General features: G+C 31.8%; 59 protein-coding genes (2 of these 59 cut by a window edge). 41 read left to right on the top strand and 18 right to left on the bottom strand.

What is annotated here, in order from left to right:
* Both AC3WQX_RS10640 and AC3WQX_RS10645 read left to right on the top strand, forming a co-directional pair.
* Positions 1-1449, top strand: partial view of a site-specific integrase gene (locus AC3WQX_RS10640; protein ID WP_492740174.1) — the 3' portion only. The gene continues 615 nt to the left of window position 1, outside the view; the window shows 1449 of its 2064 coding nt (coding positions 616-2064); the start codon falls outside the window, past its left edge; its stop codon occupies positions 1447-1449.
* Positions 1450-1457: 8 nt separating this feature from the next.
* Positions 1458-1823 carry a DUF6262 family protein gene (locus tag AC3WQX_RS10645; RefSeq protein ID WP_000514485.1) on the top strand — a complete coding sequence of 122 codons (366 nt, stop codon included), beginning with the start codon at positions 1458-1460 and terminating at the stop codon, positions 1821-1823.
* Between the two features lie 28 nt (positions 1824-1851).
* Here AC3WQX_RS10645 and AC3WQX_RS10650 read toward each other — a convergent pair whose 3' ends face one another.
* Both AC3WQX_RS10650 and blaZ read right to left on the bottom strand, forming a co-directional pair.
* Positions 1852-2262 carry a YolD-like family protein gene (locus tag AC3WQX_RS10650; protein ID WP_000612780.1) on the bottom strand — a complete coding sequence of 137 codons (411 nt, stop codon included), beginning with the start codon at positions 2260-2262 and terminating at the stop codon, positions 1852-1854.
* 313 nt (positions 2263-2575) lie between these two features.
* Positions 2576-3421, bottom strand: a complete 846-nt coding sequence (gene blaZ / locus AC3WQX_RS10655; protein WP_000733621.1) for a penicillin-hydrolyzing class A beta-lactamase BlaZ — start codon at positions 3419-3421, stop codon at positions 2576-2578.
* 106 nt (positions 3422-3527) lie between these two features.
* On the opposite strand from blaZ, the gene blaR1 reads away from it, so the two are divergent.
* Entirely contained in the window at positions 3528-5285 is a 1758-nt protein-coding gene (gene blaR1, locus AC3WQX_RS10660; RefSeq protein ID WP_001096369.1) for a beta-lactam sensor/signal transducer BlaR1, read from the top strand.
* Positions 5275-5655, top strand: a complete 381-nt coding sequence (blaI, locus tag AC3WQX_RS10665; protein ID WP_001284658.1) for a penicillinase repressor BlaI — start codon at positions 5275-5277, stop codon at positions 5653-5655. Before blaR1 ends, blaI begins: the two co-directional genes overlap by 11 nt.
* Positions 5656-5706: 51 nt before the next feature.
* Here blaI and AC3WQX_RS10670 read toward each other — a convergent pair whose 3' ends face one another.
* Together AC3WQX_RS10670 and arsB are read right to left on the bottom strand one after the other, a co-directional pair.
* A complete protein-coding gene (locus AC3WQX_RS10670) occupies positions 5707-5844 on the bottom strand; it encodes a hypothetical protein (RefSeq protein ID WP_124753553.1) in 138 nt (45 codons plus the stop codon).
* Positions 5845-5961: 117 nt separating this feature from the next.
* The gene (gene arsB / locus AC3WQX_RS10675; RefSeq protein WP_023350014.1) at positions 5962-7251 is read right to left on the bottom strand and encodes an arsenite efflux transporter membrane subunit ArsB; all 1290 of its coding nucleotides are present in this window, start codon (positions 7249-7251) and stop codon (positions 5962-5964) included.
* Between the two features lie 183 nt (positions 7252-7434).
* Between arsB and pglS the strand changes: the two genes are divergently transcribed.
* On the top strand, positions 7435-8463 hold the full coding sequence (gene pglS, locus AC3WQX_RS10680; protein WP_023350015.1) for a 6-phosphogluconolactonase: 1029 nt from the start codon (positions 7435-7437) through the stop codon (positions 8461-8463).
* Between the two features lie 128 nt (positions 8464-8591).
* Here the strand turns inward: pglS and AC3WQX_RS10685 are convergent, their stop codons facing one another.
* The 3 genes from AC3WQX_RS10685 to AC3WQX_RS10695 all read right to left on the bottom strand — a co-directional run bounded on the left by AC3WQX_RS10685 (position 8592) and on the right by AC3WQX_RS10695 (position 11701).
* The gene (locus AC3WQX_RS10685; RefSeq protein ID WP_002435896.1) at positions 8592-9971 is read right to left on the bottom strand and encodes an aldehyde dehydrogenase; all 1380 of its coding nucleotides are present in this window, start codon (positions 9969-9971) and stop codon (positions 8592-8594) included.
* Positions 9972-10165: 194 nt separating this feature from the next.
* Positions 10166-11092, bottom strand: coding sequence for a manganese-dependent inorganic pyrophosphatase (locus AC3WQX_RS10690; protein WP_002435938.1), 927 nt, complete (start codon positions 11090-11092; stop codon positions 10166-10168).
* Positions 11093-11146: 54 nt separating this feature from the next.
* Positions 11147-11701 (bottom strand): cysteine hydrolase family protein, encoded by a 555-nt coding sequence (locus tag AC3WQX_RS10695; RefSeq protein WP_002435937.1) that lies wholly within the window; start codon positions 11699-11701, stop codon positions 11147-11149.
* Between the two features lie 198 nt (positions 11702-11899).
* Between AC3WQX_RS10695 and AC3WQX_RS10700 the strand changes: the two genes are divergently transcribed.
* The gene (locus tag AC3WQX_RS10700; protein WP_002469717.1) at positions 11900-12985 is read left to right on the top strand and encodes a glycosyl hydrolase family 28-related protein; all 1086 of its coding nucleotides are present in this window, start codon (positions 11900-11902) and stop codon (positions 12983-12985) included.
* Between the two features lie 108 nt (positions 12986-13093).
* Here the strand turns inward: AC3WQX_RS10700 and AC3WQX_RS10705 are convergent, their stop codons facing one another.
* Together AC3WQX_RS10705 and AC3WQX_RS10710 are read right to left on the bottom strand one after the other, a co-directional pair.
* Positions 13094-13897 carry a prephenate dehydratase gene (locus AC3WQX_RS10705; RefSeq protein ID WP_023350016.1) on the bottom strand — a complete coding sequence of 268 codons (804 nt, stop codon included), beginning with the start codon at positions 13895-13897 and terminating at the stop codon, positions 13094-13096.
* 17 nt (positions 13898-13914) lie between these two features.
* On the bottom strand, positions 13915-14982 hold the full coding sequence (locus tag AC3WQX_RS10710) for a nitric oxide synthase oxygenase (protein ID WP_023350017.1): 1068 nt from the start codon (positions 14980-14982) through the stop codon (positions 13915-13917).
* A gap of 207 nt (positions 14983-15189) precedes the next feature.
* On the opposite strand from AC3WQX_RS10710, the gene AC3WQX_RS10715 reads away from it, so the two are divergent.
* The 10 genes from AC3WQX_RS10715 to AC3WQX_RS10760 all read left to right on the top strand — a co-directional run bounded on the left by AC3WQX_RS10715 (position 15190) and on the right by AC3WQX_RS10760 (position 26773).
* Positions 15190-16659 (top strand): nicotinate phosphoribosyltransferase, encoded by a 1470-nt coding sequence (locus AC3WQX_RS10715; protein WP_002435958.1) that lies wholly within the window; start codon positions 15190-15192, stop codon positions 16657-16659.
* The gene (gene nadE / locus AC3WQX_RS10720) at positions 16652-17473 is read left to right on the top strand and encodes an NAD(+) synthase (RefSeq protein WP_023350018.1); all 822 of its coding nucleotides are present in this window, start codon (positions 16652-16654) and stop codon (positions 17471-17473) included. Before AC3WQX_RS10715 ends, nadE begins: the two co-directional genes overlap by 8 nt.
* Before the next feature lie 85 nt (positions 17474-17558).
* Entirely contained in the window at positions 17559-18185 is a 627-nt protein-coding gene (locus AC3WQX_RS10725; protein ID WP_002453623.1) for a DUF2179 domain-containing protein, read from the top strand.
* Positions 18169-18348, top strand: a complete 180-nt coding sequence (locus tag AC3WQX_RS10730) for an NETI motif-containing protein (protein WP_002469715.1) — start codon at positions 18169-18171, stop codon at positions 18346-18348. Before AC3WQX_RS10725 ends, AC3WQX_RS10730 begins: the two co-directional genes overlap by 17 nt.
* Positions 18349-18629: 281 nt before the next feature.
* Complete coding sequence (gene purB / locus AC3WQX_RS10735; RefSeq protein ID WP_002435899.1) at positions 18630-19925, top strand: adenylosuccinate lyase; 1296 nt, start codon at positions 18630-18632, stop codon at positions 19923-19925.
* Between the two features lie 123 nt (positions 19926-20048).
* A complete protein-coding gene (locus tag AC3WQX_RS10740; RefSeq protein ID WP_002435940.1) occupies positions 20049-20351 on the top strand; it encodes a YerC/YecD family TrpR-related protein in 303 nt (100 codons plus the stop codon).
* A 305-nt stretch (positions 20352-20656) separates the two neighbouring features.
* On the top strand, positions 20657-21346 hold the full coding sequence (gene pcrB / locus AC3WQX_RS10745; protein ID WP_002435967.1) for a heptaprenylglyceryl phosphate synthase: 690 nt from the start codon (positions 20657-20659) through the stop codon (positions 21344-21346).
* Positions 21346-23541, top strand: coding sequence for a DNA helicase PcrA (gene pcrA / locus AC3WQX_RS10750; RefSeq protein WP_023350019.1), 2196 nt, complete (start codon positions 21346-21348; stop codon positions 23539-23541). The genes pcrB and pcrA overlap by 1 nt, the downstream gene beginning before the upstream one ends.
* Before the next feature lie 7 nt (positions 23542-23548).
* Positions 23549-25552 (top strand): NAD-dependent DNA ligase LigA, encoded by a 2004-nt coding sequence (gene ligA / locus AC3WQX_RS10755; RefSeq protein ID WP_023350020.1) that lies wholly within the window; start codon positions 23549-23551, stop codon positions 25550-25552.
* Positions 25553-25564: 12 nt separating this feature from the next.
* Entirely contained in the window at positions 25565-26773 is a 1209-nt protein-coding gene (locus tag AC3WQX_RS10760) for a CamS family sex pheromone protein (protein ID WP_023350021.1), read from the top strand.
* A 73-nt stretch (positions 26774-26846) separates the two neighbouring features.
* Here the strand turns inward: AC3WQX_RS10760 and putP are convergent, their stop codons facing one another.
* A complete protein-coding gene (putP, locus tag AC3WQX_RS10765; protein ID WP_023350022.1) occupies positions 26847-28382 on the bottom strand; it encodes a sodium/proline symporter PutP in 1536 nt (511 codons plus the stop codon).
* A 379-nt stretch (positions 28383-28761) separates the two neighbouring features.
* Between putP and gatC the strand changes: the two genes are divergently transcribed.
* The 7 genes from gatC to dinB all read left to right on the top strand — a co-directional run bounded on the left by gatC (position 28762) and on the right by dinB (position 36532).
* A complete protein-coding gene (gatC, locus tag AC3WQX_RS10770) occupies positions 28762-29064 on the top strand; it encodes an Asp-tRNA(Asn)/Glu-tRNA(Gln) amidotransferase subunit GatC (RefSeq protein WP_002435888.1) in 303 nt (100 codons plus the stop codon).
* 1 nt (position 29065) lies between these two features.
* The gene (gatA, locus tag AC3WQX_RS10775; protein WP_002435909.1) at positions 29066-30523 is read left to right on the top strand and encodes an Asp-tRNA(Asn)/Glu-tRNA(Gln) amidotransferase subunit GatA; all 1458 of its coding nucleotides are present in this window, start codon (positions 29066-29068) and stop codon (positions 30521-30523) included.
* 12 nt (positions 30524-30535) lie between these two features.
* Positions 30536-31963 carry an Asp-tRNA(Asn)/Glu-tRNA(Gln) amidotransferase subunit GatB gene (gatB, locus tag AC3WQX_RS10780; protein ID WP_002435944.1) on the top strand — a complete coding sequence of 476 codons (1428 nt, stop codon included), beginning with the start codon at positions 30536-30538 and terminating at the stop codon, positions 31961-31963.
* Positions 31964-32203: 240 nt separating this feature from the next.
* A complete protein-coding gene (locus tag AC3WQX_RS10785; protein ID WP_002435922.1) occupies positions 32204-33154 on the top strand; it encodes a diacylglycerol kinase in 951 nt (316 codons plus the stop codon).
* 87 nt (positions 33155-33241) lie between these two features.
* Positions 33242-34609 carry a 23S rRNA (uracil(1939)-C(5))-methyltransferase RlmD gene (gene rlmD / locus AC3WQX_RS10790; protein ID WP_492740200.1) on the top strand — a complete coding sequence of 456 codons (1368 nt, stop codon included), beginning with the start codon at positions 33242-33244 and terminating at the stop codon, positions 34607-34609.
* A gap of 151 nt (positions 34610-34760) precedes the next feature.
* The gene (locus AC3WQX_RS10795) at positions 34761-35303 is read left to right on the top strand and encodes a DUF3267 domain-containing protein (RefSeq protein WP_023350026.1); all 543 of its coding nucleotides are present in this window, start codon (positions 34761-34763) and stop codon (positions 35301-35303) included.
* 158 nt (positions 35304-35461) lie between these two features.
* The gene (gene dinB / locus AC3WQX_RS10800; protein ID WP_002435885.1) at positions 35462-36532 is read left to right on the top strand and encodes a DNA polymerase IV; all 1071 of its coding nucleotides are present in this window, start codon (positions 35462-35464) and stop codon (positions 36530-36532) included.
* 35 nt (positions 36533-36567) lie between these two features.
* On the opposite strand, the gene AC3WQX_RS10805 is transcribed toward dinB, so the two are convergent.
* Both AC3WQX_RS10805 and ftnA read right to left on the bottom strand, forming a co-directional pair.
* Positions 36568-37122: a 3'-5' exonuclease gene (locus tag AC3WQX_RS10805; RefSeq protein ID WP_023350028.1), complete on the bottom strand. Its 555-nt coding sequence runs from the start codon at positions 37120-37122 to the stop codon at positions 36568-36570.
* Positions 37123-37431: 309 nt separating this feature from the next.
* Positions 37432-37932, bottom strand: coding sequence for an H-type ferritin FtnA (gene ftnA / locus AC3WQX_RS10810; RefSeq protein ID WP_023350029.1), 501 nt, complete (start codon positions 37930-37932; stop codon positions 37432-37434).
* 227 nt (positions 37933-38159) lie between these two features.
* Here ftnA and murT point away from each other — a divergent pair, with 227 nt between their 5' ends.
* The 3 genes from murT to isaB all read left to right on the top strand — a co-directional run bounded on the left by murT (position 38160) and on the right by isaB (position 40970).
* Positions 38160-39473: a lipid II isoglutaminyl synthase subunit MurT gene (murT, locus tag AC3WQX_RS10815; protein WP_002435902.1), complete on the top strand. Its 1314-nt coding sequence runs from the start codon at positions 38160-38162 to the stop codon at positions 39471-39473.
* Positions 39474-40199 carry a lipid II isoglutaminyl synthase subunit GatD gene (gene gatD / locus AC3WQX_RS10820; RefSeq protein ID WP_002469718.1) on the top strand — a complete coding sequence of 242 codons (726 nt, stop codon included), beginning with the start codon at positions 39474-39476 and terminating at the stop codon, positions 40197-40199.
* Between the two features lie 228 nt (positions 40200-40427).
* Positions 40428-40970, top strand: a complete 543-nt coding sequence (gene isaB, locus AC3WQX_RS10825) for an immunodominant staphylococcal antigen IsaB family protein (RefSeq protein ID WP_023350030.1) — start codon at positions 40428-40430, stop codon at positions 40968-40970.
* Between the two features lie 77 nt (positions 40971-41047).
* Here the strand turns inward: isaB and AC3WQX_RS10830 are convergent, their stop codons facing one another.
* A complete protein-coding gene (locus AC3WQX_RS10830; protein ID WP_002435886.1) occupies positions 41048-42037 on the bottom strand; it encodes an FUSC family protein in 990 nt (329 codons plus the stop codon).
* 173 nt (positions 42038-42210) lie between these two features.
* On the opposite strand from AC3WQX_RS10830, the gene map reads away from it, so the two are divergent.
* From map to vraR, 5 genes are all read left to right on the top strand, one after another.
* Positions 42211-42966, top strand: coding sequence for a type I methionyl aminopeptidase (gene map / locus AC3WQX_RS10835; RefSeq protein WP_002435911.1), 756 nt, complete (start codon positions 42211-42213; stop codon positions 42964-42966).
* A 144-nt stretch (positions 42967-43110) separates the two neighbouring features.
* Complete coding sequence (locus AC3WQX_RS10840; protein ID WP_002453601.1) at positions 43111-43497, top strand: hypothetical protein; 387 nt, start codon at positions 43111-43113, stop codon at positions 43495-43497.
* Between the two features lie 14 nt (positions 43498-43511).
* On the top strand, positions 43512-44213 hold the full coding sequence (vraT, locus tag AC3WQX_RS10845) for a cell wall-active antibiotics response protein VraT (protein ID WP_002435891.1): 702 nt from the start codon (positions 43512-43514) through the stop codon (positions 44211-44213).
* Positions 44210-45256, top strand: coding sequence for a sensor histidine kinase VraS (gene vraS, locus AC3WQX_RS10850; RefSeq protein WP_002435929.1), 1047 nt, complete (start codon positions 44210-44212; stop codon positions 45254-45256). Before vraT ends, vraS begins: the two co-directional genes overlap by 4 nt.
* A complete protein-coding gene (vraR, locus tag AC3WQX_RS10855) occupies positions 45246-45875 on the top strand; it encodes a response regulator transcription factor VraR (protein WP_002469716.1) in 630 nt (209 codons plus the stop codon). The genes vraS and vraR overlap by 11 nt, the downstream gene beginning before the upstream one ends.
* 64 nt (positions 45876-45939) lie before the next feature.
* Here vraR and AC3WQX_RS10860 read toward each other — a convergent pair whose 3' ends face one another.
* The 3 genes from AC3WQX_RS10860 to AC3WQX_RS10870 all read right to left on the bottom strand — a co-directional run bounded on the left by AC3WQX_RS10860 (position 45940) and on the right by AC3WQX_RS10870 (position 48285).
* Entirely contained in the window at positions 45940-47193 is a 1254-nt protein-coding gene (locus tag AC3WQX_RS10860) for a YihY/virulence factor BrkB family protein (protein ID WP_002435884.1), read from the bottom strand.
* A gap of 336 nt (positions 47194-47529) precedes the next feature.
* The gene (locus AC3WQX_RS10865) at positions 47530-47814 is read right to left on the bottom strand and encodes a hypothetical protein (protein WP_002435890.1); all 285 of its coding nucleotides are present in this window, start codon (positions 47812-47814) and stop codon (positions 47530-47532) included.
* 6 nt (positions 47815-47820) lie between these two features.
* Positions 47821-48285: a low molecular weight protein-tyrosine-phosphatase gene (locus AC3WQX_RS10870; RefSeq protein WP_002435947.1), complete on the bottom strand. Its 465-nt coding sequence runs from the start codon at positions 48283-48285 to the stop codon at positions 47821-47823.
* 140 nt (positions 48286-48425) lie between these two features.
* Here AC3WQX_RS10870 and AC3WQX_RS10875 point away from each other — a divergent pair, with 140 nt between their 5' ends.
* The 3 genes from AC3WQX_RS10875 to AC3WQX_RS10885 all read left to right on the top strand — a co-directional run bounded on the left by AC3WQX_RS10875 (position 48426) and on the right by AC3WQX_RS10885 (position 50519).
* Positions 48426-48632: a DUF1128 domain-containing protein gene (locus AC3WQX_RS10875; RefSeq protein WP_002435959.1), complete on the top strand. Its 207-nt coding sequence runs from the start codon at positions 48426-48428 to the stop codon at positions 48630-48632.
* 13 nt (positions 48633-48645) lie between these two features.
* Positions 48646-49887, top strand: coding sequence for an aminopeptidase (locus tag AC3WQX_RS10880; protein ID WP_023350031.1), 1242 nt, complete (start codon positions 48646-48648; stop codon positions 49885-49887).
* 101 nt (positions 49888-49988) lie between these two features.
* Complete coding sequence (locus AC3WQX_RS10885; protein ID WP_023350032.1) at positions 49989-50519, top strand: acyl-CoA thioesterase; 531 nt, start codon at positions 49989-49991, stop codon at positions 50517-50519.
* Between the two features lie 67 nt (positions 50520-50586).
* Here AC3WQX_RS10885 and yfkAB read toward each other — a convergent pair whose 3' ends face one another.
* Entirely contained in the window at positions 50587-51723 is a 1137-nt protein-coding gene (gene yfkAB / locus AC3WQX_RS10890; protein WP_162837221.1) for a radical SAM/CxCxxxxC motif protein YfkAB, read from the bottom strand.
* Between the two features lie 158 nt (positions 51724-51881).
* Here yfkAB and AC3WQX_RS10895 point away from each other — a divergent pair, with 158 nt between their 5' ends.
* The 7 genes from AC3WQX_RS10895 to AC3WQX_RS10925 all read left to right on the top strand — a co-directional run bounded on the left by AC3WQX_RS10895 (position 51882) and on the right by AC3WQX_RS10925 (position 57503).
* Positions 51882-52043, top strand: a complete 162-nt coding sequence (locus AC3WQX_RS10895; protein WP_001830395.1) for an SE1561 family protein — start codon at positions 51882-51884, stop codon at positions 52041-52043.
* 192 nt (positions 52044-52235) lie between these two features.
* Positions 52236-52754 (top strand): type 1 glutamine amidotransferase domain-containing protein, encoded by a 519-nt coding sequence (locus AC3WQX_RS10900; RefSeq protein WP_023350033.1) that lies wholly within the window; start codon positions 52236-52238, stop codon positions 52752-52754.
* A gap of 223 nt (positions 52755-52977) precedes the next feature.
* A complete protein-coding gene (sgtB, locus tag AC3WQX_RS10905; RefSeq protein WP_002435910.1) occupies positions 52978-53787 on the top strand; it encodes a monofunctional peptidoglycan glycosyltransferase SgtB in 810 nt (269 codons plus the stop codon).
* A gap of 170 nt (positions 53788-53957) precedes the next feature.
* Complete coding sequence (gene recX / locus AC3WQX_RS10910) at positions 53958-54776, top strand: recombination regulator RecX (protein ID WP_002435941.1); 819 nt, start codon at positions 53958-53960, stop codon at positions 54774-54776.
* Positions 54754-55068 (top strand): YfhH family protein, encoded by a 315-nt coding sequence (locus AC3WQX_RS10915; protein ID WP_002445497.1) that lies wholly within the window; start codon positions 54754-54756, stop codon positions 55066-55068. The genes recX and AC3WQX_RS10915 overlap by 23 nt, the downstream gene beginning before the upstream one ends.
* A 15-nt stretch (positions 55069-55083) precedes the next feature.
* Complete coding sequence (locus AC3WQX_RS10920) at positions 55084-56601, top strand: ATP-binding cassette domain-containing protein (protein ID WP_002435950.1); 1518 nt, start codon at positions 55084-55086, stop codon at positions 56599-56601.
* An 8-nt stretch (positions 56602-56609) separates the two neighbouring features.
* A complete protein-coding gene (locus AC3WQX_RS10925; protein WP_023350035.1) occupies positions 56610-57503 on the top strand; it encodes a Teichoic acid transporter TagG in 894 nt (297 codons plus the stop codon).
* A 92-nt stretch (positions 57504-57595) separates the two neighbouring features.
* On the opposite strand, the gene AC3WQX_RS10930 is transcribed toward AC3WQX_RS10925, so the two are convergent.
* Positions 57596-57671: the final stretch of a metal-dependent hydrolase gene (locus tag AC3WQX_RS10930; protein WP_002435893.1), read on the bottom strand. 902 nt of this gene lie beyond the right edge of the window; 76 of the gene's 978 nt are visible here — the last part of the coding sequence; the start codon falls outside the window, past its right edge — the gene reads right to left on this strand; it ends in the stop codon at positions 57596-57598.

Consider the following 57671-nt stretch of genomic DNA (forward strand, 5'->3'; position numbering starts at 1 on the left):
AGTTATAATAAAACACTAACTGGTAATTATTTGAACTTTGAAAAAATTGAGTCAATTAAAATGCGAGAATTAGCAAAAAAATATTTAAAAAATCGTTTGATAACTGGTGATATAGCATTTGCTACAGCAAGATTTTATATAAGAGTTTTGACTAGGTTTTTTCAAAATATATCTAAAAATAAAGAAACAAGGAATAGTTTAAATGAACTAGATAGATGTCATATCGAAGCATATATAGAATTTTTATTTGAATATGCTAATAGTAAAAATGTGCAAAGTTCTAGGAACTTCGTTAGAGAAGAATTAAAAGCAATTAGAAGGTTCTTAAATGATATTGCTAGTCAAAATTATGATATAGCCCCCTCTGAAGATATACGTTTTTTAATTTATCCTCAAGACTTTCCTAAGCGCGAAAAGAAAAATAGTAGCCAAATTGATTATATCCCAGATTTTGTATTGGAACAGCTTTTTGAGCATATAAATGATTTGCACAAAGATTTAATACCTGTAGTTTGGATAGCTTTTAAAACAGGACTAAGAATTTCTGATGTATTAACATTAAAAAATAATTGTCTTGCAAAAGTTAATGGAAAGTTTTCAATAATTACTGATATTGCTAAAACTTTTGTTAAAGGACATAGGATACCAATCGATAATGAATTAGCTGATATAGTAGCAGTTTTAATAGCCAATTTTAAAATTAAAAGTACAAAAGATAACAACCCTAATAATTATATTTTTGCTATTCATAAAGGAAAAAGAAAAGGAATGCCCTTTACACAGCATATGGTCAGAGCACACTTAAATCATTTAGCAAAAACAAAAAATATTCTTGATGAACAAGGTGAAGTCTTCCATTTCAAAACTCATCAGTTTAGACATACTTATGCAGTGAAATTGTTAAATGGTGGAGCAGATATATTAACCATACAAGAATTATTAGCACATTCCTCACCAGAAATGACACTCAGATATGCTAAGTTACTTGATGATACAAAAAGAAAGGCTTTTGAATCAGTTATTGATCAAGGGGCTTTTAGTTTTGATGTTGACGGTAAAATTAAAAATATACAGCATAGTAGTGAATTATCAGAAAAAGCATTGAATTCTTTATGGCAAGAACATAAATTAAACGCAATGGACAATCCTTATGGTACTTGTCATGCTAGATTGAGCGGTGATTGTCCATATATGGAAGCTCCGCCATGCTTAACTTGTAATTCTGGGAAACCATGTAAGGATCTAGCTATTGGATTTTCTGATTTAGATGTTGAAAAATATGAATTACATATCAAATCAACGGTCAAATCCATAGAATTAGCTAAAAATAATAATAGACAAGATATAGTTGAAAAACATACTAATATATTAAATAAATATGAAGAAATATTAGGTAATATAAAAGATGGAAACATTATATTCGGGAGAAGTAATAGAATAAAAGTATAGAGGTTAAGATGGGAAAATTTAATAGACAAGAACAATTAAAACAATTACATGCAGAACGAAAAGTTAAAACCGAGCAAAAAGTTTCTAAAGCAATAAATGAATTGGTTCGAAAAAATGAAGAAATTAACTTTAATATTGTTGCTAAGCATTCAAATGTATCTAAAGCTACTTTATATAATAATAGTAAAATTCGAAAGAGAATCGAAGAGTTACGTGAACAAAGTAAAGACATATTTGTACATAAAAATAACAGTGACGGTAAAGACGCATTAATTTCTTCATTAAAAAGGAGAGTAAAATCTTTAGAAAATGAGAAAAAGAGGCTCAAAGATGAAATAAACACATTATATAATAAAATATATGAAGATATTTAATACACAGGTAAAGAGAAATAATTCAAGTTTAAGAGATATTATACACATTAGTATTGAAAAAAGTATGTTTAGTATTTGTAGAATCGTAAAATGTAAAATAACCATTGATTGTATCAATTTTCAAAATTTTTCCTGTATAGTTTGAAATGCTGCCGTCTTCCCAATATGAGATTGTACATAACTCATCATTTTGAATTTTTATTTGAAAAATCTGATCTAAATTATCTAATGAATCATGTGTTAGCAATGGTTTTTCTATTTTATTTTGATCCTTTATAATTTGTTCTAAAATTTCAAACTGTTGCGGGAGAGTCGCAAAAGCTTGCCATTTGATTTTTCCACGCCCTTGAGGGATTTTAGGGTTTAAATATTTTCTTGGTATTTTTCTATAATCAGTTTCATATTTATATTCATCTGGCGCATTAGGATTTGGAATCATGTTTACCACCTCATCATCATTGTAGAACGTATGTTCTTTTTTGGCAAGGATTATATAATTTTTTAATGTGATTAATTAATTAATTTAAAATAAGTTATTTTCTATATGGAAAAGTTGAGTAAGATTATCGAGCATTTATAATTATAGTAACTGGAATTATGATGTTTGGTATGTTAATAGTATTTTCTCTTTTAAAAAATGTGAACATAAAAAAATAGAACATATATAATTATAAATAATATATATGTTCTTCGATATTATGAAGTTTTATGAAAGATAGAATTATATCAGTTTTTGTAGTACATTTAGACTATTAAAATTTGTTTATTACATTCTTGGCGGTTTCACTTATCAATTTATCATTAGGTTTATCACTTTTATTGTCTTTATTCGTAAAAATGACTAAAATAATAGGTTCAGATTGGTTCTTAGGATAAATAAAAGCTACATCATTTCTAGAAGCATATGTTATTGCTTGACCACTTTTATCAGCAACCTTATAGTCTTTTGGAACACCATCTTTAATTAAAGTGTCTCCGTTTTTATTATTTAACATTAAATCAAGTAAGAAATTTTTATTTTTTTTGCTTAATTTTCCATTTGCGATAAGTTTATTTAAAGTCTTGCCGAAAGCAGCAGGCGTTGAAGTATCTTTTTTGCTCTTTGGTGAATAGTAATTTAATTCTATTTCATATCTAACTGGATTTGTTACTTTATCTCCCAATTTTTTTAAACGTTTTTTAATTTTTTTGATTCCACCGATTTCGTTTATAATTTTATTGTTTGCTGTATTATCACTATACTTCATTGAAGCTTCAATAAGTTCTTTTAAAGTGATATCTTTTCCTACATATTTTTCTAAAATAGGAGAATAAGCAACTATATCATCTTTGTTAATATGTACTTTTTTATTTAACTTATTATAAGGTACTTGTTCTAACAAAATAGCACTATTTATCGCTTTTGAAGTTGAAGCATAGGCAAATCTCTTATCGGCATTAAATTTTACTTCCTTACCACTTTTAGTATCTAATGCATAGACACCAATATTAGCATTATATTTCTTTTCTAAATTATTTAACTCTTTAGCATGTGAACTGGTTGAATTACATGCACTTAAAACTAAAGCAATTGCAATTAAAAGTATTAACTTTTTCAAAATATACCCTCCAATATTACAGTTGTAATTTCTATAAATCAATAATATTACAATTGTAATATTCGCGTCAATAGTTTATTATAAATATTTGAAAGAAGGTGTTGAAATGGCTAAGTTATTAATAATGAGCATAGTAAGCTTTTGTTTTATATTTCTATTGTTATTATTTTTTAGGTACATATTAAAACGCTATTTTAATTATATGTTAAATTATAAAGTTTGGTATCTAACTCTTCTTGCAGGATTAATTCCTTTCATCCCTATTAAATTCTCTTTTTTTAAATTTAATAATTTGAATAATCAAGAGCCCACAGTTGAAAGTAATTCACACAATTTGAATCCTAACATAAATACCACTAAACCTGTTCATGAGTTTACAACAGACATCCATAAGTTTAATTGGGATTCAATAGATAATATCTGCACAGTTATTTGGATAGTTTTAGTTATTATTTTAAGTTTTAAATTTTTAAATTCTTTATTATATCTTAAGTATTTAAAGAAACAGTCACTTTATCTAAATGAAAAAGAAAAAGATAAAATAAACAAGATACTTTTCAATCATCAATATAAAAGAAATATTGTGATTCGAAAAGCAGAATCTATTCATTCTCCAATAACTTTTTGGTATGGAAAATATATTATTTTGATTCCCAGTTTATATTTTAAAAGTATAAATGACAAAAAACTAAAATATATAATATTGCACGAGTATGCTCATGCTAAAAACAGAGATACTTTGCATTTAATTATCTTTCATATTTTTTCTATTGCTATGAGTTATAATCCACTAATACAAATTGTAAAAAGAAAGATGATTCATGACAATGAAGTAGAAGCCGATAGATTTGTCCTTAATAATATTAACAAATATGAATTTAAGTCTTATGCGGAAGCTATTATGGATTCCGTATTAAAAACCTCATTTTTCAACAAAAATATATTAAGCCATTCATTTAATGGTAAAAAATCATTACTCAAAAGAAGATTAATTAATATAAAAGAAGCCAATCTGAAGAAGCAGTCAAAATTAATTCTAATTTTTATTTGTATTTTTACTTTTTTTATCATGATAATTCAAAGCCAGTTTTTAATGGGGCAATCCTTAACTGATTATAATTATAAAAAGCCCTTACAAAGCGATTACCAAATTTTAGATGAAAGTAAAAATTTTGGTTCAAATAGTGGATCTTTCGTTATGTACAGCATGAAGAAAGACAAATACTATATTTATAATGAAAAAGAAAGTAGAAAAAGATATTCTCCTGATTCAACTTACAAAATTTATTTAGCACTGTTTGGACTTGACCGTCATATTATAAGTGATAAAAATTCACGTATGTCATGGAATCATAATCATTATCCTTTCGATTCTTGGAATAAGGATCAAGATTTAAATACGGCAATACAAAACTCAGTTAATTGGTACTTCGAACGTATTAGTAATCAATTATCAAAGAACTATACTTCTGATCAACTCAAGCAATTAAATTATGGTAATAAAAATTTGGGAAGTTATAAAGCCTATTGGTTGGAAGATAGTTTGAAAATATCTAATCTTGAACAAGTAATAGTTTTAAAAAATATGATGGAACAAAATAACCATTTTAGTAAAAATGAAAAGAAACAATTATCTTCTTCGTTATTGATTAGAAAAAATGAAAATTATGAATTGTATGGGAAAACAGGTACAGGTATAGTAAACGGGAAATATAATAATGGGTGGTTTGTAGGTTACGTAATTACAAATCATGATAAGTATTATTTTTCTACACATTTATCAGATGAAAAAGCCTCTGGTGAAAATGCTAAATTAATAAATGAAAAAATATTAAAAGAAATGGGTGTTTTAAATGGCCAATAAGCAAGTTGAAATATCTATGGCTGAATGGGATGTTATGAATATAATATGGAATAAAAAATCAGTATCAGCTAATGAAATTGTAGTTGAGATTCAAAAAAATAAAGAAGTTAGCGATAAGACGATTAGAACATTAATTACAAGACTATATAAAAAAGAGATTATAAAACGATATAAATATAATAATATTTATTTTTACTCATCAATTATTAAAGAAGATGATATTAAAATGAAAACTGCTAAAACCTTTCTTAATAAATTGTATGGAGGGGATATGAAAAGTTTAGTGCTTAATTTTGCGAAAAATGAAGAATTAAATAACAAAGAAATTGAAGAATTGCGAGACATTTTAAATGATATTAGTAAAAAATAAATAGATATAGGGTTCAAACATAATACATATATAAATTATGTTTGAACCCTATTAAATTAGATTTTTTATGAGATTAGTACATATAATGAATGCCGCCCATTTAACCATGCCACGACCAGCCGGAATATTCCTATCTAACATTTCACGTGGAATATTTCGATAATCCGTTTCATTCTTTATATCCGTCATCTTTAGATCACCTCGTTCGATATAATTCTATTATACGAACATTTGTTCTATTTTGCAATACAAAATTGCTGGCTATATTTTTGTGATTTTAAGCCAGCTTGAGAGTGTATTCAATTTTTAAAAAATAATTAGAGTAAAATAGAGTCCTAGTAACGTTATAAATAGTACAGGAATAGTAATCACTATACCCGTTTTAAAATATGTTCCCCATGATATTTTAACACCTTTTTGAGTTAATACATGAAGCCACAATAAAGTTGCTAAAGAGCCAATTGGAGTGATTTTTGGACCTAAATCAGAGCCAATAACGTTTGCATAGACCATACCATCTTGAATTAATCCTTCAGAATTAGATTGAGCAATAGCAATTGCATCTAATAAAACAGTGGGCAAGTTATTCATAATAGAAGAGAGGAAGGCTGCAATGAATCCCATACCCATAATACTACTGAATAGCCCATGGTTTGAAATAGAATTCAAAATATTCCCTAGTACTAATGTTATACCTACATTTTTCAATCCATACACTACAAGATACATACCAATTGAAAATATAACTATATTCCAAGGAGCTTCTATTAAAACTTCTTTAGTATTAACTGCTTTAGAACGACTCGCTAAGAGTAGGAATACAAAAGCAATAATTAATGCTATGAAAGCCACGGGAACATGAATAAACTCACTTGTTAAATAACCTATTAATAAAATAATAAGAATAATCCAAGACGTTTTAAAAAGTTTCTTATCTCTTATAACTGATTGAGGTGTGGCTAAATCTTCAATATTTGTACTTTTAGGAAGAGATTTTTTAAAATAAAGCCAAAGCACAAATATGCTTGCTAAAAATGAAAATAAATTTGGAATTATCATTCTTAAAGCATATTGAATAAATGTGATGTTAAAGTAGTCAGCTGAAACGATATTGACTAAATTACTGACAGTGAGTGGTAGGGAAGTGGTATCGGCTATAAATCCACTTGCTATAATAAATGGGAATATTGTTTTTTTATCAAAACCTAAGCTCCTTACCATAGCTAACACTATTGGTGTAAGAATAAGCGCGGCACCATCATTGGCAAATAGAGCAGCTACTACAGCACCTAAAGTCATTATAAAAATAAACATTCTAAGGCCATAGCCTTTTGAAGCAATAATCATATGCAAAGCAGCCCATTCAAAGAAGCCAATACGGTCTAAAATGAGTGATATTAAAATTATAGCAACGAAAGTTAACGTTGCATTCCATACTATATTTGTAACTGTAACAATATCAGTTAGAGATACAACGCCTGTAATAATAGCTAAAAGTGCACCAGCTACAGCAGTAATTCCTATATTTAATCCTTTTGGTTGCCAAATAACAAAAATTAAAGTTATAACGAAAATAACAATAGCTATAAAGGTCATAAATGATTCACTCGACTTTCTCTATGCAAGAGTAAATAGATTATAAATTTAATGAACATACTATAGAATATCAATTTTCATATATTTTTTCTATAGAGGAAAGTGCAAAAGTTTTAATTGTAAATCGCTGACACTTATAGTTAAAATTAAACCAATAATGATTAATTTTACGGAGGGATAAATATGACTATTGGATATATTGGTTCTTATACTAAGCAAAATGGTAAGGGAATTTACCGTTTCGAATTAGAAGATTTAAAAGGGACAATAAAAGAAGTTCAAACAGGTTATGAAATAGAGGCGTCTACATATTTAACTAGAAATGAAAACTATTTATACGCCATTACTAAAGAAAATGAAAATTGTGGTGTAGCAAGCTTCAAAATAATGCAAAATGGTGATTTAGAACTAATTAATAAATGTTTAGCATCTAAAAATGGAACAGGATGTTATATACAAATTTCAAGTGATAACAATTATTTATTTGAAGCTGTTTATGGTGCTGGAATTGCACGAATTTATAAGTTAAATAATGATACTGGAGAAATTGAAAAACTTATTGAAGAAATTGAACATGAATATCCAACAGGTCCACATGAAAGGCAGGAATCCCCGCATGTCCATTTTTTAAATGAAACGCCAGATAATAAATATGTAGTAGCAACCGATTTAGGCTCAGATAGAATTGTTGCTTATACATATGGTGACCAAGGTTTAAAAGAATATGCTGTTTCACAATTTAAAGAAGCGGATGGCACAAGGCACATTACTTTTAGTAAAGATGGTAAATACGCATATGTAGTTCACGAATTATCTAATTATGTAAGTGTAACTGAATATAATGATGGTGAATTTAAAGAAATTGAGAGACATCTTACAATACCTCAAGATTTTAAAGAAGAATCGAAATTAGCTGCGGTAAGATTATCTCATGATCAGAAACATTTATATGTAAGTAATAGAGGTCATGATAGCATAGCTATTTACGAAGTTGTTAATAACGGAAAATCATTAAAAATGGTGGATATTCAACCGACTAAAGATGAATTTCCTAGAGATTTTAATATTACGCCGGATGATAACTTTGTAGTATGTGCTCATCAAGAAGGTGAGTCTAAAGTAACTGTGTTTAAAAGAGATAGTGTCACAGGAAAACTTGAATTTATTGATGACCACGAAAGTGCACCTGAAGGTGTTTGCGTCTTATTCTAAATGATCAAGCTCCATATGTAATTAATAAGCTTAATAAGCGATGCCATTCTAAAAGGTACACTAAAATTTTACCTTTCAGAAATGCATTCACACCAAATTACATATGGAGCGTTATTATAGTTAATTATTTAATTTTTAAAGAAGGCTTTAATATATTTAAATTTGCCTTTATAAGGCGGGAAATAGATACTTGATTCTAAACGTGTAGATTTAAATGTATATGATTTCATATGACTAAAGGTATCAAAAGAATATTTGCCATGATATTGACCGATACCTGAAGCCCCAATGCCACCAAATGGTAAATTAGGATTTGCTAAATGCATAAGTGTATCATTTATAGCTCCGCCACCGAATGATAATTCCTCTAATACGCGGTGTGTAGAATTTTCATCCTCACTAAAAAGATATAAACTTAAAGGTTTAGATTTACTCTGAATAATTTGAATTGCCTCATCGAAATCATCATAAGTAATAATTGGTAGAATAGGACCAAAAATCTCTTCCTGCATAACTTTATCTTGTAGATTAACATTGTCTATTAATGTAGGTTCAATATATAAATCTTCTTCAAAGCTTTTACCACCGAAAATAGTTTTACTCTCATGAGTTTCTAATAATTCATTTAAGCGGTTGAAATGTTTTTGATTAACAATTCTTCCAAAATCAGGACTTTCTTTGATGTTTTCCCCATAAAATTCTGTAATTGTTTGTTTTAGTGCTTTAATAAAATCATTTTTAACTTTTCGATCAATTAGTATATAATCAGGTGCTACGCATGTTTGTCCTGCATTCGTAAATTTTCCGAAACTAATTCTTTCACTAGCGACTTTTAAATTTGCAGTTTGGTCAATAATGACTGGAGATTTACCACCTAACTCTAAAGTAACAGGTACCAGATTTTTAGCAGCCGATTCATAGATGATTTGACCAACTTTTTCGCTACCAGTGAAAAACATATAGTCGAACGGTAAATGAATTAATGTTTGAGTTTCCTCAATGCCACCTTTCACAACTGAAATATAATTCTCTTCAAAAGTTTCTTGAATTATATCTTGAATTACTTCTGCTACGTTAGGGGTAAGTTCAGAGGGTTTAACAATGGCAGTATTACCTGCAGCGATGGCTCCAATTAAAGGTTCGAATACTAGCTGTACAGGATAATTAAAGGGACCAATAATTAAAACAGTACCGTAGGGTTCGTTTTTGATATAACTTTTAGTTGGAAATAAATAAAGCGGTGTTTCAACTTGTTTAGTTTTAGCCCAATTTTTTAGTTCTTTTCTGGCAAGTTTAATGCTTTTTAGTAATATACCAATTTCTGTAGCATAAGCTTCTACTTTGCTTTTTCCTAAATCTTTATTAAGTGCTTCTAGTAAAGCTTGTTCATGATTTTTGATACTTTTACTTAAAGCTTTTAATTGGTGCTTCCTAAATTTTAAATCTTTAGTTTTATTTGTTTTGAAAAATTGCTTGCTAATATTAAATTGTTGTTCAATATCGTTCATTTTAAAGTTTTACCTCCCTGAAATTTTTATGGTAGTAAAAGAGGTCTATGTACTCACTTGAATTTTTAATTAGGAAAACAATAAGACACTTAACAAATTTATACCCCAAAAAAGCTCTATTAATGTTATTTTTTATAATAAAAAAAGGAGCATTTTAAAATGCTCCCAAATTCATTTAAAATTAATTCAAATAATTATGATAATACTTCAGTAATTTGAGGTACCACTTGTTTCTTACGAGAAACTACGCCAGATAAGAAGGCCATACCATCATCTAATTGAACATTAAATGCTTCGCCTACTTTATCTTTTTCAGCACCGACAACTAAAATTTTAGAATCACTGTTAATAATATCAGTTACTACAAGTACGAATAAGTCATATTTTTCGTTTGCGCTTATCTCTAACATTACTTTTTCTAATTCATCTTTACGGTTAAGTACTTCGTCGATATCTACAGTGTTAACTTGTGCGATACGAGTGACATAGTCGCCCATAGTAAATGATTTAGCATCCATACCTAATAGGGTTTCTGCAGATTTATCAGTAGTAGAAGCACCAGCTTTTAGCATATCTAAACCATAGCTATCTAAATCAACATTGGCAATTTCTTTTAATGCTTGAGCTGCGTTAACATCTTCTTCAGTACATGTAGGTGATTTAAATAATAAGCTATCTGAAATTATAGCTGAAATCATTAAACCAGCAATTTCAGGTTTAATTTCAAATCCACGTTCTTTATACATTTTGTATAAAATAGTAGCAGTACATCCCACTGGTTCAGCTCTGTAATAAAGTGGGGAAGCTGTTTCGAAATTTGCGATACGGTGGTGATCAATCACGTGTCTTACAGATGCGTCAGCGATTGAATCAGCACTTTGTTGAAATTCGTTATGGTCAACTAAAATAACATCTTCATTATTTAAGTCTTCAGATAATAATTCTGGGGCTTCTACTTTAAAGTAATCTAAAGCGTATTGTGTCTCAGCACTAACTTCACCTAATCGGTAAGCTTTTGCTTCAGAGTTACCAGTTTGTTGTTCAAAATCAGCCATGATAATAGCTGAAGAAATTGCATCTGTATCTGGATTTTTGTGCCCAAAAATAAAAGTTTTTGTCATTTTCAATATCTCCTTATTCATTTATATTTAATCACATTTTAGCATGATTTTAGTTTAATCTTCTACCTTAGCACCTAGTGAGTTTTGGAAATGCGCTAGTGCCCAAATATGCCCTTCTTGGTTAAAGGATGCTACACCTCGGCTTGGAATTGTGACGTTATAACCTAAGTTATAGGCTGAAATCGCTGTATGTAACACACATATATCCGTGCAAACACCTACAATTTCTACATTTTTAATATCACGTTCTCTCAACAAACTATCTAATGGTGTACCATAAAATGAATCATATCTTGTTTTATCCAAGTAATGGACTTGTGAATTATGCTTGTTTTTCTCGTATATTTCACCAACTTTTCCATATAAACTACGGCCATTTGTTCCATAAATGTTATGAGGTGGAAAAAGTTGTGTCTCAGGGTGGTACAGGTCATTCTCATAATGGACATCCATTGTAAAAAAGATATCTTCTTGATGGTCAAGATACGTTTCAATTCTACTTAAAATATAATCCTCTATTTCTTGACCAGGCTTCCCACAAGTAAGTTTTCCATCATTCGCAATAAAATCAATAGAATAATCCACTATAATTAGTGCGTTTTTATTCATTAAAACATCCTCCCTCTAATGTGTTTAAAAAGCACTATATTGGTATATTTATATATAAATAAGACTTTTTGATGTGTATTTATACTAAAATTAATTTTTAAAATAAATACAATATCATTAATGAAATATAACTTTAGTATATAGAGTTCACATCAAGCATACAATCATTATTTTTTAATAAAACGGGGGGATTACCGAATGTTCATTAATGCCAGGGAATTTGGTTTAACTGGAGAAAATAAATATAAAGACACAAGAGCAATTCAAAAAGCATTAAATTATGCCAAAAAAGGTAAACACACTGTTTTTATCCCAAAAGGTACATATCATATTAGAAAAGCTTTGGTCATTTATGATTCTACAACGTTGCTACTCGATGATGAGGCAGTTCTTTTGCGAGTAGGGAAAGATGCATTGCTAAAAAATGGTAAACCTTATATTTTTTACCATAAATATTCTGGAAATAGTCATATTTATATTAAAGGTGGCACGTTTGATATGAATGGGGGCGACTTTCCATACAACAATACTGCTATGAGTATAGGTCATGCTGAAGATATTCAACTTATAGGCGTAACCTTTAAAAATATAGTGGGTGGACATGCATTAGATGCATGTGGTTTAAATGGCTTACATATTACAGATTGTTCATTCGAGGGTTTTCTCGACATAGATGGAGATCGTTCATTTTCAGAAGCAGTTCAATTAGACATTCAAGTGCCAGGTGCATTTCCTAAATTCGGCACAACTGATGGTACGATTACTAAGAATGTTGTTATAGAGAATTGTTATTTTGGTAATTCTGATCATCCGAAAATGAAAGCATGGAATCGTGCAATAGGTTCACACGCAAGTCGCTATAATAAATTTTATGACAATATTCATATTAGAAATAATGTGTTTGATAAACTGAAAGAATTTGCTTTAACACCGCTAAAGTCTAAGAATACATTTATTTCAAAAAATGAATTCAAATCATGTAATGGTGGTATACGATTTCTTGGCGTGAAAGATGGTAAAAATGCAGCAGACCCTCAAACAGGTCAAGTTATGGGTACACAAGCAGGGGAAAATTTCAATGTGATTGGTAATACCTTTACAGGAAAGATGGAGAGAGATGCAGTTCATATAAGGAGTTATAATGATGTGAAACATCAACATGTATTTATAGCAGGTAATCATTTCGATGATTCAACGCAAACTCTACATCTAGAGGATATAAAAGATCTAACTCTTAATCAGGAAGAGGAATTTTTAAAAGTCGAAAAAATTAATGTCGAATAGCTATGCAAATATATTAATAAATCTTAAGCATCATTAAAAAATAAATAAATTAAACAATAAACCCGCTAAATAACTTTTGTTTAGCGGGTTATTTAAATATTTGAATTTCTAAAATCTTTTATTAAACGAACCTATTAAATTTACTGTAAAATCTAACGTTTTTAAAATAGTAATTACTTTATTAACATCGTTGGTTACAGGTGTGTCTGCTTGTACGAAGAAGCGGTACATTCCCAATTGAGTTTTTAAAGGTCGTGATTCAATCCATGAGAGGTTGATATTAAATAATGCAAAAGTATTTAATACGCTCGCTAACAAACCAGGTTTATCATACTGAGGGGTAATTAAGAACATGGTTGTATTAGTATCATCTTCAAAGTGTGTGTGATTTTTAACAATTAAAAAGCGTGTGACATTATGCGGATAATCTTGAATATGCAAATCAATAGGTTGATATCCATAAGTTTCTCCACTACCTAAAGGCGCAATAGCACCTATACCTTTGGCTATTTTATCTAAACTTTGAATTGTACTGTCTGTATAATCGTACAGAAATTGATGTTGGTGTATATAATTGGTTGTTTGACTGATAGCAGGCGCGATTGAGTAGACTTTTTTAATGTCATGTAAACTATCAGAAGGATAGCCATACAATGCAAAATCAATATCTAAGTGAATTTCACCATGAGCATAAATTTTTTGTTCAGCTAATGCGTCAGCTACGATGTTAATCGTACCTTCGATAGAATTTTCTATGGGCACGATACCGATTGAGTTATCGTCACTTGAGACTGCTTTAATCACTTCGTGAAGGTTTGACTTAGCTAAATATTCGATATCATTTTCTAAAATAAGTTTTTGTGAAGCGAGATAAGAGAAAGTTCCCTTAGGTCCTAAATAATATAATCGCATGTTTCACCCCTATAATTTTAATGAAAAGGGCACTTCATAGGTTCATTCTTTTTATAGTAGAAATTAGTTGATCGCATCGTATTATCATAACCATGATGATAGTTAGATGTTAACGTTGGCGATAAAGGTGGTGCTAACCATGACCATTTACCAGTCACGTGTCTATCATGCTTTAGTTCATCTCGTTCAAACATTTCAAACTGCTTTGAGGCAGTTAAATGGTCGACAATAGAAACGCCCTCAGCTTTAAAGGAATGATATACGGCATAGTTTAATTCTAAAAGTGCTCGATCCTTATTAAATGAATTATTTTTAAGTGTATCAAATTCGAAGGCTTCTGCAACTTTTTCTAAAAGATTATAACGATAAGTATCTATGAAATTACGTACACCTATCTCAGTTACCATATACCATCCATTAAACGGTGCAGTAGGATAAATGATTCCGCCAATTTTTAAATCCATATTGGAAATGATTGGCACTGCATACCATTTTAAATTTAAATGTGCTAATTTTGGATACTGGTCATGAAATATAGGTACCTCTTTAATAAGATGTTTTGGATACTCATGAAATTTTAGTGCTTCATTAGGCATTTGATATATCAAAGGTAATATATCGAAATCTGTACCCTCACTGCTCCATCCTAAATGTTGAGCCAATCGTGTCACTTTTTTCTCAGATGGATCTCCTGCTTTGTCATAACCTGCATAACGAATAAGCTGATTATTATATATTTTTGGGCCATTTTTGGGTGAATAAATTGTAATAAGTGGCTTGATTTTACCATTATTAGTCGCTTTATTTATATGTTGGTGAATTGTATCAATGAATTCTTCTTCATTTTCAACATGACGCGCATCTTCCACATTTAGAGATTCCCAAAATAGTCTCCCAATACAACGATTAGAATTTCTCCATGCCATTTTCGATCCATATACTAATTCTTCATAAGTATGGGTGTAGCTTCCTGTCTCTTTAATTTCTTCTTCAATTTCATTAAGTCTTTGTTGAGTTTCACTTGAGCTATAATTTAATTCATTAAACATGGTTTGAATAAATGATTTAGCTTCATCTAATAACATTTAAAACACCTCATCCGTATTATAATCGAGGTTTTAAAAATACTCAGTTAAAATATTCAATTGTCATGAATTTGTCGTTTAGAGTTTTGTGACAACCAAATTTAAAAACTATTATAACATTCTGACTTCTTAGGTAAGTCGTTTACTTTCACAATGTGAATTATGATAAACTAGTCGTAAATGACTCGGTTGATTGGAGAGATTTGAGTGTACCAATTTAAAGATGACAGCTTAATGCTACAAAATGACTTATATCAAATTAATATGGCGGAAAGCTACTGGAATGACGGCATTCACGAAAGAACTGCTATTTTTGATTTATATTTTAGAAACATGCCTTTCAACAGTGGTTATGCGGTTTTTAATGGTTTAAAACGTGTAATTGACTTTATAGAGAATTTTGGTTTCTCTGATGCTGATATAGACTATTTAAAAACAATAGGCTATAAAGATGATTTTCTAAGTTATCTAAAGAATTTAAAATTTACAGGTAATATTCGCTCTATGCAAGAGGGGGAATTATGTTTCGGTAATGAGCCATTAATAAGAGTTGAGGCTCCTTTAATTCAAGCTCAACTTATTGAAACAATTTTATTAAATATAATTAATTTCCACACACTTATAGCGACTAAGGCGAGTAGAATCAGACAAATCGCTATGAATGATACATTGATGGAATTTGGAACTAGAAGAGGTCAAGAAATTGATGCTGGCTTGTGGGGGGCTCGCGCAGCCTTTATTGGTGGATTTGACTCAACTAGTAATGTAAGAGCGGGTAAGCTATTCGATATACCAGTTTCAGGTACGCATGCGCATGCATTAGTTCAAACATATGGTGAGGAGTATACAGCATTTAAAAAATATGCTGAACGACATAAAAATTGCGTCTTTTTGGTAGATACTTTCCATACATTAAAATCGGGCGTGCCTACAGCAATAAAAGTAGCTAAAGAGTTGGGTGACACTATCAACTTTATTGGAATTAGATTAGATTCTGGAGATATTGCTTATTTATCTAAAGAGGCAAGACGTATGTTAGACGAAGCTGGCTTCACAGAAGCTAAAATTATTGCTTCAAATGATTTGGATGAGCAAACAATAACAAGTTTGAAAGCACAAGGAGCTAAAGTGGACGCATGGGGTGTGGGAACTAAATTAATTACTGGTTATGATCAACCTGCACTCGGTGCAGTATACAAACTAGTAGCCATTGAAACGGAGGATGGTACTTTTAGTGATAGAATCAAGCTTTCTAATAATGCTGAAAAAGTAACAACTCCTGGTAAGAAGAATGTCTATCGCATTATTAATAAAAAGACTGGAAAAGCAGAAGGTGACTATATTACGCTTGAAGGAGAAGATCCATCAACTGAAAAACCTCTCAAACTATTCCATCCAGTACATACGTATAAAATGAAATTTATTAAATCATTTGAAGCGAAAGATTTACATCATACCATCTTTGAAGCTGGTAAGTTAGTATATCAACTTCCTAGCGAACGTGAAGCTCAGGCATATTTAACTAAAAGTTTAGATACACTTTGGGAGGAAAATAAGCGTTACTTAAACCCTCAAGAATATCCTGTAGATTTAAGTGCTAAATGTTGGGAAAACAAACATAAACGTATCTTTGAAGTAGCAGAACGTGTTAAAGAGATGGAGGAAGATCATGAGTAAATTACAAGATATTGTTGTTAAAGAAATGAAAGTTAAACAACAGATTGATAGTGAAAAAGAAGTAAATGAAATCAAACATTTCATTAAGTCTTATGTTCAATCTCATTCTTTTATTAAATCGCTAGTACTTGGAATTTCTGGAGGACAAGATTCTACATTAACAGGAAAAATTGTACAGTTAGCTGTAAATGAATTACGCTCTGAGGGACGTGAATGTAAGTTTATAGCAGTTAAATTACCGTATGGTGTACAAAAGGATGCTGATGAAGTAGAAGATGCACTGCAATTTATAGAACCTGATGAAACAGTTATAGTTAATATCAAACCTGCAGTAGACCAAAGCGTCCAATCTCTTAAGGAAGCGGGTATCGAATTGACAGATTTTCAAAGAGGAAATGAAAAAGCTCGAGAACGTATGAAAGTTCAATTTTCGATTGCTTCAAACCAAAGTGGAATCGTTGTTGGAACTGATCATTCTGCTGAGAACATTACTGGTTTCTATACTAAATATGGTGATGGTGCGGCTGATATTGCTCCAATTTTTGGATTGGACAAAAGACAAGGTAAGCAGTTATTAAAGTATTTAAATGCACCAAAACATTTATATGAGAAAGTACCAACTGCAGACTTAGAAGATGATAAGCCACAATTACCTGATGAGGAAGCTCTAGGTGTGACTTATGATCAAATAGATGATTATCTCGAAGGTAAAGATATACCCTCTGAAGCGCGAGAAACTATTGAGAAACATTATGTTAGAAATGCGCACAAACGTGAACTTGCATATACTAGATATACTTGGCCTAAAAACTAAAATTTGAAATAAAATTATTCTTAGTGACAAAATAATGTGTGACTGGTAAAATGATTTGGATTTATAGTTAGAAAAGAGGAATAATATGTCGGCAATCGCTCATAATCCATGGCTAATGGTATTGGCCATATTTGTAATCAATGTCTGTTATGTCACATTCTTGACGATGAGAACCATTTTAACATTGAAAGGCTATCGTTACATTGCTGCAGTGGTAAGTTTCCTTGAGGTACTTGTATATGTTGTTGGTTTAGGATTAGTTATGTCTAGTTTAGATCAAATCCAAAACATTTTTGCATATGCATTAGGCTTCTCAGTTGGAATCATCGTTGGTATGAAGATAGAAGAAAAACTAGCGTTAGGTTATACCGTAGTCAATGTGACTTCGTCAGAGTATGAATTAGATTTACCTAATGAATTAAGAAATTTAGGTTATGGTGTAACTCACTATGAAGCGTTTGGACGTGATGGTAGTCGAATGGTTATGCAAATTTTAACGCCACGTAAATATGAATTTAAGCTTATGGATACCATAAAAAACCTTGACCCTAAAGCGTTTATCATTGCTTATGAACCTAGAAATATTCATGGTGGATTCTGGGTTAAAGGGGTACGCAGACGTAAACTTAAAGCTTACGAGCCAGAACATCTAGATGTTGTAGTAGAACATGAAGAATTAGAAAGTGCGAAGACAAATGAGCAAAAAGTTTAAAGTTGAAGATAATGAGACCATTGCTGATTGCTTAGCTCGTATGCGCGAAGAAGGTTTTATGCCAACTCGTAGAATGGAAAAACCAGTCTATAAAGAAAATAAAGATGGAAGTATAGAAGTGCTCAAACAGGATATAATTTTTGTGGGTAAACCTATTAATTAAATCCATAATGCAAATTTCAATTGTGGTGCTTTTTAAAATTTTGAGTAGAACGGATATTTGTTTTGAAAGTCAGATATCTATTCTACTCTTTTTTTATAGTTAATTGAGTTTCTAAAGTAATTACAATAAAATATGAATATAAGGAAAAAACATTTATACATTTAGCTATAGTTTTGTTAAACTATAACCAACGAGTTAAATACGAACTTTTTTGAAAAAATCAAGTTTAATGTACAGTTTTTAAAATCTGCAATAATACATACGATTGGAGTTATTAAAGAATGATTGAACGCTATTCAAGAGAAGAAATGTCTAAAATTTGGACAGATCAAAATCGCTATGAGGCATGGTTAGAAGTAGAAATATTAGCATGCGAGGCATGGAGTGAATTAGGATATATCCCTAAAGAAGATGTCAAAAAAATTCGTGAAAATGCTAAAGTTGACGTTGATCGTGCAAAAGAAATTGAACTGGAAACACGTCATGATGTTGTAGCTTTTACAAGACAAGTGTCTGAAACGCTTGGTGAAGAAAGAAAATGGGTTCACTATGGTCTTACTTCAACAGATGTTGTAGATACCGCATTAAGCTTTGTTGTTAAACAAGCGAATGAAATTATTGAGAAAGACTTAGAAAGATTTATTGAAGTATTAGCTAATAAGGCTAAGAATTATAAATATACATTAATGATGGGGCGCACACATGGTGTCCATGCTGAACCGACTACTTTCGGTGTTAAAATGGCACTTTGGTATACAGAAATGAAACGTAACCTTAAACGCTTTAAAGAAGTGCGTAAAGAGATTGAAGTGGGTAAAATGAGTGGTGCAGTAGGTACATTTGCTAATATTCCTCCCGAAATTGAAGCATATGTTTGTAAGCACTTAGGCATTGATACTGCACCAGTTTCTACTCAAACATTACAAAGAGATCGACATGCATACTATATTGCTACTCTAGCGTTAATTGCTACTTCCTTAGAGAAATTTGCAGTGGAAATCCGTAACCTACAAAAAACAGAAACACGTGAAGTAGAAGAAGCTTTCGCTAAAGGACAAAAGGGTTCATCGGCTATGCCGCATAAACGTAACCCTATTGGTTCTGAAAATATTACAGGTATTTCACGAGTAATTCGTGGATATATTACTACAGCATATGAAAATGTACCTCTTTGGCATGAGCGAGATATTTCTCATTCATCTGCAGAAAGAATCATGTTACCAGATGTAACAATTGCTTTAGATTATGCATTAAACCGATTCACAAATATTGTAGATCGCCTTACTGTATTTGAAGATAATATGAGAACTAACATTGATAAAACATTTGGTTTGATTTTCTCACAACGTGTATTATTAGCTTTAATTAATAAGGGAATGGTTAGGGAAGAAGCCTATGATAAAGTTCAACCAAAAGCAATGGAATCTTGGGAAACTAAAACACCATTTAGAGAATTAATTGAACAAGACGATACCATCACAAATGTTCTATCTAAAGAAGAATTGGACGAGTGTTTCAATCCTAAACACCATCTTAATCAAGTTGATACAATTTTCGAGCGTGCTGGATTAGAATAAAAATGATAAACTAAATGTGATAAATGCGACTTAAATCCTATACTTTTTTCATTGAATCTACTACACTTTAACTAATTAGTACGTTAAAATGATAAAATAATAAGTGTATAGGGGTTGTTCGAGATGCAAATTGAAAAATTACGTGGGCAAGCATTGGATGAATTATTTGATGCGATCCTAGCGCTAGAAAATAGAGAAGAATGCTATCAGTTTTTCGATGATTTATGCACTGTGAATGAAATACAGTCGCTATCTCAGAGACTTCAAGTTGCTAAAATGATTAAACAAGGTTATACGTATGCAACGATTGAAGACGAATCTGGTGCATCAACTGCAACGATATCTAGAGTTAAGCGTTCGTTACAATGGGGTAATGATGCATATACTATGATTTTAGATAGACTTAATATAGAAACAAAGTCATAAAAGCATTTGAATGATTTAGTAAATGTTCTAAGAATTAATTTTTATGTTTTATATATTTAGGCTTCAAGAAGTGTTAATCCACTTTTTGAAGTCTTTTTAATATTTGTGGTAATAAGTGGTTAATCAAATATATTATCAAGATGTGCAAGATATAAAGATTTAACTTTGAAAAATCTAAGATTCAGTTATCTTTAAAATCATTAAGTTTTATCTGAAATGATGTATTATTATCTTTTTTACTCTTTAGAACTTAACACTTAAAAATGCTATAATTTAGGGTATGTTAAATAAAGGAGTTTCAGAAAATGTATGACATAACAAAGTGGAAACATATATTTAAACTAGATCCGGCTAAGTCAATATCTGACGATGATTTAGAAGCAATATGCATGTCAAATACAGATGCAATTATGATTGGTGGTACGGATAATGTAACCGAGGATAATGTCATTCATTTAATGAGTAGAGTGAGACGTTATCCATTACCACTTGCATTAGAGGTTTCAAATGTTGAAAGTGTAATGCCTGGATTTGATTTTTATTTTATTCCTACAGTGATGAATAGTAATGATACAACATATCATAATGGTATTTTATTAGAAGCTCTCAAACAATTTGGTCATGTAATAAACTTTGAGGAAGTAATATTTGAAGGGTATTTAATACTGAATTCAGATAGTAAAGTTGCACGCAAAACTGGAGCTCAAACGGAATTAAATATTGAAGATGTTGAAGCATATGCGCAGATGGCTAATGAACTCTATCATTTCCCTGTTATGTATTTAGAATATAGTGGGGCATATGGTGACATAGAAAAAGTAAAGGCCGTATCTCAAATGCTTACTGAAACACAACTCTTCTATGGTGGGGGTATCTCAAATTTAGGTCAAGCTCAAGAAATGGCTGACTTTGCAGATACGATTATCGTAGGAAATATTATATATACTGATATTAAAAAAGCGCTAAAAACTGTAAAAATAAAGGAGTCTAATTAATGAATTCGCTAGTAAAGAATATGAATACAGAACAAAGTGAAGCTGTAAGAACGACTGAAGGGCCATTGCTTATTATGGCTGGCGCGGGGTCAGGGAAAACACGCGTATTAACACATCGTATTGCTTATTTATTAGATGAAAAAGATGTGTCTCCTTACAATATTTTAGCGATTACTTTTACGAATAAAGCAGCTAAAGAAATGAAAGAACGTGTTGAACAATTGGTCGGAGAAGAGGCTCAAGTTATTTGGATGTCCACATTCCATTCTATGTGCGTGAGAATCTTAAGAAGGGATGCAGATAGAATTGGAATAGAACGCAATTTCACTATCATTGATCCTACTGACCAAAAATCTGTTATTAAAGATGTTTTGAAAAATGAAAACATAGATAGCAAGCGTTTTGAACCAAGAATGTTCATTGGAGCAATAAGTAATCTTAAAAATGAATTGAAAACACCAGATGATGCTCAAAAAGAAGCAAATGACTTTCACTCACAAATGGTTGCTACTGTATACAAAGGTTATCAAAGACAATTATCACGAAATGAAGCATTAGACTTTGATGATTTAATAATGACTACAATAAACCTCTTTGAACGTGTTCCTGATGCGCTAGAATATTATCAAAATAAGTTTCAATATATTCATGTCGATGAATATCAAGATACAAACAAAGCGCAGTACACTTTAGTGAAATTACTTGCTAATAAATTTAAAAATCTTTGCGTTGTAGGTGACTCAGATCAATCTATCTATGGTTGGCGTGGCGCTGATATACAAAACATTTTATCTTTCGAAGAGGATTATCCTGAAGCGAAGACCATTTTCCTAGAGCAAAATTATCGTTCTACTAAAAATATATTAAATGCAGCTAATGAAGTGATTAAAAACAATTCAGAACGTAAACCTAAGGGATTATGGACTGCAAATACAGGTGGAGACAAAATCCAATATTATGAAGCGATGACAGAACGTGATGAAGCTGAGTATGTTGTGAAAGAAATTATGAAACATCAAAGAAATGGTAAGAAGTATAGCGATATGGCAATACTTTATAGAACTAATGCACAATCACGTGTACTAGAGGAAACATTCATGAAATCTAACATTCCATACACTATGGTTGGAGGTCAAAAGTTCTATGACCGTAAAGAAATCAAAGACTTACTAAGCTATTTACGCGTAATTGCGAATAGTAACGATGATATTAGTTTACAGCGTATTATTAATGTTCCTAAAAGAGGGATAGGGCCTTCTTCAGTTGAGAAGATTCAAACCTATGCAGTTCAAAGCAATATAAGTATGTTCGATGCATTAGGAGAAGTGGACTTTATTGGTCTCTCTAAGAAAGTTACACAGGAATGCATTAACTTTTATGAGACAATAACTCATTTAATAAAGGAACAAGAATTTCTTGAAATAAGTGAAATTGTAGAGGAAGTCTTAAAAAAATCAGGTTATCGTGACATGTTAGAGAGAGAACAGACACTTGAATCACGTAGTCGTTTAGAAAACTTAGATGAATTTATGTCTGTACCGAAAGACTATGAGGAAAATACACCATTAGAAGAACAATCTTTAATCAATTTCTTAACTGATTTATCACTTGTCGCTGATATAGATGAAGCAGATACGCAAAGTGGTGTAACGATGATGACTATGCACTCTGCGAAAGGTTTAGAGTTTCCAATTGTTTTTATTATGGGTATGGAAGAATCACTATTCCCTCATATTCGAGCTATTAAATCAGATGATGATCATGAAATGGAAGAGGAACGTCGAATTTGTTATGTGGCAATTACCCGTGCTGAAGAATTATTATATGTCACGAATGCCACTACAAGAATGTTATTTGGACGTTCACAATCCAATATGCCTTCTAGATTTTTAAAGGAAATTCCAGAAGAGTTACTTGAAAGTCATACTGGTAATAAACGACAAACAATCCAACAACCAAAAGCTAAACCACAACAGAAAAGAGGATTTAGCAAACGAATGACTTCACCTAAGAAACAAGTTTCATCTTCAGAATGGAAAGTAGGAGACAAGGTGACTCACAAAGCTTGGGGTGAAGGAATGGTTAGCAATGTAAATGAGAAAAATGGTTCGGTAGAATTGGATATCATATTTAAATCTGAAGGACCTAAACGTTTACTTGCTCAATTTGCGCCAATAGAGAAGAAGGAGGACTAATAAGGGGATGAAAGATTTACAATCTCGTGTAAATGAACTACATGATTTATTAAACCAATATAGCTATGAATATTATGTTCAGGATAATCCATCTGTACCAGATAGTGAATATGATAAATTATTACATGAACTTATAGATATTGAAGAGAAGCATCCCGAATATAAGACTGCTGATTCACCTACTGTACGTGTAGGTGGAGAGGCGCAGTCCTCATTTGAAAAGGTAAATCATGATACACCAATGTTAAGTTTAGGGAATGCATTTAATGAAGAAGATTTAAGAAAGTTCGACCAACGTATTAGAGAAAATATCGGAAACGTCGAGTATATGTGCGAACTAAAAATCGATGGATTAGCTGTTTCTCTCAAATATCAAAATGGTAGATTCGTTCAAGGATTGACACGAGGTGATGGCACTACTGGAGAGGATATTACTGAGAATTTAAGAACTATCCACGCTATACCATTAAAAATTAAGGAACCACTTAATTTTGAGGTGCGTGGAGAAGCCTATATGCCTAGACAATCATTTATGAATCTAAATGCGGAAAAGGAAGAGAATGGTGAACAACCTTTTGCGAATCCAAGAAATGCAGCAGCAGGATCTTTAAGACAACTTGATTCTAAACTTGCAGCCAAAAGAAAGTTAAGTGTCTTCTTGTATAGCGTAAATGATTTAACTGAGTTTGATGCAACAACTCAAAGTGGGGCTTTACAAGAACTTGATGACTTAGGTTTTAAAACAAACCAAGAAAGAGAACGAGTAGCTGATATTGATGGTGTTCTCGACTATATAGAGAAATGGACTGAGAAAAGAGAGTCTTTATCATATGATATTGACGGTATTGTTATTAAAGTAAATGATTTAGATCAACAAGAGGAAATGGGGTACACACAGAAATCTCCAAGATGGGCAATTGCCTACAAATTTCCTGCTGAAGAAGTCGTTTCAAAACTATTAGATATCGAGTTAAGCATAGGGAGAACTGGTGTAGTAACTCCAACAGCTATTCTTGAACCCGTTAGAGTAGCAGGTACAACTGTTTCTAGAGCGTCTTTACATAATGAGGACCTCATACATGAAAGAGATATTCGTATTGGTGACAGTGTAGTAGTTAAGAAGGCTGGTGACATCATTCCTGAAGTAGTCAAGAGCATATTAGATAGACGACCAAAGGATGCCAAGACATATCATATGCCAACACATTGCCCAAGTTGCGATCATGAGTTGGTTAGAATAGAGGGTGAAGTTGCACTTCGTTGCATCAATCCTAAATGTCAAGCACAACTTATAGAAGGACTAATACATTTCGTCTCTAGACAAGCAATGAACATTGATGGACTTGGAACAAAAATTATTCAACAATTATATGAAAATGAGTTAATCAAAGATGTTGCAGATATCTTTTATCTTAAAGAAGAAGACTTGCTTCCTTTAGAACGTATGGGTAATAAAAAAGTTGAGAATCTATTAGCTGCTATAGAGAAAGCTAAAGATAACTCACTTGAACATTTATTATTTGGTCTAGGTATCAGACATTTAGGTGTTAAAGCAAGCCAAGTTCTAGCAGAGAAATATGAAACGATGGATCGTTTATTAAATGTGACTGAGGAAGAACTTGTAGCGATACATGATATAGGTGATAAACTAGCTCAATCTGTTGTCACTTATTTAGAAAATCAAGATATTCGTGCTTTAATTCAAAAATTAAAAGACAAAAATGTTAATATGAATTATAAAGGAATTAAAACTACAGAAATTGAGGGCCATCCTGAATTTAATGGTAAAACTATTGTATTAACTGGTAAACTAGAACAAATGACAAGAAGTGAAGCTACACAATGGTTAGAAATGCAAGGGGCTAAAGTAACAAGTAGTGTTACTAAAAGTACAGATATTGTTATAGCCGGTGCTGACGCAGGTTCTAAACTTGCTAAAGCTGAAAAGTTTGGTACAGAAATTTGGACTGAAGATGAATTTGCTAAAAAACAAAAAGAATTAAATAATTAGAGGAGTACGTCGATGAAGCGAACAATTATTTTACTCATTTCGACAATATTTTTATTAGCTGCATGTAATAACAATCAAAAAGATAACCAATCTGATAAAGATGAAAGTGGAAGTAAGAATAGTCAAAATACGAACCAAGTAAAACAAATTGCAACAGACAAAAATGTTCAAGGAGATAATTATAGAACAATTTTACCTTTTAAAGAAAGCCAAGCGAGAGGTCTCTTGCAAGATAATATGGCAAATAGCTATAACGGTGAAGATTTTGAAAGTGGCTTATTGACTTTAAGTAAAGAAGTATTCCCGACAAATAAATATCTTTACCAAGATGGACAGTATTTAGATAAGAAGACAATTAATGCCTATTTAAATCCTAAATACACGAAAAAAGAAATTGATAAGATGAGTGAGAACGAGAAGAAAAGTAAGAAAGCGAATGAAAACCTTGGTCTTAATCCTTCACACAATGGTGAAACAGACGAAGAAAAAATAGCAAAACAATCACCAGCTTATCTTTCAAATATACTAGAACAAGATTTTTATGGTAATAATGATTCTAAAGCTAAAAATATCAAAGGCATGACGATTGGACTAGCTATGAATAGTGTTTACTATTATCAAAAAGAAAAAGATGGAGAAACATATAGTAAAAAATTAGATGATAAAGAAATTGAAAAACAAGGTAAACAAATGGCAAGTGAAATGTTATCTCGCTTACGTGAAAATAGCGATTTAAAAGATATACCAATTCATTTTGCAATTTATAAACAATCAGGCCAAGATTCTATTACACCAGGTGAATTTATTGCTGGTGCAACTGCAGATGATGGTAAAACAAAAATTAATGAATGGGACGCTATTAAAGAAAAATCAGCCTTGCTTCCTTCCTCAACTGCAGAGGATTATAATGAAACATTAAATAATAATTTCAAACAATTTAATGATAATTTACAATCTTACTTCTCTAACTTTACTCAAGCAGTAGGTAAAGTGAAATTTATTAATAAGAAACCAAAACAATTAACTGTTGATTTACCAATCGATTATTATGGGCAAGCTGAAACTATTGGTATTACTCAATATGTTACAGAGCAAGCTGAAAAATATTTTGATAATATTGATGAGTATGAAATTCGCATCAAAGATGGTAATACACCTCGTGCATTAATTAGCAAATCGAAAGATGATAAAGAACCACAAGTTCATATCTATCATAATTAATATAGTTATAGGCGCCTTCGACTAGTATAAGTGATAAAGTCGAAGGCGCCTATTTTAATGTTTAATTTAGAATTTATTCTCGAACGATTTGCTTCACTTTGTTTAAATCATTTTCAACGAAAGTACCTGGCTTCTTAGTTAATTTACTTACAAAATAAGTAACCATTACGCTGATGATAAAGCCTGGAATAATTTCGTACATTCCAAATAATTCGTTGACCGAAGCAAGTGGTTTAATCCATGCTATCCAAATGATAACGACTAGAGAACCTGCAATCATACCACTCACGGCTCCAGCACGTGTGAGGTCTTTCCAATACAGTGAAAATAGTACAAGTGGGCTAAATGCAGCACCAAAACCTGCCCAAGCATTACCCACAAGGTTAAGAATTGTGTCATTTGGATGCCAAGCGATAGCTATTGCAACTATGGCAACAACTAGTACTGACAAACGGCCTACCATTACAAATTCTTTTTGATGAGCTGCTGCTTTATCTTCACCCCGTACAAGTTTATAAAAATCTTCAGTTAAAGAACTAGATGTTACTAATAGTTGGGAAGAAATAGTGCTCATAATTGCAGCTAAAATTGCCGCTAACAAGAAACCACCAACAAGAGGGTGGAATAAAACTTGGCTCATAACAATAAATAGTGTTTCTGGATCTTCTAATTTGATGTGTTTTTCAGAAATAAACGCGATACCTGTTAAACCAACTCCCACTGCACCAAGTAAACCTATTGCCATCCAACTAATTCCTAAACGTCTTGCTTTAGGTAATAACTTATGAGATTTAATAGACATGAATCGTACTATGATATGTGGTTGTCCAAAGTAACCAAGTCCCCAAGAAAATAGAGATATAATACCAATTACAGTTGTTCCTCTAAATAAATCTAAATTTGTTGGTTTCATTTGTGCCACTTCATGAAACGTGTCCCATCCATTTAATTTTAAAAGGGCAACAATAGGTACCATTACCATTGCAATAAGCATAATCACGCCTTGGAAAAAGTCAGTAATTGATACAGCTAAATAACCTCCGAAAAAGGTGTATAGGATAACGATGAGTGCAACTAATATCAATCCAAAATGGTAATTAAGTCCGAAGGCACTTTCGAATAATTTACCACCTGAAACGAATCCAGAATGAGTATATAAAGTAAAGAAGACAACAATAATTAATCCAGAAATAATTTTAATCACATTTTGGTTATCATTCAATCTATTCTTGAAGAAATCAGGTAAGGTGATGGCATCCCCAGCAATTTCTGTATAGACTCGTAATCTAGAAGCGACGACGAAATAGTTGATATATGCACCAAGTGTTAAACCTATTGTTATCCATATGGCAGAAAGACCTGTGCTATAGACTGAACCTGGAAGTCCCATAATCATCCAGCCACTCATATCAGAAGCACCTGCTGATAGAGCTGTAATATATGGTCCTATATTACGTCCTCCTAGCATAAATTCACTTAAATTGCCCGTAGCTTGTTTGTAACCGTAAAAGCCGATAACGAGCAGAATAATAAAGTAAGCAGCAATCATAATGTATGTTTGCCAATTCGCATCGACTTGGTTACTGAGTGTAGAACCTAATGTCAGCATATGAAACACTCCCTTTACTTTGTTTTTAAATAAGTTATTTGTAATATTATACATGATAATGAAATGTTCAGAAAAGTAAAAATTCAATATTTGTAAAATAATAGCTTTAATACCAGTATAGAAAGCGCTTACTCGAAAGTTTGGAATTAACTTTCGATTGTATAAAATTGCATATTATTTAAAATTTAAAAGTAGAAGTTGTATGAATGTTATTATGTAAGATTGAATTAACTTAAATATGTAACCTAATTTAAGGAAGTTTATAAAGGCTGATATATCAAGCCTTTATTTTATCTAACATCGTTATAAAAACTTAGATTTTTATAGCGAAATTTGATACAATTTGATGATGAATGAGTATTAAGGAGGCTTTTATTTAATGACTAAAGTTACACGTGAAGAAGTTGAACATATTGCTAATTTAGCTAGACTTCAAATTTCTTCTGAAGAAACAGAAGAAATGGCTAATACCTTAGAAAGTATTTTAGATTTTGCGAAACAAAATGATAGTGCTGATACTGAAGGTGTTGAGCCAACTTATCACGTATTAGATTTACAAAACGTGTTACGTGACGATAAAGCAATCGAGGGCATTCCTCAAGAATTAGCATTGAAAAATGCAAAAGAAACAGAAGATGGACAATTTAAAGTGCCATCCATCATGAATGGGGAGGACGCTTAAGATGAGTATTCGCTATGAATCTGTTGAAAAATTAACAGAAATGATTAAGAACAAAGAAATTAAACCTTCTGAAGTTGTTAAAGATATTTATGCAGCTATTGAAGAAACAGACCCAACTATCAAATCTTTCTTAGCTTTAGATAAAGAGAATGCTATTAAAAAAGCAGAAGAACTAGATGATTTACAAGCGAAGGATCAAATGGACGGTAAATTATTTGGTATTCCTATGGGAATTAAAGATAATATTATTACCAAAGATGTAGAAACTACATGTGCGAGTAAAATGCTTGAAGGATTCGTACCAATATACGAGTCTACTGTAATGAACAAATTACATGGAGAAAATGCCGTACTTATTGGTAAATTAAATATGGATGAGTTTGCAATGGGTGGTTCAACTGAAACATCTTACTTTAAGAAAACGTTAAACCCATTCGATCATACAGCAGTACCTGGAGGTTCTTCTGGTGGTTCAGCAGCAGCTGTTGCAGCAGGTTTAGTACCATTTAGTTTAGGATCTGATACAGGAGGTTCTATCAGACAACCAGCAGCATATTGTGGTGTCGTAGGTATGAAACCTACATATGGACGTGTATCACGTTTTGGTTTAGTGGCTTTTGCTTCTTCTTTAGATCAAATTGGTCCTATTACACGCAACGTTAAAGATAACGCAATTGTACTTGAAACAATTTCAGGTGTAGATGCAAATGATTCAACTAGTGCACCAGTAGAAGATGTTGATTTCACTTCAGATATTGGTAAAGATATCAAAGGTCTTAAAGTAGCTTTACCTAAAGAATACTTAGGAGAAGGTGTAAGTGAAGAAGTCAAAACGTCTGTTAAAGAAGCTGTTGAGACGTTAAAATCTTTAGGTGCTGAAGTAGGAGAAGTTTCATTACCTAACACTAAATATGGTATTCCTTCTTATTATGTAATTGCATCATCTGAAGCATCTGCAAACTTAGCTCGTTTTGATGGCATCCGTTATGGCTACCATTCAAAAGAAGCTCAATCGTTAGAAGAGTTATATAAAATGTCAAGATCTGAAGGCTTCGGAGCTGAAGTTAAACGTCGTATCTTCTTAGGAACATTCGCTTTAAGCTCAGGTTACTACGATGCTTACTATAAAAAGTCTCAAAAAGTGAGAACATTAATTAAAAATGATTTTGATAAAGTATTTGAAGAATATGATGTAGTGGTAGGACCAACTGCGCCAACAACTGCATTTAATTTAGGCGAAGAAATTGATGATCCATTAACTATGTATGCAAATGATTTACTAACAACACCAGTTAACTTAGCTGGTTTACCTGGTATTTCTGTTCCTTGCGGACAATTTAACGGACGACCAATTGGTTTACAATTTATCGGTAAACCTTTCGATGAAAAGACGTTATATCGTGTAGCTTATCAATATGAAACACAATACAACTTACATGACGCATACGAAAAATTATAAGGAGTGGAAACCATGCATTTTGAAACAGTTATAGGACTTGAAGTTCACGTAGAGTTAAAAACAGACTCAAAAATGTTCTCTCCATCACCAGCACATTTTGGAGCTGAACCTAACTCAAATACAAATGTTATCGACTTAGCATATCCAGGTGTATTACCGGTTGTAAATAGACGTGCAGTAGATTGGGCTATGAGAGCTTCAATGGCTTTAAATATGGATATCGCTACAAATTCTAAATTTGACCGTAAAAACTATTTCTATCCTGATAATCCAAAGGCATATCAGATTTCTCAATTTGATGAACCAATTGGTGAAAATGGTTATATTGATATTGAAGTAGATGGAGAAACTAAACGTATTGGTATTACACGTCTTCACATGGAAGAAGATGCGGGTAAATCAACACATAAAGATGGTTATTCTCTAGTTGACTTAAATCGTCAAGGTACGCCTCTAATTGAAATTGTTTCTGAACCTGACATTCGTTCACCTCAAGAAGCTTATGCTTATTTAGAAAAGTTACGTTCAATTATTCAATATACAGGTGTTTCTGATTGTAAGATGGAAGAAGGTTCACTACGTTGTGATGCTAATATTTCATTACGCCCTTATGGACAAGAAGAATTTGGTACCAAAACTGAATTGAAAAACCTTAACTCATTTAACTATGTAAGAAAAGGTTTAGAATATGAAGAAAAACGCCAAGAAGAAGAATTACTCAATGGTGGCGAAATTGGGCAAGAAACACGTCGCTTTGATGAATCAACTGGTAAAACTATTTTAATGCGTGTTAAAGAAGGTTCTGATGATTATCGTTATTTCCCAGAGCCAGATATTGTACCTTTATATGTTGATGAAGAATGGAAAGAACGTGTACGTCAAACGATTCCTGAGTTGCCAGATGAGCGTAAAGCTAAATATGTGAATGATTTAGGTTTACCTGAATACGATGCACATGTCTTAACACTTACCAAAGAAATGTCAGATTTCTTTGAAGGTGCCATCGAACATGGTGCTGATGTTAAGTTAACGTCTAACTGGTTAATGGGTGGCGTAAATGAATATTTAAATAAAAATCAAGTCGAATTACAAGATACACAATTGACACCTGAAAATCTTGCAGGAATGATCAAATTGATTGAAGACGGTACTATGAGTAGTAAAATTGCTAAAAAAGTCTTCCCAGAACTTGCAGAAAATGGTGGAGATGCTAAACAAATTATGGAAGATAAAGGTTTAGTACAAATTTCAGATGAAGCGACGTTATTAAAATTCGTTAATGAAGCTTTAGATAATAATCCTCAATCTGTAGAAGACTATAAAAACGGTAAAGGCAAAGCTATGGGCTTCTTAGTTGGACAAATTATGAAAGCTTCAAAAGGCCAAGCTAACCCTCAAAAAGTTAATGGTTTATTAAAACAAGAATTAGATAAACGCTAATCCGTCACATATCATTTTCAAAGCTTCTATTACATGTCAACAAACATGTGATAGAAGCTTTTTTAGATTAAAAGATCCAAATAAACATCTTTGATGTTAAAATTCTTAAAAATAAAATCATTTTGAGCCTCTCTAAAATTAATATTGTCGATAAGTTGAGAGAATTAGTAATAAATACTTTTAACTGATGTTTAAATCATTTAATATAATGTATGAGTATATGAAGTCGAGGGATTAACTATGAGAAAACGTGCAAGAATTATATATAACCCGACATCAGGGAAAGAACTATTTAAACGCGTATTACCAGATGTATTAATTAAATTAGAGAAAGCTGGCTATGAAACAAGTGCGTTTGCTACTGAGAAAGCTGGCGACGCAACAATAGAAGCGGAAAGAGCATTGAGTAGTCATTATGATTTGTTAATTGTAGCAGGTGGTGATGGTACTTTAAATGAAGTTGTTAATGGTATCGCTGAGCAACCAAATCGTCCTAAATTAGGAATCATTCCAATGGGCACTGTCAATGACTTTGGGCGTGCATTACATTTACCAAATGATATTATGGGTGCTGTTGATATTATCATAGAGGGTCATACTACTAAAGTAGATATCGGTAAGATGAATAACCGTTACTTTATTAATTTGGCAGCAGGAGGTAGACTCACTCAAGTCTCTTATGAGACGCCAAGTAAACTTAAATCTATTGTTGGACCTTTTGCATATTACATTAAAGGGTTTGAAATGTTACCACAAATGAAGGCTGTAGATATTCGTATTGAATATGATAATAAGGTATTCCAAGGGGAAGCATTGCTCTTCTTACTTGGTCTGACGAATTCTATGGCAGGATTTGAAAAGTTAGTACCTGATGCAAAATTAGACGATGGATATTTCACTTTAATTATTGTGGAAAAAGCCAATTTAGCTGAGCTAGGACATATCATGACTTTAGCTTCCCGTGGTGAACATACAAAACATCCTAAAGTAATTTATGAAAAAGCTAAGTCAATTAATATTTCATCATATACCGAAATGCAATTAAATGTTGATGGTGAATATGGTGGTAAATTGCCAGCGAATTTCTTAAATTTAGAACGTCATATTGAAGTATTTACGCCTAAAGATGTCTTTAATGAAGAATTATTAGATAATGGTTCAACACCTGATATTACCACTGAAAAGCAGTAAACTATAACTGAGCAATTAGAATATTAATAAGAAGGTTAGGAGACCCAGAATTGATATCCTAACCTTTTTGTATGTGGGGGAAATATTTTGGAAACATTAAAAAAGAATGAGGTGCATACTGGAAAAGTTATCGATTTAAGGCATGAAGGGCATGGCGTTGTAAAAATTGATCGTTATCCAGTGTTTGTGCCTAATGCTCTTATAGAAGAAGAGATAGAATACAAATTGATTAAAGTGAAAAAGAATTTTGCAATTGGTAAACTTCTTGAAGTAAAAAATAAAAGTAAAGATAGAGTTGAGCCTCCTTGCGTATATTATTACAAATGTGGTGGATGTCAGTTGCAACATATGACTTATCAAGCTCAATTAAATATGAAAAAAGAACAAGTTGTTAATCTATTTCATCGTAAAGGTCCTTTCGAAGATACACCGATTCAGCCTACGTTAGGAATGGAACAACCATGGAGATACCGTAATAAATCTCAGATTCCAGTAGGGAAAGATAAAGATAATAAAGCTATCATGGGATTCTATAGACAACGAAGTCATGACATTATCGATATGGATAGTTGTCTAATTCAAGATGAACAACACCAAAATATTATGAACTATGTAAAACATTGGTTTAATGAACTTAATATGAGTATCTATGATGAAAAAAATAAAAGAGGTTTAATGAGGCACTTAGTCATTAGAACGGGGTATCATACTGATGAAATAATGGTCATCTTTGTTACAAATGGTAAGAAATTTAAAAATGCGAACGTATTAGTGCAAAAACTTATCTCAGAATTTCCAAATATAACAAGCATTAAACAAAATATTAATGATACGCATTCAAATGTCATTATGGGACCTCAATCTGTAACGTTGTATGGTAAAGATAAAATTGTTGATGAGTTAAGTGAGGTTACATTTAATATATCAGATCAATCCTTCTATCAAATAAATTCTGCCCAGACTGAGAAACTCTATCAAAAAGCGATTGATTATGCTCAATTAACAGGAGAGGAAATTGTATTAGACACTTATTGCGGTATTGGTACAATAGGTTTGTATATGGCTCCTCAAGCTAAGCATGTTTATGGTGTTGAAGTAGTACCATCTGCTATTAAAGACGCACAGGAGAATGCGACTAAAAACCAATTAAACAATACGACTTTTGAATGTGGGAAAGCTGAAGATGTTATTTTAGAATGGAAAGCACAAGGAATAAAACCTGACGTAGTGATGGTTGATCCACCAAGAAAAGGTTGCGATGAGACGTTTATTAAAACGTTGCTCAAATTAAATCCCAAACGCATTGTATATATTTCCTGTAATCCATCTACTCAACAAAGAGATGCGCAATTATTATCAGATAATTATCATTTAGTTGAAATAACTCCAGTGGATATGTTCCCACAAACAACACATATAGAAACTGTGGCCTTATTTGAACGCAAAGAGAATTAAAAAATCTCAAAGATAGAATACAATTAATTGCAAATGTGTATTGAATGTTAAGGTATTATTACAAGCAACTTACTTTCTTGAAAAGAGTCTTTTTTAACCAAATTAAAAGATGTATACTATGGTTGAAAAATAGCGAATTGGAGGGTTGGTTGTGCATAAAATAGATTTATCAGAGAATAAATTTCAACTTCAGCGATTTATTTTATTGCAAATTGTATTTGGATTATTTGTCGTATTATTTACTTATAAATGGGCTTATAAAGTGACTCATCTGATTGAACAAAATATAGTGATGAACCTGTTCTATGGATTCATAGGTTTTATTATATTATTAATTGTTCATGAGCTTATTCACAGATTACTATTTATACTATTTTCAAAAGGTGAAAAACCTTCAATTAAATACAATAAACGATCCATCATCATGCAATTCTCCAATACATGTTTTAATAGATGGCAATTTACAACAATTATGTTAGCGCCACTTGTGATGATTAGTTTAACATTACTTATACTTATTCAAATGTATTCTTACTCATCACTCATTTTCATGTTTAGTATACATATGAGTTACTGTATGATAGATGTATTTCTAGTAGCACTTGCATTTACTAGTAAATTTAAATACGTTCAAAAATATGATGAAGGATTATACTTATATCAAAGTAAACCAACCCAAGCAAATCATGAATAATAGATTAACCACTTGTTCAAATAGACGAGCAAGTGGTTTTTATTATTGAAACCATTCTAAAGCATACATTTTAAAGTGTGCACAATACATGTAAAATATTTATTTAAAGCGTATAATAATATCAAGCTATTTTAAAAAATGGAAAGTGAGGTGAGACTTTGGCAGAGAGAAGGATTATTCACATTGATATGGATTATTTCTTTGCGCAAGTAGAAATGCGAGATAATCCTCAACTTAAAGGCAAACCAGTCATTGTAGGGGGTAAAGCGAGTCATCGTGGCGTAGTATCAACTGCATCTTATGAAGCAAGGAAATATGGTGTGCATTCAGCAATGCCAATGTCTCAAGCTCATAAACTTTGCCCAAATGGATATTACGTAACTAGTCGTTTTGGTGCATATAGAGAAGTTTCACAACAGATTATGGATATCTTTCGAAGTTACACAGAAATTGTAGAACCTATGTCATTAGATGAAGCATATTTAGATATCACACATCTCGTTCGACCAGATATGCCCGCGTCTAGAATTGCGAACTATATTCGACGTGATATCTACGAACAAACGCAATTAACTGCTTCAGCTGGTGTATCATATAATAAATTTTTAGCTAAATTAGCGAGTGGAATGAATAAACCAAATGGTATGACCGTTATAGACTATCAAAATGTACATGAGATATTAATGAATTTAGACATAGGTGAATTTCCTGGAGTTGGGAAAGCTTCAAAGAAAGTTATGCATAATAATGGCATCTACACTGGGCAAGATTTGTACGACAAAGATGAATTTGAACTAATTCGTCTATTCGGGAAAAGAGGCCGCGGTTTATATAATAAAGCTAGAGGTATTGATAACAATGAAGTGAAAGCTACCCGAGTGAGAAAATCAGTAGGAACTGAGCGCACCTTTTCAACTGATGTAAATGATGACGATGAAATTTTGAGGAAAGTATGGGAACTTTCTGGTAAAACTGCAGAAAGATTAAACAAATTACAGAAATCCGGTAAAACAGTAACAGTAAAAATTAAAACCTTTAAATATGAGACGTTATCGAAACAAACAAGTTTAAGAGATTCTGTTCAATCAGAAAACGACATTTATAATATAGCTTATACACTCTATAATGATTTAAAAGATCCTGATATACCTATTCGACTTATAGGCGTAACAGTGGGAAATTTAGAGCAATCAAGTTATCGAAATATGACAATATATGATTTTATATAAAAATAGGCTGATGTTCACTTAGTTATAGTGTACAATCAGCCTTTATCTTTAAGATTCTTACCGTAGATTGAAAGCATACTTGGTAAATCATCATAGTGTTTGAGTAACCTAAATGTAATCATTGCACACGCTTTAGCATCATTGAGTGCGTCATGATGACCGTGGAAATCTAATTGATAATGATTCATCAAATGCTTAAGACCATACCTGTAAGCATCAATTGTTCGTTTGGCTAGCTGATATGAACAAAAATAAGTCATCGAAGGTGTTTCAATATTTAAGCTTTTTAAACTCTGATGTAAGACATTCATATCAAAAGCCGCGTTGTGTGCAACAACAGGTAATTCATTTATGAATTTAAGCATATAAGGGTAAACATATTCAAAACTTGGTGCATCTTCAACGTCCTCAGGTCTAATACCATGAACATTTATATTTGTTTCAGTAAAGTAATCAAAGGGGTTTACTAGTGTGTAGAATGATTCAGTAATTTGATTATTGATGACTTTAACCATACCAACTGAACAAATACTCGTACGCTTACCATTTGCGGTTTCAAAGTCTAACGCTACAAAAGCATTATCAGCCATTCATATTTTCCTTCCTGTATCATTTTCAATTAATATAAATTCTTTAATTATATATTTTATAACACTTCTTTTTACTTTCCTAGTAAAGTGGTTTTAATTTGCTCTACTTTTATAAACTAACTCTAATTTCATTAGTTAAAATTTGTAAGTTCTTGTAAGTTCTATAGATGTTTTCTTAAATAATATATATAAAATTAGCCCAACCATGCGTTTTAATGAATCACATGATTGGGCTATAAGGATATGTTAATAACTAAGGTTAATGTCATAGTTATCATATCTTGTTGAATTTAAGACAAGAGTTACGAATTATTCTTCGTCAAAAGAGCGATTAGCAAGTTCTTTCTCATATAAGTATAATGTATTGCAATCGTCACCGATACGAGTTAAGTAATCAATGTGTGTTTCGAATGTTGATTCTTCTTCAACTTGTTCATCTAAGAACCAATTTAAGAATGAAATTGTAGCATAGTCTTTATCTTTATGCGCTAAATCAGATAGGTTATAGAAACGTTTAGTAACATCTCTTTCTTGTTCTAAACCATCTTTAAATGTTTCTAAAATAGATGAGAATTCTACTTTAGGAGCTTTAATTGTATCAAAAACTGCATGTTCACCGCGATCGTTAATATAATCATAGATTTTTTTACCGTGGAATCGTTCTTCTTTAGCTTGTTCAATGTAGAAGTTAGCAAAACCTTCATAAGATTCTTTATCGCAATAAGCTGCCATTGCCATATAAGCATGAGCAGAGAAATATTCGTGGTTCATTTGTTCGTTTAATGCTTCAAGTAATTCTTTACTTAACATCTCATTCACCTCTTATAAAAATTGAATTAATTAATTACATATATGAGTATAACAAACCTTTTCTCAATAGTAAATAATAATTATTCTAATATAGAGATAACCATTCTCATTTACAGATTAAAATTATTCTAATCTGCAAAACGGCCATTCTTTTCGAATTGAGAATCTTTTTTGTTATACCCTTTACATGTTATAATTATGCGAGTGGAATTAAGAGGAGGAAACGCATGAGACAATGGACTGCAACTCACATGGCTAAGTTAGCTCGTAAGGCAAGCAGAGCTGTTGGTAAGAAGGGAACAGACTTGCCAGGGCAAATCGCAAGACGTGTGGATCAAAATATATTAAGAAAATTGTCTGAACAAGTTGATGATATCGTATTTATTAGTGGTACTAATGGTAAAACAACAACATCTAACTTAATAGGGCATACTTTAAAAGAAAATCAAATTAAAATTATTCATAATAATGAAGGTGCAAATATGGCTGCAGGGATTACGTCTGCATTCATTATGCAAATTTCAAAAGACACTAAAATTGCTATCATTGAGATTGATGAGGGCTCAATACCTCGAGTTCTTAAAGAGGTTACGCCATCAATGATGGTATTTACAAACTTTTTCAGAGACCAAATGGATAGATTTGGCGAAATAGATATTATGGTAAATAATATAGCGAAATCAATAAGCAATAAAGGTATTAAATTATTATTAAACGCTGATGATCCATTCGTAAGTCGATTGAAAATCGCAAGTGATTCTCTAGTATATTATGGTATGAAAGCACATGCACATGAATTTGAACAAAGCACCATGAACGAAAGTAAATATTGCCCAAATTGTGGACGATTATTACAGTATGATTATATTCATTATAATCAAATTGGTCATTATCATTGTGAATGTGGATTTAAACGTGAAGAACCTACATATGAAGTTTCAAATTTTGAAGTTTCACCATTTATCAATATGACGATTAATCATTTTACTTTTAATATGAAAATTGCGGGTGACTTCAATGCATTTAACGCTTTAGCGGCATATTCAGTTTTAAGAGAATTGGGACTTAATGACGAATCAATTCAAAAAGGTTTTGAAACATATACTTCTGACAATGGCCGTATGCAATATTTTTCTAAAGGGAATAAAGAAGCAATGATAAATCTTGCTAAGAACCCTGCAGGAATGAATGCTAGCTTATCAGTTGGTGAACAGCTTGAAGGTAAGAAAGTTTATGTGATTAGCTTGAACGATAATGCTGCGGATGGCCGTGATACATCATGGATTTACGATGCTGACTTTGAGAAGTTAAGCAATCAAGATATTGAAGCTATCATTGTTACTGGTACACGTGCTGAAGAACTACAACTACGTTTAAAACTTGCTGAAGTGGATGTTCCTATAATTGTTGAGAATGATATCTATAAAGCTACGGCTAAAACAATGAACTATACATCATTTACGGTAGCTATTCCAAATTATACTTCTTTAGCGCCGATGCTAGAGCAATTAAATCGCTCATTTGAAGGAGGTCAGTCGTAAATGAATGAACTAACGGTATATCATTTTATGTCTGATAAATTAAATTTATACAGTGACATTGGGAATATCATCGCACTAAAACAACGTGCTAAAAAGAGAAATATCAAATTAAATGTTTTAGAAATTAATGAAACAGATGGTGTAACATTCGATAATTGCGACATATTCTTCATTGGTGGCGGAAGTGATCGAGAGCAAGCTCTTGCAACTAAAGAACTCAGTAAAATTAAAACCTCACTTAAAGAAGCAATTGAAGATGGCATGCCAGGCCTAACAATTTGTGGTGGTTACCAATTCTTAGGAACGAAGTATATTACTCCTGATGGAACAGAACTTGAGGGATTAGGAGTTCTTGATTTCTATACTGAGTCACGAACTGACCGTTTAACAGGTGATATTGTGATTGAAAGTGATACATTTGGAACCATTGTTGGTTTTGAAAATCATGGCGGTAGAACATATCATAACTTTGGTACACTTGGACAAGTGACTCACGGTTATGGTAATAATGATACTGATCGTAAAGAAGGAATTCATTACAAAAATCTTTTAGGTTCTTATTTACACGGTCCAGTATTACCTAAAAATCATGAAATGACAGATTATTTACTTGAAAAAGCGTGTGAACGTAAAGGCATTCCATTTGAACCTAAAGAATTAGACAATACTGAAGAAGAAGCAGCTAAACAAGTATTAATTAACCGAGCTAAGAACAGCAAGAATTAAATAATTGTAATTATAATTTAGAGTTAGAATAATAGCTAAAGCAGCTATTCTCTAGCTCTTTTTTATTTTCAACACTTAGGTTGCTTGAACGTCTTTAAAATTTTATTTTAGGACAGTAAAGTGATAGAAGTGTGAAGATAAGAAATATAGGTTTGATATTGTTTTATAGTTGATATACTAAGCGTGTACAAGAGAACTTTACTTTATACAATTTATAGGAGTGAGAAAATGAAAGGTTTTAAAATGATGGGTTTAACTCTTGCAGCATCATCGATTGCTTTTTCACTTTCGCAAGTTGCACACGCTGAACAAATGGTTAATGGGGACAATCACTTATCGAGTTATAATCATCAATCATCATTAAATCAAGATGAATACGTACATAATGGTAATGCCGGTCAAAATGCTTCTTATCTTGCAACTAAAAGTTTTGTTAATGCTTTGGATAATGGGCAGTTAAATTTTAATGGTTATAAGATTGAACAAGATAATGAAGATAATATTGAATACAAGCATGTGTATGATCAAGAAATTAGAACAACAGGTGAGGATACGGCTACAAGTATCAGATTTAAAGTAACAGATCAATCATTGTCTTTAGATCAAATGAAAGATGTTTATCCAAATGATGAATTAAATCATTTACCACACTCAAGTACAGATTCTAATGATGGTGTATATGTATACCATGGCGATAAAATCAAATTACAATTTAAAGTAGAGAACGGTTATGTTACTTCAGTGACAATTGGTCAAGGTGAAACAGAATAATTTTAAAGTTTAGAATAAAGATACCTCAGAACGGTTATGATTAAGTAACCATTCTGAGGTATTTACTGTTGTATTAATTATTTAGCATAGCGAGAATCTAAAATTTTATAAATTAACAGTATCTCATAAATAAGGTGGCTCTTCATTTGATTTTGGTCAAATTCTTCTAAACGCTTCACAGAGGTTTTTAACGTCGAAGCTGATTTCTTGTGCCGTTTAAAACCTCCATGACTTATTATTTCACTAATACTATTACTAATATTTATTATCGCCATCTTTTCTTCTGGAGCGAAAGCAATATGAGTATTTTTAGGTAGATAAATGATATTGGATAGATGAGAGATAAACAAACGATTATTATACGCGCGATTGGTTATTTTATTTAGTAATTTCCAATCATCTTCTTTATTTTTATGATAATGAAGTTCATCTCTTTGATAACTCGTTAAAGTCTCAATCTTTTGAGCAATAATGTTTAATTTTGAAAGTTGTCTATTACTTTTCTCAGAACTAAACTTTCCTAATAATAACTCTTGGCAACGGTTATAAAATAAGTCGTACATTTTTTTCTCAGACATTGATAGTTGGTCTTCAAGTTGTTGATAATATTTAGGGGGCAGAATGATAAAGTTAACTAATCCTGCTGTGACAAGTCCAATAAGAGCGGTTAATAATCTTGAAAAGAAATTAAAATAATACGCTTCATGAATACCAGGAATCATTGCTACTGAAGTGAGTACTGCAACAGTAGTACCAACTTGTAAATTGAATTTCGTACAAACTAAAATGGTAAACGTTGCAGCAAGTGCATAACTTAATGGTGATTGATCTCCAAATATATAGGTGAATACTACAGCAAATAAAGCACCTATAACTGTCGCGGGTAAACGTTTATAGCCTTTCTTAATTGATGCCTTTGCTGTAGGTTCAATAGTTACAATTGCTGTTAAAATAGCGAATATTGGAGTGAGATGAAGCAACATACAAAATAATGATGTTAAAAAAGTTGCAAGTCCTGTTTTAAGCGTTCTAGCTCCAATTATATGTCTATACCATTTTACATTCATAGCTATCTGACCCCTTAGTAGGAAAAGGGAATTCGAAAAGCATATACTTTATACAAATTCTCTTTCTCTAAAAATATTTCATATAAATCTAATTATGTACCATTCAAGTTTAGTATATCAAAAAAAATTTGCTATAATAAGATGAAATAAAATTTAAAAAGGAACGGGATAAAATGATTGTTAAAACTGATGAAGAATTACAAGCATTAAAAGAAATAGGATACATTTGTGCTAAGGTCAGAGACACAATGCAAGCAGCAACTAAACCTGGTGTGACTACACGAGAGTTAGATAATATTGCTAAAGATTTGTTTGAGGAGCATGGTGCAATTTCGGCCCCAATTCATGATGAAAACTTTCCTGGGCAAACATGTATTAGTGTAAATGAAGAGGTAGCCCATGGTATTCCCGGTAAACGTATTATTCGTGAGGGAGACTTAGTCAATATCGATGTATCAGCGTTAAAAGATGGTTACTATGCTGATACAGGCATCTCATTTGTAGTGGGAGAAGCAGATAATCCTCTTAAACAAAAAGTATGTGATGTAGCAACAATGGCTTTTGAAAATGCCATGACGAAAGTAAAACCTGGTGCCAAATTAAGTAATATTGGTAAGGCGGTTCACGCTACAGCACGTCAAAACGATTTAACAGTAATTAAAAACTTAACTGGTCATGGTGTGGGTCAATCGTTACATGAAGCACCTAGTCATGTAATGAATTATTATGATCCAAAAGACAAAACTCTATTAAAAGAAGGTCTTGTTATTGCAGTAGAACCTTTCATTTCATCACGAGCTACATTTGTCACTGAAGGAAAGAACGAGTGGGCATTTGAAACTAAAGATAAGAGCTTTGTGGCTCAGATTGAGCATACAGTAATTGTTACTAAAGACGGTCCATTATTAACTACTAAAATCGATGACTAGGAATTTAAAATACATTTAATATCTTGCGGAGAGTTCTTTACCACTCGTCGGACTAAAGTATGAATTCAATATGGTTCCGGAGCCTATTACGTTAGGTTTCGGAATTGTTTTATACTTAGGTTTAATTAATGACGAGGTGGTACTATGAATTATATGGATTTATATTTACAACAATTTCTCAAATCAACAATTAAAAATAGTATTGATGAATACAAAATGATACTGGATAAAAAATTAAAAAGTATCGAGAGTTATATCAATTATTTAAGTGAGAAAAGAGTTCAATTAAAGAAGTTAATTGACAGTCTCACCCTCTCATTGGAAAATAAATATATCGATATCGTCAATAATCATGACATTTATTGTGCAGAGGAAATTCATGATGTAGAAATTGAAAAAATTAAAACAAAGTTAGATGATATTGAAGCTTATTATGCAAGAATTGAAGCAGATTTACATTTACAATCTAAAGAGAAAATCACTACAGAAAATGAGTGTAACTTAATTTATCATATGAGTGCTGTAGCATAGAAAGGTGGCGAAACATGACGCACAAATATATATCAACTGAAATGTTGATAATTTTTACAGCTTTAATGATTATCGCCAATTTTTATTATATATTTTTTGAAAAAATTGGCTTTCTTCTCGTCTTATTATTAGGATGTGTGCTCGTGTATGTAGGATATGTCTATTTTCATAAAGTAAGAGGTTTGTTGTCCTTCTGGATAGGGGCATTGCTTATTGCGTTTACTCTATTGTCTAATAAGTACACAATTATTATTCTTTTTATTTTCTTAGTGGTACTTATCATTCGTTACTTAATTTATAAATTTAAGCCATTAAAAGTTATTGCAACTGATGAAGAGGTAACGTCACCTATATTTATTAAACAAAAGTGGTTCGGGGAACAACGTACACCAGTTTATGTTTATAAGTGGGAAGATGTACAGATTCAACATGGCATCGGTGATATTCATATTGATATGACAAAAGCAGCTAATATTAAAGAAACGAATACGATTGTAGTACGTCATATTCTTGGCAAGGTCCAAGTGATTGTTCCACTAAACTATAATATTAATCTACATGCGGCTGCATTCTATGGTACTGCTTATTTAGAACAACAATCATACAAAATTGAAAATAACCATATTCAAGTTGAAGAAAAAACTAAAGAAGACAACTATACTGTCAATGTTTACGTTTCAACGTTCATAGGAGACGTTGAGGTGATTTATAGATGAATCACTACTTGAGAGCAATTGGTTCAATGCTAATACTTGTATATAGCATGCTAACTGCTTTTTTATTCATTGATAAGGTGTTCGTCAATATTATTTATTTTCAAGGGATGTTTTACACCCAAATTTTTGGAATACCAGTATTTTTATTCCTAAATATATTAATCATCTTACTATGTATTATCGTTGGCTCTGTGTTAGCGTATAAAATCAATCAACAAAATGATTGGCTTAAGTCACAAATTGAAAGGTCTATTGAAGGTGAAACAGTAGGCATAAATGATCAAAACCTAGAGTTATACAGTGAAACGTTAGAAATTTACCATACTTTAGTTCCTTTAAATCAAGAATTACACCGATTGAGAATGAAAACGCAGAATATGACCAATGAAAATTATAATATGAATGATGTAAAAGTGAAGAAAATTATTGAAGACGAACGTCAACGTTTAGCAAGAGAACTACATGACTCAGTTAGTCAGCAACTATTTGCAGCAAGTATGATGTTGTCAGCGATTAAAGAGTCAAAATTAGAACCACCTTTAGACCAACAAATACCTGTACTAGAGAAGATGGTTCAAGACTCTCAGCTCGAAATGAGAGCATTATTATTACATCTAAGACCTATTGGTTTGAAAGACAAATCATTAGGAGAGGGTATTAAAGATTTAGTCATTGATCTTCAAAAGAAAGTCCCTATGAAAGTTGTTCATGAAATTCAAGATTTCAAAGTACCAAAAGGGATAGAAGATCATTTGTTTAGAATCACCCAAGAGGCTATTTCTAATACATTACGACACTCTAATGGTTCTAAGGTAACAGTTGAATTATTTAATAAAGAAGATTATTTACTACTTAGAATTCAAGATAATGGTAAAGGTTTTAATGTAGATGAAAAATTTGAACAGAGTTATGGATTAAAAAATATGAGAGAACGTGCTTTAGAGATTGGTGCCACATTCCATATCGTATCGTTACCGGATTCAGGTACGAGAATAGAAGTTAAAGCACCATTGAATAAGGAGGATGAATCAAATGGCGATTAAAGTATTGTTTGTTGATGACCATGAAATGGTTAGAATTGGTATTTCAAGCTATCTATCTACACAACAGGATATTGAAGTAGTTGGAGAAGGTGCTTCTGGTAAAGAAGCTATCGAAAAAGCCCATGAGTTGAAACCAGATTTAATTTTAATGGATTTACTTATGGATGATATGGATGGTGTAGAAGCTACTACTGAAATTAAAAAGGATTTACCTCACATAAGAGTAGTAATGTTAACAAGCTTTATCGAGGATAAAGAAGTTTATCGAGCATTAGATGCTGGGGTAGATAGTTATATCTTAAAAACGACTAGTGCGAGTGACATTGCTGACGCGGTACGTAAAACATATCAAGGGGAATCTGTTTTTGAACCAGAAGTACTTGTAAAAATGAGAAACCGCATGAAAAAACGTGCTGAGTTATATGAAATGCTTACAGAGCGTGAAATGGAAATTTTATTATTAATTGCCAAAGGTTACTCTAACCAAGAAATTGCTAGCGCCTCTCATATCACTATTAAAACTGTTAAAACACACGTAAGTAATATATTGAGTAAGTTAGAAGTTCAAGATAGAACTCAAGCTGTTATTTATGCTTTCCAACATAATTTGATTCAATAACTAACAATGAAAAAGGCGAAAGTCACTTAAATAATTGTGACTTTCGCCTTTTTTAAAACGTTATTTATGAATTTTTACCACTATTGTCGTTATCTTTTTTAAATTTATCAACAATTTTATCTTTAAATGTTTCATGATCTTCAGGTTGTTCATTATTTGGATTTTTATCAACGTCATAATTTTCATCTTTATTCACTGGTGTATTGTTATTATATTCATATGTTGTGTCTTCATTATAATGATTTTGGTTGTTATCATCGTGATGAAGAGCTGCTTCTTCAGGTGTGTGGCCTTTGATTACTGTTCTTTGGTGTATAATAGCATTAATTTCTGCACCAATAATGATAATAAAGCTTGTGATATATAACCATAAGAATAAAATAATGATACCAGCTAAACTTCCGTATGTTTTATTATAATTACCGAAGTTTGAGATATACCATCCAAATAAGAATGAACCGACTAACCAAATGATTGATGTAAATAGGGCACCTGGAAGTACAGAGCGTAATTTCGTTTTCACATTTGGTGCCACTGAATATAATACAGTGAATAAAATGATTATTATAATTAGAGGTAAGACGATTCTTACTAAATCAAATACCCATTCTACTTGTTTATCTAATCCTAAAGGTCCAAATAAGAACTTGCTTATTACTGGGCCTAATGTAATGAGCACGATGGCCACTACGAACACAATACCTAATACTAGTGTATATAACACACTTAGAATCTTAAGTACGAAGCCATTTCTAGAATCCTCAACGTCATAAGCGACATTAAATGAATTAATAATCGCAGACATTCCATTAGATGCTGACCAAATGGCTAAGATTAAACCAATTGATAGGACGCCACCATTAGCACTATCAGAAATACCACTAAATATTTTTGTGATTACGTCGGCGGTACTTTGGTCAGGTACATACTGGCTGACCTTTTGATTAATCTGATCAGTGTTAATCGTTATAAACTGTCCCAATAAAGTCAGTAAGAAAATGAGCATTGGGAACATTGCCAACACGAAGTGATAGGTCATTTGCGCTGCTAGTCCTGAAGCATCATCTTTTCCTATTCTATAAATTAAGTAATTGAGGAAATTAGAATCTTTCGTGTATTTGGCAGGTTTATTTAACCTTGATAGAAAGAATACTTGATTCTTTTTCTTAGGTGATTTTGATTGAAACTGTTGAGGTTCAATATATGTACGGTCGACTTTAATCTGTTTATCTTTTTCACCATTTTTTCCTTTCCCATGTTCCTCATGTTCCTTAGCCGAATTTAGGAACTTTGAAGTTGTTTTTTCTTGTTTTGACATAACTATCTCCTTTGCTTAATAAATTCGAGAAATGTATGAAAATATATTCCCAATTTACTATAGATATCAAACAATAAATGTAAAATTTCTTTACTTTTACTAAAAGTATTCTTAACATTTATAGCTAAATATTATTGTTATTCAACATTTTCGCTTAAAATTTATCGAATGACAATAGCTATGAAGCAATTTATGCTCTAGCTACATATGTAGAATTATTTATTTCTCATTGAAGTACTTGTACTTATTATTAAAATTCATAAAAAAACACTGTTAAAAGTAGAGTAAGACTCTAACTTTAACAGTGTTTTAGTTTAAAATTTCATCATTAACCGATTATTTACCTAAACGTTGGTTTTTACGATTAACAAAAGTTTCTTTAGCGTCTTTAATAGAACGCTCTAATTCAGGATTGTTACGACGGATTTCTTCAATCGTATCTTTCCAATACATTACTTCATCTTTAATGCTATTAATTTTAGACGGTTTGCGTGAACGATTACCTTCTTTAACGTCTTTAAATGATTGAGTTAAAGAATTACGTGTTGATTTATCAGCTAATGTTGCAGCACCGCCGATAATAGCACCGATTAAAATACCAGGAATTAATTTATTTTCCATAGTTGATTACCCCTCTTTCAAATTTGCATCTTTGACGATATAGTCAATTAAGTTGTCACAAGATGATTGTACCATTTCAAATACACCTTCAAAATTATTAGTGTAATATGGATCCGGTACATCACTCTCTTCCATGTTACTAAATTCTAGCAATTTGAACAATTGTCCGCGTATATGAGGATTAATTCGTCTTATGTTATCCACGTTACTTTGGTCCATTGCTATAATATAGTCAAAATCATCATCTGGTTCGAATAGTTCACTTATCATATTATCGAAGGGGATATGATGTTCTTTCAATATCGCTTGAGTACCTTCGTGAGGTGGTTCACCGAGATTCCATCGACCTGTTCCTCTTGAGTGAACTGTAATACCTGAAATGCCTCTGTCTTGTAGTCTTTGTCTCATGATCGCTTCAGCCATTGGAGAACGACAAATATTACCGAGACATACAAATGCTACGTCTACCATTTATATTCCTCCAAACTATGTAACTATATCCCCATTTTAAAGAGTATTTAAACAATAAGAAAGTACTTAACCTCAAATTCTATTAAAGTTTAATAAAGTGTGGTAATTTGATAGAATATTGAACAAAAGAGGTGAATCACGTGTCATTATCAAATGAAGAAATGATTGCAGAAATCAGAAAGAAATTAAATATTGTAAATCAAGGTTTACTTGATCCAGATAAATTCCAGTCTTCTAATCATGAAGAAATAACAGAAATACATGAATTTGTAATGTCTAAAGATTCATTTTCACCAAGTGAAGTGACAGCAATTGCAGATCATTTAGGACAACTTAGACAAGATTAGGGGAGGAATCATTATGGATAACTATAATGAAAAGTTAAGACAATATGCAGAATTACTCGTTAAAGTAGGGATGAATGTTCAACAAAATCAACCTGTATTTATTCGTTCATCAGTTGAAGCGTTAGACTTAACGCATTTAATAGTTGAAGAGGCTTATAAAGCTGGTGCCTCTGATGTTCGTGTGAAATATTCAGACTCAAAACTGAAGAGACTTAAATTTGAACATGAAGCTGTAGAGTATTTTGAGAATAGTGATTTAAAACAGTATGATGTTGATGAAAGACTGGATTATGTTGAACGTGGAGCAGCTAACTTAGCACTCATCGCGGAAGATCCTGACTTATTAAATGGTATCGATGGCAATAAATTAAAAGCTTTTCAAGCTCAGTATTCTAAAGGGTTCAAACCATATATGGAAGCGAGTCAGAAGAATCAATTTCCATGGGTTGTGGCAGCCTTTCCTACTAAAGACTGGGCTCGCCGAGTTTACCCAGATATGGATGAAGAAAAAGCTTATGAAAAATTTATTGATGAAGTGTTTGATATTGTACGTGTAGATGGCAATGACCCAATTCAAAATTGGGACAAACATGTTAAATCTTTAAGTGTACATGCCGAAAGACTACAAAAGAAAAATTATAAGGCACTCCATTATATTTCTGAAGGTACAGACCTCACAGTCGGTTTACCGGAAGGACATTTATGGGAAGATGCAACGAGTTATGTCAACGGTGACGGCCAACCTTTTATCGCAAATATTCCTACAGAAGAAGTGTTCACAGCACCTGACAGAAATAATGTGAACGGTTATGTTACTAACAAGTTACCATTAAGTTATAATGGGAATATTATTGATGGTTTCACTTTAACGTTTAAAGATGGTGAAATTATAGATGTTAAAGCCGAAAAGGGTGAAGCGGTGCTCAAAGACTTAATTGAGACTGACGAAGGTTCTAGAAGACTTGGAGAAGTTGCATTAGTACCTGATGATTCACCAATTTCAAATCGCCGTACCATTTTTTATAACACGTTATTTGATGAAAATGCGTCTTGTCATTTAGCAATTGGATCTGCATATGGTTTCAACGTCAAAGGTGGAACTGAAATGTCTACTGAAGAAAAGTTAGCCGCAGGTCTTAACGATTCAAATGTACATGAGGACTTTATGATAGGTAGTTCTGATTTAACGATCTATGGTATCTTACATGATGGTACTAAAGAGTTAGTTTTTGAAAATGGAAATTGGGCAAAGTAAGTAACATTATTGTAGATTTTAACAAGTTTTAGATATAAAAAATAAGATATTAATTACTAGTAGTCTTATTTCTGGTATATCAATATGGGGAGAAATTAAATATGTCTAACGAGAATAGTAAAATGAAAGCAATGTCGGAAGCGAAATGTATTAAAAATAGACAAGTGTTTCCACAAGATACCAATCATCATCATACGATGTTTGGTGGGTCATTAATGGCAAATATTGATGAAATTGCTGCCATTACTGCTATGAAACATGCTGGAGCGCAAGTCGTTACTGCTTCAACTGATTCTGTTGACTTCTTGAGACCTATCAAAACTGGAGATATTTTGTCTTATGAAGCAATGGTTTCTTATGCTGGCACAAGCTCTATGGAAATTTGTGTACAAATCATCATTGATGATGTTTTTAATAATGAGCGCCATTTAGCAGCATTAAGCTTTTTAACATTTGTTGCACTTGATGAAGATGGTAAACCTACAGATGTACCAGGCGTATATCCTGAAACAGATGTAGAAAAATGGTTCCACGAAAGTGCTCCACAACGCGTAGAGAGACGCAAAGAACGTCGCACTGAAAGTAAGAAAACAATCGAATATTTATCTGAAGTCAGACATATTGAAAAATAATATTAATAAAGCCAAAAGAAGATGAACTCATCTTCTTTTGGCTTTTAGCATCTATAATGTGAATTTATTAAGAAAAAATGTGACGCGCATGCATTTCTTTTTCTTTTTGTTTGAAGTCGGTTTTAGGATAATACATATTTTTTACTAATACGTTAGGCCCAAGGCATTGATATTCAGGACAATGGCAGTTGAGTGATTTTGCTAATTCTGAATCTAACCACTGGTCAAATACGTCTGTTAATTTATCTTTCTGTATATTTGAAATTGTACCGTTTTCATCACCGAAATCAGTAACAATTACATTACCAGTAAAAACGTTAACGTTTAATCTACTACGGCCGTCTGGATCGTTTCTCATTGTCACGTTTTTAGCATCTCTTAGTCTTTGCAATAATTTTTGATCATTTTCATCATTGATACATGGATAAATAGGTAAAGTTCCAAATAGCATCCATATATCTTCATCTCGAATATCAAGCAAGTGGTTAATAGCATCTTTCATTTCTTTTAACGAAAGTACATTGAGTTGACTGGCAAAATCAGCAGGATACATCGGATGAACCTCATGACGGCTACATTTCATATCATTTACGATTTCATTATGAATTTTGTCTAAGTAAGGTAGCGTACTTTGATTAAGCATCGTTTCAGCAGAAACAAACATTCCTTGTTCAGATAAAGTGCGAGAGTTATCAAGCATTTGTTCATATAATTTAAGTTTAGCTTTTAATGGTGGTTGCTTCTTCATAGCCCCAAAGCCTACATCAGTAAATTCTTGAATTGTACCCCAGTTATGAGAAATATGCATGACATCGATATATTCAGCTATTTCAAGATATCTATCTTGAGGTAATGTTAAATTAGAATTCATTTGAACATAAATTCCACGATCAAATGCATATTTAAGTAAAGGTTTAACCACATTTTTAATTGATTTCTTAGAGAACATTGGCTCTCCACCAGTAATAGACATCGTTCTTAAATTTGGTATTTCATCAAGCCTACGATAAATTACATCCATTGGAAGGGGGTCTGGATCTTTAGTTTGAAGTGTATAACCAACTGCACAATGGCTACAACGCATATTACAAAGGTTAGTAGTGGTAAATTCGATGTTACTAAGTGTTAACTTTCCATGATCTATAATATCATTGTAAGCTTCCCATGGGTCGTTTTGGATAGAAATAGGTTTTTTGTTTGTCATCAACATTAATAATTACTCCTAAATATAAACTTTCCATCTACTTTGTTTATTATGTAAAAAGTACAGTAAACATTATTAAGATTATATCGCTTTTTGTCAAATTCATGTTAGGATATGATTATCATAAAAAAATCTATACAAAGGAGCGCTTATTTTTAATGAGTGAACAACAAACAATTGATCAAATTAAGACACGTTTAAATAAATTTATTGAGGACATTGACCATGTAAACCCTGATGAAGTACGTGTAGAGGATATAGATGAGTGGATTGGTCTGTTAGATCAATTAGAAGAGAAGGTAAAACAAGTTTCAAAATAAGCCTCATATTTAATTATTGAGTTGGATTTAGCAAGTGTTTGATTATGATGAGCAATCAACACTTGCTTTTTTACCTCATTTTCAGATGAAGAAGCCTCTAAATATAAGTTAGCATCCTAATTTAATGTTTAAACTTGAGTGATCTTGTCTATATAATCACTAGAATTAATTAGAGAAAGGTGATTATTAATTATGACTAAAAAAGTAGCAATCATTCTTGCAGATGAATTTGAAGATATTGAATTAACTAGTCCAAAAGAAGCTATAGAAAATGCAGGATTTGAAACTGAAATTGTTGGAGATACTGCAAATCATGAAGTTGTAGGAAAACATGGCGAGAAAGCTACAGTTCAAGTAAGTATTGCTGATGCTAAACCTGAAGATTATGATGCATTATTAATCCCTGGTGGTTTCTCACCTGACCATTTACGCGGAGATGCAGAAGGACGTTACGGCACATTTGCTAAATACTTCACTAAAAATGTTGTTCCAACATTTGCAATTTGCCATGGTCCATTAGTATTAATTGATACTGATGATTTAAATGGTCGTACATTAACTGGAGTCTTAAATGTACGTAAAGACTTATCTAACGCAGGTGCTCAAGTGGTTGATGAATCAGTTGTAGTTGATAACAATATTGTCACAAGTCGTACACCTGACGATTTAGATGATTTCAATAGAGAAATTGTTAAACAATTAGAAGCTTAATTCTTATTCTTATAAATATCGTATAAGATTTTATATGAGCTATCGGTAAAGTCATTCTTTATCGATAGCTTTTTTAATTAAAAAAAGTCTTAGAAATAGATATGCCATGTTGTTTAGAACTTGCTACACCTCGGGACTGATTTTTAATGTAAGCTATAGCTAAACCATACAACTACTGGTACACTCACTTTAAGAGGGTGAGTTTGAGAAAAGGAGTAAACGCATGAAAAGAACTGAAAAATATGCGGATTCTTATAATGAGCAACGTTCTGAATCACGTAGACCTCATTATAATACGTATTACCAACCAGTAGGTAAACCTCCGAAAAAGAAAAAAAGTAATAAGATTTTATTGAAAATACTAATTATAGTCATTGTACTCGTAGCAATATTCATGGGAGCAATGTATGTCTTATCTTCAAGAGCTAACGTGGATGATTTAAAATCAATTGAAAATAAAAGTAATTTCGTTTCTGCAGATAACATGCCTAATTATGTTAAAGGTGCCTTTATTTCAATGGAAGATGAACGTTTTTATAAACATCATGGATTTGATTTAAAAGGAACTACACGTGCATTGTTTTCAACAATTAGTGATCGTGATGTACAAGGAGGTAGCACGATTACTCAACAAGTAGTAAAAAATTATTATTATGATAATGAACGCTCTTTCACTAGAAAAATTAAAGAGTTATTTGTAGCCCACAAGGTTGAACAGCAGTATAACAAAAATGAGATTTTAAGTTTTTATGTTAATAATATTTATTATGGTGATGACCAATATACACTTGAAGGTGCTGCAAATCATTATTTTGGAACAACTGTTAATAAAAACAATCAAAGCATGCAACAGATTACTGTATTGCAAAGTGCTATATTAGCTAGTAAAGTCAATGCACCGAGTGTGTATGATGTTAATAATATGTCATCTAATTATACGAACCGTGTAAAAGCTAATTTGGAAAAAATGAAGCAACAAGATTTTATTACTGATGAGCAATATAAAGAAGCAATGTCACAATTAAGCAATTAATCTTTTATAAAGTTGTCTACTTTCATCATTCAAAAGTTGAAAGTAGACGCTTTTTTGTATTTTCAAAAGGTTTATTGTGAATGGTTATCTTATTTTTTAATTCGGAACAAATGTGCCATAATAATATTAATTGATATAGTGTCCATTTTCAGAAAAAGGTGGGATGAGATATGCCAAAGATAACGAAGCTTGAGGTTCAAAAGAAGAATAAAGAGCGATTCAATCTTTATCTCGATGGAGAGTTCGAAATGGGGATTGATATAGATACGCTTGTGAAATTCAATTTGAAGAAAGATCAAATGTTAGAGCCTCAAGATATGGAACAAATTCAAAAATATGACCACTATCGTCGTGGAGTAAATATGGCGATTCAGTATTTATCATTTAAAAAACGCACGGAAAAAGAAGTACGTCAATATTTGGAAAAAAATGATGTTTCACAAAATGCAATCGAACAGGTAATAGAATATTGTTATAGAGAAAAATTTATTGATCATGAAGATTATGCAGAAAGTTTAAAAAATACGATGATTCGAACGTCAGATAAAGGGCCTGAAATATATAAACAGAAATTATATCAATTGGGTATTGAGCCAAAGATTATCGATCATTATACGGCTTTATATGAAGAACAACAACCACTTGAAGATGTAATAAAAGTGGGGAACAAAGTCATGAAAACGAAAAAAGGTCCTGTGGTTAAAGTAAAACAAAAGGTTTCCCAAGCCTTAATGCAAAAAGGTTTTACCCTTGAGACGATTCAAGCGACGATGAATGAATTGAATTTTTCGCAAGATGACGAGACCTTAGATAATTTATTGCAACGTGATTTAGAGAAAGTCTATAATAAAAATTGTAAAAAATATGATGGTCAAAAATTAATGATGAAAACCATTGAAGCGCTTATGAGAAAAGGTTATAAGTATGATAAAATTAAATCAAAATTAGAAGAAAGTGGTATAACAGATGGTACAGAAGAAATTGAGTGAGATGTCTGAACAAGAATTAAGACATGAAATTCAAACATACAAAGAGAAAATGCGTAAAGCTGAAATGAATGGAATTATGAATGAATACGATGTGTACCAAAGTAAAGTCATCATTGCAGAAAGCTATCTGGTTGATCGTAATAAAGTTGAAATTGGAAAAATTTACAAATTGAACGATGGCAGCGAACAATACTTTAAAGTAGAGAGATTAAAAGGCGTCTTTGCTTGGGGCTTCAGAATAAAAAGTAGCGAACCAGAAGAAGGTCTACCATTAGCATTATTAAAAATTTAGAAGGATGTATAATCAATGGGAAGTTCAATTGTATTAAGGTTACTAAAAGTAACGCATTATTATAGGAATAAACGAGCAAAGAAATGGTACCTACCTTTTGGTTATGGTGCAGAAGATATTAATTTAAATAATATTTCTTTACATATATATCAAGGTGAATCATTAGGAATAATTGGTGAGCCGGGTTCTTCTAAAACGCTAATAGGCAGAATCTTAAGTGGAACGGTTAAGCCTGATAAAGGTAAGGTTTCCCGAACAGAGAATCTGTTTTACGGTGATATGGAAGACCGGAAAGTAGCACACCAATCTGTACAAGAATATGTTGACGAGATGGTGCAACTATTTCCCTACAAAGCGAGTAGTCATAAGGCTGAACAAATTATCCACTGGGCTCATTTAGCTGAGCAAGGTGAAAATAGTATTTCTAATCTAACAGAAGCTGAATATGCGCAATTACTTCTCAGTATCGCTCGTTCTTGTCAAAACAAAATTATTATATTGAGTCATGTACTCTCGCATTTAGATGATGTGTTTTTCAAAAGAGCGATTGAATTATCAGATGATTACATAAAGAATAATAGTACACTCGTTTTAATAGATAACGATATTGATAAAATTAGCGAAACGACTAACTATATTACGTGGGTTTCTCACGGGCAAATTAGAAAGGAAGGCTCACTTAATCAAGTTTTACCTATTTTTAAAGAACATGAAAAAGACCGCAAAAGTTTAGATTCAAAATCGCAACTGGAAAATTTTGATTTAGATTGGAAAAAGAGTCGTACGCGTATGCCTGAGATGACTTATAACTTTAAGAGAATAGAGCGCTATAATCACGCTAAACCACCAGTATTTTTAGTGAGAATATTAACTCTGTTTGCAAGTTTCTTAATCGGACTTACGTTAATGGGCATATTGCTTTTCAATGATTTAGGAAGGGTTCATGTTTCTGAAAATTACACTCAAGCTTCAATTCAAAATCAAAATAAAGATCCATATGAAGATAAACTCACTTACGGTATTGCTTTAGATGGTTCAACCACATTGAGTGGTACACAAGATTCGACTCTACCTAAATATGGCGTGGCTACGATTACTGGTGAAAATAGTAAAAAATATAGAGTAGAAATGGATCATAAAATATATACAGTAGGCAAAAATGAATTATTCAATTTTAATCCTGCAGGTTTATATGAATCGCATAGTTTTAAAACGTTAATGCCATACATTAAAACAAACTATAGTACATATTATGAATACTTCAATAGTCATTTACATCAAAAGCATAACAAAGTGACTAAAACATTGGTCCCAGAAAAAGATAATCGTTATGTAGTTCCTATTACACAACAACCACTAAATATGATTTTTGGAGACAATGATACGTTAACAGGCTTTGTAATTCCAATGGAACATAAAACTGACTTAAAGAAAAAATTTAACATTAAAAAAGATGTTTGGATTACGAAATCAGGTAGTGGCTATTTTATTGCTGATATGAAAGATGACAAATGGATATATATTGAATTGTAGGTGTGAAAATGATAGATAATATAATACTATACTTTAAAAACTTGCCACATCTTATCACTTATTGTGTTCGTAGGTTGAAGAAAATTTGGAAATGGTTTGCTATGAGCCTTGTAATAGGGATTATCTTAGTATTAGGTTTAGAGGGCATTTTCGATATAAATCATAATACGGATATCGCTCAAGGAAGATGGTTATTTAGAGTGACATCGTTAATTGTATTTGGTCACATTGTACTTTCTGTATACTTAAGTTATAAGTTTTATAGAAAAGATTATATGGTAATGAAATCATTCCATATTTCATCAGTAACGCCTACTATAGTAATTGCACTATTGGCATTCGTAGACATGTTTATTCTTGGTTTAATTATTGCGTTCTTGAAGCCAATTAACTTTGAGACATTTTTATTGTCGCTAATTTATTATTTGATTATGACTAGTATATTTATCGGTGTTATTGCTGTTACTTTTGGTTTATTGAAATTTATACTCAAACGTTTCGACACAATTTATTTTATAATGAGTGCGATTTGTTTCTTTATAGTTCCAATTTTATTCATTCCTAAAACGCACTTATCGATAGTAGATCATATTTTAATGTTAAATCCCGTTTATTATCTTGTTCATGGTAGTGCACAGTCTATTATATTCGGTGCAGTAAGTATGAATAACATTCCATATCATATTTACTTTATTCTCTTTTTAGCATTAATGTGTGTGATTAACTATGCATTAGTTCGCTATATCGCTTTTGATAAATATGATAGTTTAAATGACACTCACCTTGAAAATGATTTAACACATCTGAGTGATGATAATGGCAAGAAATTAGAACATGATGGTGTATTTAACAATAATGAAAATGCTAATGAAGATAATGAAATGATTGGTAAAAATGAATAGCACTGTATTTAGTTATTGATATATAGTTAGATAAAGACCAAGGCACCCCTTATCATTAATTGGAGAAAGGGGTGCCTTGGTTTCTTTATATGTTATTGTGAAAATAGTTTGCGTTGTAGTTTGTCTTCGCTAAATACCCAACCGATGTAAGAGTGGTCGATTTCATTG

Source organism: Staphylococcus sp. FW104-15G4D (genome assembly GCF_058790135.1).

Coding starts and splice junctions, on each gene's coding strand:
- AC3WQX_RS10645 (WP_000514485.1), top strand. CDS start 1,458: ATGGGAAAATTTAATAGACAAGAACAATTAAAACAATTACATGCAGAA.
- AC3WQX_RS10650 (WP_000612780.1), bottom strand. CDS start 2,262: ATGATTCCAAATCCTAATGCGCCAGATGAATATAAATATGAAACTGAT.
- blaR1 (WP_001096369.1), top strand. CDS start 3,528: ATGGCTAAGTTATTAATAATGAGCATAGTAAGCTTTTGTTTTATATTT.
- blaI (WP_001284658.1), top strand. CDS start 5,275: ATGGCCAATAAGCAAGTTGAAATATCTATGGCTGAATGGGATGTTATG.
- AC3WQX_RS10670 (WP_124753553.1), bottom strand. CDS start 5,844: ATGACGGATATAAAGAATGAAACGGATTATCGAAATATTCCACGTGAA.
- arsB (WP_023350014.1), bottom strand. CDS start 7,251: ATGACCTTTATAGCTATTGTTATTTTCGTTATAACTTTAATTTTTGTT.
- pglS (WP_023350015.1), top strand. CDS start 7,435: ATGACTATTGGATATATTGGTTCTTATACTAAGCAAAATGGTAAGGGA.
- AC3WQX_RS10685 (WP_002435896.1), bottom strand. CDS start 9,971: ATGAACGATATTGAACAACAATTTAATATTAGCAAGCAATTTTTCAAA.
- AC3WQX_RS10690 (WP_002435938.1), bottom strand. CDS start 11,092: ATGACAAAAACTTTTATTTTTGGGCACAAAAATCCAGATACAGATGCA.
- AC3WQX_RS10695 (WP_002435937.1), bottom strand. CDS start 11,701: ATGAATAAAAACGCACTAATTATAGTGGATTATTCTATTGATTTTATT.
- AC3WQX_RS10700 (WP_002469717.1), top strand. CDS start 11,900: ATGTTCATTAATGCCAGGGAATTTGGTTTAACTGGAGAAAATAAATAT.
- AC3WQX_RS10705 (WP_023350016.1), bottom strand. CDS start 13,897: ATGCGATTATATTATTTAGGACCTAAGGGAACTTTCTCTTATCTCGCT.
- AC3WQX_RS10710 (WP_023350017.1), bottom strand. CDS start 14,982: ATGTTATTAGATGAAGCTAAATCATTTATTCAAACCATGTTTAATGAA.
- nadE (WP_023350018.1), top strand. CDS start 16,652: ATGAGTAAATTACAAGATATTGTTGTTAAAGAAATGAAAGTTAAACAA.
- AC3WQX_RS10725 (WP_002453623.1), top strand. CDS start 17,559: ATGTCGGCAATCGCTCATAATCCATGGCTAATGGTATTGGCCATATTT.
- AC3WQX_RS10730 (WP_002469715.1), top strand. CDS start 18,169: ATGAGCAAAAAGTTTAAAGTTGAAGATAATGAGACCATTGCTGATTGC.
- purB (WP_002435899.1), top strand. CDS start 18,630: ATGATTGAACGCTATTCAAGAGAAGAAATGTCTAAAATTTGGACAGAT.
- AC3WQX_RS10740 (WP_002435940.1), top strand. CDS start 20,049: ATGCAAATTGAAAAATTACGTGGGCAAGCATTGGATGAATTATTTGAT.
- pcrB (WP_002435967.1), top strand. CDS start 20,657: ATGTATGACATAACAAAGTGGAAACATATATTTAAACTAGATCCGGCT.
- pcrA (WP_023350019.1), top strand. CDS start 21,346: ATGAATTCGCTAGTAAAGAATATGAATACAGAACAAAGTGAAGCTGTA.
- ligA (WP_023350020.1), top strand. CDS start 23,549: ATGAAAGATTTACAATCTCGTGTAAATGAACTACATGATTTATTAAAC.
- AC3WQX_RS10760 (WP_023350021.1), top strand. CDS start 25,565: ATGAAGCGAACAATTATTTTACTCATTTCGACAATATTTTTATTAGCT.
- putP (WP_023350022.1), bottom strand. CDS start 28,382: ATGCTGACATTAGGTTCTACACTCAGTAACCAAGTCGATGCGAATTGG.
- gatC (WP_002435888.1), top strand. CDS start 28,762: ATGACTAAAGTTACACGTGAAGAAGTTGAACATATTGCTAATTTAGCT.
- gatA (WP_002435909.1), top strand. CDS start 29,066: ATGAGTATTCGCTATGAATCTGTTGAAAAATTAACAGAAATGATTAAG.
- gatB (WP_002435944.1), top strand. CDS start 30,536: ATGCATTTTGAAACAGTTATAGGACTTGAAGTTCACGTAGAGTTAAAA.
- AC3WQX_RS10785 (WP_002435922.1), top strand. CDS start 32,204: ATGAGAAAACGTGCAAGAATTATATATAACCCGACATCAGGGAAAGAA.
- AC3WQX_RS10805 (WP_023350028.1), bottom strand. CDS start 37,122: ATGGCTGATAATGCTTTTGTAGCGTTAGACTTTGAAACCGCAAATGGT.
- ftnA (WP_023350029.1), bottom strand. CDS start 37,932: ATGTTAAGTAAAGAATTACTTGAAGCATTAAACGAACAAATGAACCAC.
- murT (WP_002435902.1), top strand. CDS start 38,160: ATGAGACAATGGACTGCAACTCACATGGCTAAGTTAGCTCGTAAGGCA.
- gatD (WP_002469718.1), top strand. CDS start 39,474: ATGAATGAACTAACGGTATATCATTTTATGTCTGATAAATTAAATTTA.
- isaB (WP_023350030.1), top strand. CDS start 40,428: ATGAAAGGTTTTAAAATGATGGGTTTAACTCTTGCAGCATCATCGATT.
- AC3WQX_RS10830 (WP_002435886.1), bottom strand. CDS start 42,037: ATGAATGTAAAATGGTATAGACATATAATTGGAGCTAGAACGCTTAAA.
- map (WP_002435911.1), top strand. CDS start 42,211: ATGATTGTTAAAACTGATGAAGAATTACAAGCATTAAAAGAAATAGGA.
- AC3WQX_RS10840 (WP_002453601.1), top strand. CDS start 43,111: ATGAATTATATGGATTTATATTTACAACAATTTCTCAAATCAACAATT.
- vraT (WP_002435891.1), top strand. CDS start 43,512: ATGACGCACAAATATATATCAACTGAAATGTTGATAATTTTTACAGCT.
- vraS (WP_002435929.1), top strand. CDS start 44,210: ATGAATCACTACTTGAGAGCAATTGGTTCAATGCTAATACTTGTATAT.
- vraR (WP_002469716.1), top strand. CDS start 45,246: ATGGCGATTAAAGTATTGTTTGTTGATGACCATGAAATGGTTAGAATT.
- AC3WQX_RS10860 (WP_002435884.1), bottom strand. CDS start 47,193: ATGTCAAAACAAGAAAAAACAACTTCAAAGTTCCTAAATTCGGCTAAG.
- AC3WQX_RS10865 (WP_002435890.1), bottom strand. CDS start 47,814: ATGGAAAATAAATTAATTCCTGGTATTTTAATCGGTGCTATTATCGGC.
- AC3WQX_RS10870 (WP_002435947.1), bottom strand. CDS start 48,285: ATGGTAGACGTAGCATTTGTATGTCTCGGTAATATTTGTCGTTCTCCA.
- AC3WQX_RS10880 (WP_023350031.1), top strand. CDS start 48,646: ATGGATAACTATAATGAAAAGTTAAGACAATATGCAGAATTACTCGTT.
- AC3WQX_RS10885 (WP_023350032.1), top strand. CDS start 49,989: ATGTCTAACGAGAATAGTAAAATGAAAGCAATGTCGGAAGCGAAATGT.
- yfkAB (WP_162837221.1), bottom strand. CDS start 51,723: ATGACAAACAAAAAACCTATTTCTATCCAAAACGACCCATGGGAAGCT.
- AC3WQX_RS10895 (WP_001830395.1), top strand. CDS start 51,882: ATGAGTGAACAACAAACAATTGATCAAATTAAGACACGTTTAAATAAA.
- AC3WQX_RS10900 (WP_023350033.1), top strand. CDS start 52,236: ATGACTAAAAAAGTAGCAATCATTCTTGCAGATGAATTTGAAGATATT.
- sgtB (WP_002435910.1), top strand. CDS start 52,978: ATGAAAAGAACTGAAAAATATGCGGATTCTTATAATGAGCAACGTTCT.
- recX (WP_002435941.1), top strand. CDS start 53,958: ATGCCAAAGATAACGAAGCTTGAGGTTCAAAAGAAGAATAAAGAGCGA.
- AC3WQX_RS10915 (WP_002445497.1), top strand. CDS start 54,754: ATGGTACAGAAGAAATTGAGTGAGATGTCTGAACAAGAATTAAGACAT.
- AC3WQX_RS10920 (WP_002435950.1), top strand. CDS start 55,084: ATGGGAAGTTCAATTGTATTAAGGTTACTAAAAGTAACGCATTATTAT.
- AC3WQX_RS10925 (WP_023350035.1), top strand. CDS start 56,610: ATGATAGATAATATAATACTATACTTTAAAAACTTGCCACATCTTATC.